Origin of the sequence: Bacillus sp. FSL K6-2865 (genome assembly GCF_040311405.1) — a bacterium.
GTDB lineage: Bacteria > Bacillota > Bacilli > Bacillales > Bacillaceae > Bacillus > Bacillus velezensis.
Window position 1 is genome coordinate 2,038,303 of the sequence record NZ_CP152036.1, and the last position, 57,671, is coordinate 2,095,973.

The window sequence follows — 57,671 nt, forward strand, 5'->3', positions numbered from 1 at the left end:
AGGAGCCATGCGCTGGATCTCATTTATTCTCGTGTTAGCTCAGCTGTCAGGGATGAGCCTGAGCGGTTATGTTGTCAGTGAATGGGGATGGCACGCAGCATTTTGGATCGGGAGCGGCCTCGGTCTTTGCCTGTCTTTCATGATTCGCGAAATGAAAACGACCGCTATGATTGGCTTCACAATGGCGAGAAAGAAATCAGCTTGTTGTCTTTTCGTTTATGACTAAGCACGCACTGGCTCTGCTAGTGATAGGAACTTTAGTTCGCAGGTGCGGAAACGGGTAACATTAAAGCTGTTTTACTTACTCGCAGCTGTTTTTATTTTTATCATTCCTTTTACCGTCAGCCCGATGGCGCTTTATCTCGTCCAGGTTTTAATAGGTTTATCACTCGGGCATTATTTTTCCTTTGCTGCTTGGAATGTCGATTGAGTCTGTTCCGGCAGACATGAGAGCAACATCGACGGGGGCATACCAGGCGCTTTATGCACTCGGTATTTTCGGAGGACCTTTGGCCGCAGGATTTTTTAATGATTGGCTGGGGTTCAGAGCCGGATTTTATTTCGCGGGGTGCTCGGGCTGGCGACTGTCATACTTGCTCATATGTGGGGAGCCGATGCGAAAAAATCGTCGGAAAAGTGCAGGGAAGATGCGGCAAAGTATTACCAGACATGATTTTTTTATATGCTTGCCTAAAGAAATGATCTCATTGCGAATAAATTTCCCTTCCGTCTCAATAACTAAAGTATACTTAGTTATTGAGACAATAATTCATTCCGTCAAATCACATTACCAAGCACATTGATACATAGATTATAAAATTAAAAACAAGCATTTACAGGAGAGAATACCTCTCAAGATAAATAATTAATGGATTAATTGTTGTATTTTGGATAATTATAGGGTAAATTGGTAGTGGAAGAACAAACATAAGGAGGGGTGATTTGATGATAAAGCTTAATTCAAGAAACGCAACATGAGTCCAATGGCATATTTGACAAAATTCTGACTCTAACAGTTCGTAGCTGGCCCGTAATAGGGCACAGGAAGAAACTCTCCTAAAAATAACTGGCCTCAAACATTTAGACACCACGAAATAGCTATCAAGCTTAAAATCTAACTTCATCAATAAGAACAAACATAAATAACCCGAAAATGGAAGGAGTATGTTTAAATATGAAGGTGCATTTTAAGTTCTGGTCAATTGCGTTTGTTTTAAGTATTGTTCTTTATGGAATTATCGGGACAGGCCAAGCACATGCCGCCCAAAAAGACAATGCAGCCACAGATATTACACTCGATGCTAAGAAAGAAGAGGTAGCTTCTCAAATAAAAATCTATAATGAAGAAAATAATCAGATTCATCCTTACACGTTGAAGGAATTAAAAGATATGATCAAGCTACAGGAAGAAATGCCGTTGGATGGCTCATTTCATGTTTTATATTCAACATATACAAGCAAAGCCTTTAGTTTCAAATATAACTTTTCAATTGGTGGAGGAACATACGGGAAAGCATTTAAAAACCCTGGTACTTTGTTGATTACCCCGCAAGGGACTGCGAAAAAGTTCTCGGTAGCAGCAAAGTATGACAATGGGAAAGGTGGAGTAGGGGGCCAAGCAGGGAAAGTATCATTACCCGGCGGATGGACAGGCCAGATTCATATGAACTGGACTCATTTGAAAAGAGGAAAAAGCTATCACTTTAACTTTATTAATGACAGCAGCAGTGATGTAACTGTGAAAATTAAGGAAGTAATTGTGTGGTATAACTGGTAAAGAAGAGCAGGCCCTAAAAGGGCCTGCTTTAATTATAGGAGGCTAATAAGCTTCACAGGAAACCTCTGAATACAAAAAAAGAAACCCTTTTGCCTTGTCGGGTTTCGGAACACACAGTTTTTTATTGCTTTGTATCATTTAAATATTTTTGATGTTCCTTTTCCAAGACTTTTCTATCCTCTTTAATAACTTCGATTTTGTATTTCTCTTTTACGTCTTCAGACAAATTGTCATTTAAATATTCTCGCAGCTTCGTCTCGCTTTTGGTTTTATCCATTCCAATTGAAATAACCGGATCTGTTTCTCCGATTCCGTAGCTGACCAATCCGAATTTCTCCCAAGCATTGTCTAACACTTCATCTGGTGTTTTTTGATTACCGTTTACTGCATATAGAGCAATACTAAACATGAATAAAGAAGAGGCTACAACCAAGATTCCAACTACTGTTTTTTTCATCTGTTCCTCCTTTTTCTTGAAAAGTAAATATATCTCTCTTAATCCAAAGTATATCATAGGTTATTTTGATGGCAAAGTCACACCGTACCTCAAAATGTTAAAGAACTGAAACGGTGGGACGAAGAAGTTGCTATAATAGAAGAAAGAGTACAAAGTCATACGTTGTTTTTTTATTCAATTCAGATAAAGTGGAGTTAGCAATAGATCGGCTTTTCGTAGTGGCGTTCGGCTCACCTCCATATCTGGAAAGAAGGGAGGTGAGAATATGGCAGTAGAAAGCGCACTTGGATTGATGTTTCAATTCGGAATCCTCATTGTAGGGATTCTAACGCTTGCCTATAGTTTCTCAAACAAAAAAAGTAAGAACGCCCCAGACTCCTACATCTTGGCGTTCCCACTCATAAACTAGACTTTTGGAAAAAAGCCGACTCCCTTACAGGAGCTATTCTATTGCCGATCGGAGATGTTACCAGCATCTTCGATCTTTTTTATTGTATGCTCTTTCTGTGTATTATATTCACAATATCATCAGAAAGGAGAAATATAATCATGTAATGCTTATTGAATCTATACTGATTGTATCTTTTCGTTGACCGAAAATCAACCGCAAAGATGTGAAGAATACGTTTCCATTAATTAGAATTGTGATAAAATATTAGGTAATGACAAATGAATATGACGCACATCTGATTGGGACTTCTGAAAAAGATTATGAAATAGTACGCATAATCTAAAATCAAAATTCTGAATATTTAAAGAAAGGATGAGGAAGGTGGAAACCAAAAAGATAGAGTTTGAAAAGGTTGCCCAAAGTCTTAATGAATGGTATACAGTTATCAAGCAAAACAATATCCCTAAAGCAACAGCAATGAGGGGAAAAATTGTTAAAGCATTACCTGACATGGAAGAAAATCAGAATGTGTTGCTGTACTTCAATCTCATAGATTCACGATTTAAACTCATGACTGAAAACTATAGGGAATCAGGTCATCTACTTGGAAAAGCAGATTATGAAACATGTACAGATGACATGATTCAATATTATTTTTATCTCTTTAATGGCCTGTATAACTTCTATCAGAAGGATTTTATCGAAGCAATTAACTTTTACAAAATCGCTGAAAGCAGACTCAGCAAAGTACCCGACGAAATAGAGAGGGCAGAATTCCATTATCAAACTGCGATTGCCTACTATGAAATTCGCCAGAACTTTTTCTCGCTCAACCATGCTGAAAAAGCGCTAGAAAGTTTCAGAGCAGTCGATAATTACACCAATCGTGTAATCAAATGCACCATGCTCTTTGCCATGAATAAAGTTGACCTACAGCAATGGGAGCAAGCGATCAGTTTGTATAAAAACGCAATACATATCGCTCAAAAAGTTAAAGACGGGCTTTCAGAAGGTTTAGGGCATTTTAATCTAGGTGTATGCTATGAAAGACAGGAACGCCTTGAATTAGCCAAGGAAAGCTTTTTAAGGGCTTTGGATATTCCTGAACATTGCGATTCCGTCTATTCCATTCGCTCAATGTACATGTTGAGTCGTGTTTTTTACAAATTAGGATCAATTGAATCAGCGCGGGTATGGAGAAGTAAAGCACTTGCATATGCTGATAAAGTAAACGAAGAAGTATACAGGGCAAAATTGAACCTCATATACTTTGTATACGATGCGACTGATCATGAGTCCTTTGATTTGAATATGAATGTACTGAAGGGGAAAAACTTGTGGTCGGATGTCGCTGACCTGTCTCTAAATGCAGCATTGTATTACAAAAAGCAGGAAAACGCTGATCTGTCATCTAAATACTTTGAGGAAGCTTGTACTGCTAAGGATCAAATAATAAAGTTTACGGAGGCGTTGTCATGAAAAAACGTACTGTTTTAATTACTGCTGCTATTCTCGGACTGCTTCTTGTGTCAGGAAATGATTATAGGACAAAAGAAAACGGATGGCTCGGCATATCAAATGGTTTCCAAACAGCCGAAAATGGAGCACTGGGATAAGAAGAAAAACGGATAAAAAGATCGCTGATAAAAGTATTTTAAGCCGGCCAAAGTGCCGGTTTTTTAATGAGAGAATGTCAGCTGCCAACCTTTATGTTAAAAGCCTTAATTAAGGGCTTATTTTTTGGACACTAATGAGTGAAAACTGCGAACATGAAAGGAGAGCTTATATATGAGTGCATCTAAAGAGCTTTATGCTTCTATGGGATGGAGTGAGCCGAAAAAGAAAGAAGACCCAATTTTTAAAGTCGGCCAACGGTTTACAATAAATTACGGATTTCAAAAAAACCTGAAAGGCACTTGGGAAATCATAAATGACAGTGACTCTCCACACTATGAATGTGTTAAAATTTTAAAAAACGGCAAGCTTTCAAAAGGGGAAAACTTAAACTGCAAAAGACACTTTGATGTATCATTCATAAAACAAGCACTCGAACATTCAAAACTTTAAACAAGCATAAGAGGAGAGAAAAACAATGATTCAAGAACAAAGGTACATTAAACGAGTTATATGGTGAGGGAAAATACTAGTTTGAATACATCGCACAAGGCAAAGATGCTTGTTTATGCTTGGTATCAGCTCAAAATCGATTTGAGCTAGTTCGGCTGCATAATCAAAAGGCGGAAATAAAAGTTAGCATAGATGCCAAATTCAATCCTGAGAAAATCAGGACAGATATCAAGTTAGTTATTGTTTTCACTCCATATGTTTTTGATTGCCTAAAAGGGACGTTGTACTCTTTACAATATTTATTTGCTTGTTGGCTTCCTGCATGTCTTTCAGTGAAAGGCGTAATAACTATAACAGCATCACTTTTCCTTACAGCAGAACTAATCTTCACTCCACTTTCATCACCTCTTAATAACTGATGATTGATGCCAGCTGAACCGAATAATTTTTTAAAATTTTCCTGTGTTTCGGTTGCGCCCATTATTGTCACAGTTTTATCCTTTAGTCTCCCCTCAAAAGGATCTGAAGCAGCAGTCTGTTCAGCAGATTCTTTCTTTGCAGATCTTGAAGACGAAGAAGGGCTGGTGACAAACGAAAGCGAAGAATGGTTATGATTATGTCTCCATACAATCTGTAATTTCTTTTCAGACATAAGATAGGCTACATCTACGATTGAACCCTCAGTCAAATTAAATTTTTCTTTTGTGTAATCGTTAATAAATAGGGATTTCTCCTGACCGTCTATGTGAATAGGGCCATCCAAAGCGCTTTGTTGTACAATTAGTTGATTATTCACAGCTTCTACAATGCAGTATCTAAATTCTCTTCTATCTGGTTCAATTCCATCTATATTGATTTTTTTGTAAAGCGAAAAATCATATCTTCCATCAACCTCTGCAGGATCAACTTGAATGATATCACCTGAAGCTATTTCAAGATCCCGAATTACGGTTTCTGGAATAAACAAAGAGGGGCGTGACTCTGAAAGTGATTGAAGTTCTCCGCCAACTGCTTTTCTTTGAAATTCATAAAGTGATTGGTTAACTATTTCATCTTTTTCATTAGTTGAGCTTTGATCGTTTTCGACAGATAATGTTTCCTCGACAGTCTGACTCTCAGGATCAGGGTCTTTATTTTCTAACGGCTGAATCCTTTGTAATATATCAAGCAACTCTAATCTTTCCTCAATCATTTGTTTTGATTGGGAAAAGTTATGCTTGTCTAACTCTTCAGCTATGCATTTCACTTCACTTTGAACAAAATTAAAGAGTTCCTTATACATAAAAGCACCTCAGTTTATGATTATACTTATATCATATAGGAAGTTGATTTAACCCTCAAATAGCTATAAGACACGGTTTGGGAAGAGGAGAAGGTTTTGGGCTATTACGATTAAACCTCTTGTATTCTATCAGTACATGTTAACAAGAATTATGAGTCTATCAAGCTCTGATTTGTCCATTATCTATATCCATTTTCCGAATAAATGCAAATATATTGTAAGATTAATTAAGATTCTCATTGTAAACACTTTCTTAATATGGTAATTTTGATTTGTAATACCAAATAAACCCTAATCAGAAGGAGAGATTTCATTGAAAAAGAAGGTTCTTGCTTCAATTGTATTAGGTATAGGTTTTCTAGGAGGACAAGCTGCTTTTGCCAGTCAGTCGAACGATGTCAATCATGGGGAAGTTAATCTGGACGAATCAAGAGATTTAATGAGCGCCATGAAGCTTACTAAATCAACACCGGGCGGGGGTACTTGGTATCATGGCTTCGAAAAAGGCCAAGTTCATTCCAATTACAATCATAAGAAAAAGACTCACAAATCAAGTGCTGCGGCTGGAGCAAGATTCTATGAATCTAAATGGAAGAAAAAAGATGAAGGGTATACCTACGCTGCCGTGTATCAAACCCTTTTTGGAAACAAGGCTTTTTGGGATACAAAATAAAGAAAACGATAGCAAAGTGATTTTTTAATTTTTCTTCCGGTGTGGTCAAACTTGAATACAAGACAGCACCGGATTTCTTTTTATGGAGGCTGTCCAATGAAGAAAACAATCTACATATTGTTCATTCTGGTTTTGCTCTCAATGAATATGTCAAGCTATCATTACACTCTTAACAAACAAATCTATTACACTTTATTCTCCAATAAAGAAGCATTGATAATCGATTATACCTCAGAAATTAAAAGTGAGGACTTTATAAAGAGATTGGTCGCCTTCTCCAAAGAAAACAAAGTGAATATTTCTCAATACAATTTCTTAGATGAGAAGAGCTTAAACATCTATTCTACAAACCCTAAAAATGAACCATCAATACATAACGGCAATAAGCTTGTGTCAAATTTTCTAAGAGATCATTCAAATCAGAAGATGATCGGCAGCATTTCTTTTCCACTCTCGACATGGAAAATCAGATATTTTGATTTTAACCAAATAAAGAATATAGGCATAGGAAGCAAATTTTATATTTCATCTAACGATGAAAAGGTATTGGAAAAAGCACAAAACCTTTTTGCTGACTATGGTGAAGTAAGTTTTGAAAACATCACTGAGAATACTGCTTTTATGTTTAACAAAACTTTGCTTATGCTAGTGTTGCTTTCTATGCTGATTTTGTTTATTGGTGTCCTTTATTTTGTAATTAAAAATCGCAAACGGCTTCTGCTGCAAAAGTTATGGGGGTATTCCAAGGTTAAAACACTGCTTTCTTACCCAGCAATGTTTTTGAAGCCTCTAATTATAATCATATTTTGCGGTGCAATTATTGTGGCTTTGCTAACCTTTCCTTTCAGTTTAAATGACTGGCTGGCTGCATATCTTAGAATTTACATTAGGAACGCGGTGATTGGTGCGCTTATCATGATGGTATACACCATCATTGTTACCCTAATCTTGTTTAACAACAGCGACATTAGTGGTTCGATCAAAGGCAGCACACCGATTAAAAAATTCCAATGGTTATCTGTAGGCTTTAAAATTGTTGTCACGATATTGCTTTTCAATATTGTTGCGTTTTCACTTTCTAACTTATTCGATCTCAAACAGCAGCTTGATAATCAATCGTATTGGAAAAAGACACAAAACACTTATAAAACAAGCTTTGCAAATACCGGCATCGACTATGGTGATTTAAAATTAGACAGGGAGAAAAATGTTAGAGTTCGCGCGTTGTATCATCAATTAGAGAAGCATAAAAATGCGTTTGTCATTGATGCACAAAACTATGGTTTACTAAGAAAAGACGGGAAAAAAACTGTTTATTTTTACACCTTAAATACGACAAAGAAAAATGAAATTTATTCCCCTTCTGGACGCAGCATTACAATCAGCCCTAATTATTTAAAGGTAAATCCCATTGTCGGTGCTAATGGGGAAGCCATAAGCCAAAAGCAATTAAGGGTTGATTCAAATACATTGAACCTGCTTGTTCCACAAAAGTATGAAAAATATAAAGAAAAAATAATAGCTGCATACAGGGATCACTTTTTCTTTGACAAAGTTGAATTAGATAATATGTATAACAAGGAGATTAATCAACCTTTAAACACCCTCAAAAAAGATGAATTGAAAATCAACATCATTTATACTAAAAATAGACAGGAGTATTTCACCTTTAATAGTCAACTTGGTGATGCCGGCAATAAGAATAACATTGTTGATCCAATAGCTGCTGTTTTCACAGATAACGTTGATCCATCTGTTATAGGTGCTTACTCAACCTCATGTTTATTCTTTTCAGATTCTTCAAAAGGCATGGCGTATGATCGCATAGTTCCTTATTTGGAGAAGACCAATACCAGAGATCTAATTGATTCATCAATTTCGGTTTATCAAGAGTTAAGCGACAATATAGCAAGAATTCAGAATCAATTCTTACAGAATTTAATTGGCCTAACAATAACGGTTATCCTGTCCGCAGCCTTTCTTGTCGCTTATATTTGGTCGTATTACAGCGCAAATGCATATCGGCTGTACCTTAAAGAGCTTTTTGGATATTCATATTGGGCCAGAAATAAAAATTTAATCATCTTTTCCCTTTTAACCAATTGCCTTATAGGTTTAGGATGCAGTATTTATTACAAAATCTTCGAATTAACAATTTTCATCGCGCTGTTTATTGTAATCGAGCTGCTTATTCTTTATTTTCTGAGTGTCTATTTAAACAGGAAAAACATGAATAAGATCTTAAAAGGAGATAGAACATGATTACACTCAACAACATATCAAAGACTTTTGATGAAAAATCTGTTCTTTCGAATTTCTCTCTTCAGATAAAAGAAAATGAATTTGTTTCAATTGTTGGTAAGAGCGGTTCAGGGAAGACAACCCTTCTAAATATAATAGGCCTTCTTGATACTCCATACTCAGGAGATATTGAGATTTTAGGCTTTCGAAACCCTAAACCTAACGACGTGATGAAACTACGGAGAGAGAACTTAGGGTATATCTTTCAAAATTATGTCCTTATGGACAATGAAACAGTATTAACAAATTTACAACTTTCGACGGCTTATGCAAAAGACTTTAAGAAAGAAAAGTTGACAGAAGCTTTAGAAATGGTTGGTCTGGATAAAAGCTTTTTAAAGAAAAAGGTTTATCAACTGAGTGGCGGAGAGCAACAACGTGTGGCCATCGCAAGAATTATTTTGAAGCCTTGTGATATTATCCTGGCTGATGAACCGACAGGAAACTTAGACGAATATAACAAAAGCATTATTTTGTCTTTATTCCATCAGTTAAAAGGCATGGGGAAAACGATTATTTGTGTTACACATGATCAAGAAATCGCCAATGGGTCTGACAGAGTTATTAATCTTTCATAAGGAGAGGTTTAAATTGAAACACTTTACTTTTGCGTTATCAGCAAGCATCCTGGTCATTATTACCGGGGTGGTACACAGAATAATTTTTAGAATGTTTGGTTTACCTTTTGATCAAGCAGTAATCTTCTGGGGCGGATTTGTAGTTGTTTATTTTGTACTAGCTCTGCTTTCTTCTTTACTCTTTAGGAATTTAGGTTCAAACAGCAGAAATTACGAGGCTTAATAAAGGCTTTAATGCTTCCTCACGAAGTATCAAGAAGGGTACATGTTGTTCTAGAAGAAAGGACCGGCCAACACGCCGGTTTTTTTATGTAAGCATATTTGCAAAAAGAATCGCCATAATTTTGTATTTTTCCCGAAAATAATACTCTCATCTACAAAATATTACAAATTTCCCTCTTGCAAGGTGATAAAATCAGATTGCCTGCTAAGTGAGTAAGCAGCAGGCAACAAATCAAAAGGGGGCAATAAAAATGTTAAAAAGTAAATTCAAGAAGATAGCAGGAGCTACAGCACTGGTGGGGGCCTTGCTAGTATCTGGAGTACAAGCGGCTGATGCAGCAACTAAACCAGGAAATTTAATCCCAATTCGAAACAAACAATTTGATGATAAGGTTGAAGAATACAGATGGCTTGGTAATGATACTGTTAGAATTTTCTTTAGAGACAGTGAAGGAAAATATTATTGGGAAGATTTTGAGTGTGTAACTACAGAAGGCGGAGTTTGTTACGTATATGAATGAAGAAGTCTTATTCATAGTATATAGCGAAGATAAATCGTAATAAGTCCTATTTTTTCTCATTTTGTCTCAATATCTAAGTATACTTAGGATAATGAGACAAAATTTTTTATTCACTATTCAACTTCCTAGAATATATATTATGTAAACTAGAAATTGTGAAGAGAATATAAAAGTGGATCCATATTCTAAGAACATCCCCTTTTTGTAAGGTAATATTAAAAAACCTCTACGTCCTTAATAAATTAAATTGGTCATAAAAGTTTTTCAGTTTGAGTATTTTAATCGGTTATGTCACTTGTTGCTGGTCTTCTTGATCAAGTCCACGCCATCGTATGCCAGACTTTCCACACTTGCAGCCTTCTGCAGTATGTAATGATCAAAAAAGTTCTTCGTATAGTCTGTAACAAGATTTCGCATCTCCATGGCATCCCGTTCGCCTCTAAGTTCCTCATTCACACTGGTAAACACGATGTCGCAGTAATCTAAATGCGCAGCACGATCAACAGAGAAATAATAGGTATCCATGCTATTGTTAGCGCCAATGATCGCATTCATGTTATAGTTCGGTTCAGAAAACAGCAGCAAAAAGGGTTTCTTAAGGTCGCTGCCCTGAAGGCCGAACGCTCCGCTATCCAAGCCAATCCCGCAGATGAACCGTTCGTCGTCCCGGCAAACAATCGCCGTCGTAGGCCCTCCATAAGAATGTCCGACTATGCCCATGCCGATATCAAGCAACAATCTGCCCTTAAAGATGGAATTCAGCTCTCCAGAATCCAATTTGACAAGATAATCGGCTACATACCTTACATCTTCTGCCTGTAATTCACTATACTCTGTTAACTTGTCAAGTATCGGCAGTGTAAGCACGTTTTGGCACATCTCAATGGCAGTTTCATCGTCGGGCCGTATCTCCATCTTACCAGCCAAAGCCAGCATCTCCGGATCTTCAGAAAACGCCATAATGACATCCGAAAAATCCTTTGATACATTAAACAGGCGCCCATCTTTACGCTTATACATCGTGCTATTTTGATGGCCGATGCTTACTACAACATATCCCATGCTTGCCAAGTCTGTACAGATCACTGTACCCCATTCTGGAGAACCGCCCCCGCCGCAAACATAGAATAACACCGGATAGCGTTTTTCCTTCCCGGAGAGAGCAAGGTCGTCGTAACATTGGGTCTTGATATCTATAGAGTAAGCATCCTTCAACGCAGTGAGAAGCGGCTGCTCATCAAGCATTTCGCAGACTTCAGGAAACATGTACGCTGATGTAGTCTTCCCTTCGCTGCTGTCGGACGGATAGTACACAAACGCCGTCAGTTCTCTTTTTGTATGATCTGATGCCGTGTACTCAAAATCCATCTGGGTTCGGCCGACAGTATAGCCGCCAATTGGCTCTGGAAATGCGTCATACTTTTTCATTCTCTTGTTCCCCCTTACGTAATAAAAGTGGCGGATGTGAAATACACACATTGCGCTATAAACGCTTTTCAAAACTGTGAAACGATTACATCATATGTTCAGTGAATCATATCTACTCCTTGGCTTTCTTGAGATTGCTAACAACATTTGTACAGGCCCATATACTGTTTCAGAGTTCATCCGCCACGTAAACCTCCTTATATTGCTGTTTAAGATGACAAAAGCGGACATCGTTGCTGATGTCCGCCTTAAGCTTACTAATTGGGTTCTGTTCCCCAAATCAGTTTTCCTTGATGATATAATGTGATTTTTTTCGTTGTTTTAAACGTATTTGATTGGAAAAAGGAATAATCGCCGCTTTGTGCATAATTGCTCCAGTCATCATTGTGAAGACGAAGCTGAATATTCCCTGTGCTTGCTCCCGGTGACAGCGTTCCTGTTTTAAACCCCAGTTCCAGATAGGTATCTGCACCTTGCTTAGGTTTATGCAGCGTCACAAACTTGTGGGTCAGATTGCCGCATCCCATCTGCGCGTAGTCACAGTCAACGTTTTGGCCTTTGTTTTTCGCGTTATACCAATAACGGGCAGTGACATCTTTTAAATCAACCGTCGCATTGCCGTTATTTTTTATGTGAAGCTGCGGGCGGATTTGATTGCTGTTCACACGCCCATCCCCTGCTTTGTATTGTACAGAAACGCCTTTTTCCTGTGTGGGGTTATCTTGTGCTGGCGTTTCAGGGCCGTCCTTCGTTAAATCTTTAGTACCGCGAATGTTTTCTCTTACGAATGTTCCTGAAGCAGTTAAATCTGTAAGCGGCCAGCCGCCTGTTTTAGATGCTCCCGGCTTTAAAGCCGAAGATGATTCCTGCTTATCAGAAAGATTCCAGTTCACCCAGCTGATGTTCTTGCTGTCGAGATAATTCAGCCATTCCCGCGACTGGTCTAGGAATACACCGCCATTTCCAGACGCATCGCTTGTTCCCCATTCCGTCACGAAAATAGGCGCTCCTTTGCTGAGTGCGTAGTTTGCTTTATCCCGTAAAAATTGGCCGTGTGTGCCGGCATAAAAATGAAGCGCGTACATGACGTTTGCATCTTTTAACTGGTCATCGGCAGCATCATTCACATCCTGGCTCCATGTACCGGTTCCGACAATGATGATGTTGTCTGGATCATTTTTGCGGATAACGGAAATCACTTCTTCCGCATACGGTTTAATATCACGCTTCCAGTTCACGTCACCGTTTGGTTCGTTTGCAATTTCATAAATGACGTTTGGCGTGTTTCCGTAAAGACTTGACATCTCCTTGAAAAATTCTTTTGCCTTCTCTTTATTTTGGTTTGGGTTGCCGTCATTTAAAATATGCCAGTCAATGATGACATATATCCCAAGTTCTTTTGCCGCTTCAACCGCTTCTTTTACTTTATTTTTCACGGACGGGTTGTCAATATAACCGCCATCTGCCGTATACATCGCCGCGCGGAAAACGGTTATGCCCCAATCGTCTCTCAGCCATTTTAAGCTGTCTTTATTGACGAAATCTCCATACCATTGCAATCCATGTGAACTGATCCCTTTCAGTTGTACCGCTTTGCCGTCTCGGTTTACAAGTTGTGTACCTTTTATGCTAAGCTGACCATTCTTGGCTACTGGCGTTTTTGTCCCTGCTGCTGATGCCGGCGAAGGCAGCAAGCCGCCCATTGTCAATACCGCAATCAATAAACACGTAATAAAAATAGAAATTGACCGTTTCATATCTGATCTTTTCCTCCTTCGCATCATTTTGGCTCTTTCTTATGAGCTCGAACTCATTGTAAAAATCTTTCTCATGATTGTCTATCAACCTAATTTCTTGTTTTTGGGAGGTGTAAAAGCCTGTCAATTTGCTCTATCTCTATTGAATAAGACACACCTGACACATATAGAACAAAGAAAACCAGGCTGAATCGGGACTTTACACGTCATTTTTCAATCGAATCGAAAAATTAAATGTATTTCCAACGTAGACACGCTGAATGTGATGAGTCTCAATATGGCATTGAATCTTATGATTGCTGTAAGAAGACGAGTCCTTGTTAATTTAAGGTTGATGTAAGGTTCGGATTAATACGGGTTAAGGTTCGAGTTGTACAATAAGGTTGTACTTCAGTGAGGGATTCAGCCAGAAGAATTCCCCCTTCAATAAATCATAGAGGTGAAAAGGTTTGAGAGAAAATAAAATGTTGTCTTCATTATGTTACTTCAGTATATTTTTTGCGCCGTTTCTGTTTCCGATTATCGTCTATTTCTTAGGCCAGGACGATGTGAAATATCATGCGAAAAAATCTTTGTGGACGCATCTGATTCCTTATTTGATTTTTGGTATTGGCATCATCGCTTCAGGTTTACTTGGTATGAATGATATCAGACATGCCGGGCCTTTCCTGCTTGCGACGTATGCTGTTACATTCCTTGTGGCGATCTATTTTTTCATTTGGAACATTGTCAAAGGAATCAAAGTGTTTTCGGAACAATAGGAAAAAACGGTTCTGTTATTAATCAGCAGAACCGTTTTTTTGTATAGCCATTATGATAATTGTATATCTATCGTTGTCCCTTCTCCCGCGGTGCTGTGAATGGTGATGTCCCCTCCGTGCTTTTGGATAATATCCTTTGCTATGGCCATTCCAAGACCAGAGCCTGCATGCGTCGTTCCTGTATTTGTGCCCCTGTAATAGCGATCAAACACTTTTTCCAGCTCCTCTTCTTCTATCCCTTTGCCGTTGTCCTTAATTGTCACATGGGTCCGTTCTTTTTGTTCAAGCCGTACAACGATCTTCACATCAGGATCATTGTGAACGAGGGCATTTAAAATGAGATTCGTGACCGCTCTCCTAATCAATATCGCATCAAGGTTCAGCATCAGCTTTTCCACGTTCGTTTGAAGTTCAATGGACTTATCCGCATATCTAGAATCGTTTAACATATCAATTAACGTTTCCCGCAGCAGCGATACAAGGTTTACCCGTTCTGTATGTAACATCACATCGTTGTTTTTCAGCCTTGTCGTTAAATTTAAATCTTCCATCACATCTTTCATATAGAGGGATTTACTCTCAATGATCTGGGCGTACTCTCTGACCTGTTCGGCTGTGAGATGGTAATTTGGATCTTTGATGATTTCTGCATAGCCTTGAATAGATGCTAATGGTGTTTTAATGTCATGAGAAATATGACTGATCCACTCTTCACGCATTTGCTCTAATTTGTCTTTTTCTTTTTTGCTTGAAGATAGTTGTTCCGATAAGTGATTGACATTATAGAAGACATCTTTATAAATGCCTTTGGATTTCATTTTGATCGTATAATCTCCATTAGCTAACCGCTGGATTCCTTGAATGACACGGCCGAGCGGTTTTGTGAGCTGCCGGCTGAATAGATAGCCAATGAGTAACGCGATCAATGCATCTATTGATAATAATATGATGGTTCCTGCATTGAACTTCGTCACAAATTCCTTGGTATCATATGAGAGGACAAATTTCCCGAGAGAGGGATTTTTAAACCCTATAAAGTAACTGTACTCCTTGCCGTTTACTTTTTTTCCGCCGGCGTAAATGGTTGATAATAATCGTTCATCCTTGTATTTATGTAAATTTACAATTTCAATAGGCGTATATTTTTTCTTCAGTCCTTTAGGTTCTCTATCATGATAAACATCCTGTCCGTTTTCATCTAATATTTGAATCCATGCATTCTGCTCTTTTAAAGCTTTTTGGCCCTCTTTGTTTATTGTGATACCATTGTTCGATAACGTGACATATTGTCGGAATGATCTTGTGAAAGTTTCCGGTGTACTTTCTTCGTCATGTTGGCTGTTCGCCTGGAAAACGAGCCAAAACATAAAAATAAATAAATTAATGAAGACTGTAATGATGGTCACGATAATGACAGAGACCATATATCTGCCTGTTAATCGCCAATTCATCCTTACGCATCCTTTACAACAAATTTGTAGCCTAACCCTTTCACAGTGACGAGAAAGTCTGGTTTTGATGGGGTGTTTTCTATTTTCTCACGGAGCCTGCGTATATGAACCATCACCGTGTTGTCAGAACCGAAGAAATCTTCTCCCCATACAGCTTGATAGAGTGTTTCTTTACTGATCACCCGATTGGGATGCTGCAGAAAATAGGTCATAAGCATAAGTTCTTTAGGTGTTAACTCAATAGCCGCTCCATTTTTGGTGAGCTCGGCTTGTTGTTGGTTTAATTCAAATGGCCCTTTTTTTATTACGGTTCCGGTTTGAGAAGGCTGTAAGTAAGAGACCCGTCTCAGCTGCGCTTTGACCCGGTATGCGACTTCTTTAGGGCTGAAGGGTTTTGTAATGTAGTCGTCCCCGCCGATGGCAAGTCCTACAACTTTATCCGTTTCCTCCCCCTTTGCAGACAAAAAGATAATAGGAACGTGTGAAATGTCTCTTATTTGCTTGCAGATATCATAGCCTTCACCGTCTGGCAGCATGATATCCAATATCACCAGATCGGGATTTTCTTGATGAAATTGAGCCAATCCGTCACGGGCAGTCGAAGCGGTCACTACGCGATCAATGCCTTCTCTTATTAATACGGTTTTGATCAGTTCCAAAATTTCTTTTTCGTCGTCTATGATTAATACTTTGCTGTGAAGCCGTGACATATATTGATCACTCCTTGAAGTCATTGTCATTATTATACCCAATGTCTGTGTATCGTTAAAAAAATCAACACTTCTCTCCCACAGAAAAAAGCCAATTTTCTTTTTCAAGTAAGAAAATTGGCTTATTGCGATGCTGACGCCTTTAACGCTTTACAACAAATGTTGTCACGCTTTGAGCCGGAAGATGGGCCCAAAAATGATTGTCCGTTACTTTGAGATCCGTTCCAGGTTGAAGATTGCTGCTGCTGCTCGTGATCCATCTGGATACTTGCGAAGCAGTTCCATTCTGCAACACAAAGTTTTGGTTGACCCCTGTGTTATTTTTATTAATGGCAACAATCACGACTTTATTGTCTCCTTTATAGGCTGACACGTAAACATTCGGTTCAGGATTTTTCGTTGCATCAATCCTTACATAGCCTGGGCGCACAAATTTTGAGAAATGAGCCATATTGTATCCGCGTTTGCTGATCATCCCATCTTCTTTCATAGGGCCGTATGATCTGCGGATGTACCACCACACATAAGCTTGAAAATCTCCCTCTACCATTGAATGATGAATATGCTCTGAAACACCTAAAGCCTCAGGCCAGCGATCCGCTGAATTGTTGTCACTATTCGGATAGTATACCTCCGTCATCCATAGCTCTTTCCCTCCTCCTTTTTGTTTGAAAAGAGGATAAGGAAACTGACTGACCGGAGTGCCGTACAGGTGGGTTCCGAGGATATCCATATTCCTAAGCGCCTGCGGATCATTCAAAATGGGGTCCGATATATTTTTCAGGTATTGAAATGATTCCGGCGCAATCACACGGGCATTAATGGAACCGGCATTCTCTCTCATGAAACGCAGGATTTCTTGGGGCGTCCACCATGTCCATTCGTGAGCGTAATCAGGCTCGTTTTGCATAGAAATCGCATACAGATTCACACCGTTACTCTTCATGAAATTAACGAAATCGTTAAGATGCTGCGCGTATGCGGCGTACTTATCGTATCTCAGCCGCTTAGCTGTTGTGTCACCATTATGATTGAAAGTCTCAACCATATCGTTTGGCGGATTCCAAGGGGAAGCAAAAACGATTGCTCCATGTTTGATCGCACTCTTTGCAGTCTCCACTTCCTTGTACCAATTATTTCTATTTTCATCTACATGAATTCTTAAGACCGAAAAACCTAACTGATTCTGTCCATTGCCAAAAGCGGTCTCCCGTTGAGCCGCAGTCAAGTCTCCAATCCAAGCCGGGTGGTTCATTCCTCCAAAACCGCGAATCACTTGTCTTTCTGCAGATATATTAACTGTTGCATCACTTGCTGCTGAAACTTCAGTAACTCCCGGTCCTAAGAGCATGACGGACAGCATTGTGAAACATACCAATAATACACAAATTGTTTTTTTTACGCTCGATATCATTTTTTCCTCTCCTTCATATGTCGTTTATGGACTTAGAAAACGTACCTTTGTCTCCCTTTGCTTATCTTTGTGTAAACTGCCAGTAATCGAAATTGAACAAGTTTCCTGTACCAGTTCCGGTAAATACAAAGAATACGTTGTGAACACCGGATGCGCCGCTTACCGCAGTTTCTATTTCTCTCCAGGATTGCGTTCCGCCTGTGGAAGGGACATTCAAGGTTCCGACAAGCTTACCGTTTGCACTATCTAGCCGCACTTCTATTTTCCCGCCAAGAGCGGACGCTACATTTGCTTTAAACGTCCTGGCACCGCCTGACCCGAAATCTGCATTTCCAACAGCAATCCAGTCTCCGTTATGAATGTTTGTGACATGTTGATTATTGACCGGGCCGCCGGGTGCTGAGGATGCCTCTGTCAAAATCCGTCCGTTCCAGGCAAACGTTTCCGCTTCTACGCGGTGATATGGATTCAAATTGGATAGCTGTTTGACACCTGCAAAATTTGCCGCTACCTCTTGCAGGGAGCCATCTGGATTATGCACAAGCTTATTAATATGGGGAGAACGGTATCCTTTGCCGGCCCCGTAAAGAGCGGAGCTGACAGTTTGAGTATGATACACCACATACCACTCGTTTTTAAAATTGAAAACAGCATGGTGATTGTTCCCGCCGCCTCCGAAAAATGCTCCCGGATTTTTCAGAAAGTGCCCTCTATACGAAAAAGAATCCATAGGACTTGAGCTGGTCATATAACCGATCTCACCTGGAGGTTTATCGGCCGGGTGCGCGCCCCCGAAATTGATACAATAGGAATAGTAATATTTTCCGTTATACTTATGCATTCCCGAATCTTCAAACATAAAAGGCGCATCAATCGTAGACGCACTTCCGGCAACACTGGTCATATCAGGACCTAATTTCATGACTCTTGCTGTTTTAGGATTGGCCCATTGTCCCTGCGTTGGATTTGAACCGCCCGGAACGCCTCCGCCGGCATATAGGTAACCGGTACCGTCATCATCTACGAATACTGCCGGATCAAAAAGCCATACAACGCCGGACATTCCTGGCGTATTTGGCGTTACCAGCGCTTTTCCGATCGGATCTGTCCATGGGCCGGTCGGGCTGTCTGCGGTGAGAACCCCGATACCTCCGCCGCCGTTTGCGAAATAAAGGAAAAATTTATCCTTACCGTTGATCTTTTTCACCGCGGCTGACGGGGCCCATGATGCTCCTGCCCATTTGGCAATCCCCCGGCCGCCATTCACCCCATTGGCACCCGCTGCGGGAATCGCTCCGTGATCTGTCCAGTTCACCATATCCGCTGAAGATATGACGGATATTTTATTCAAATTGGCAAATGAATTATCCTTAATCGTTTCGTCGCTGTTATATTCATAGTCATCGCTTGACATATAGATGTAGACTCTTCCGTTATAGGTCAGCGCAAACGGATCTGCGCCCAGATGATGGTCGATAAGCGGATTTGAATTCCCAACATGTTTTGCAATTGGAGTGCTGGCAGCATACGCAGACTTCTCAATGAAGCAACTCAATAATAAAGCTAGGACCCATAGGCATACGCAACATTTTTTACACATAACTTAACGCTCCTCCTTTTTATTTAAATTTAGGTAACTTTTACCATCTGAGAACAAATTGCAGTACCGGCAGTAAAAAGCAGACTCCGCAGTTAAGCAACTCAATAATAGAGCTAGTACCTATAAACATACGCTACACTTTTTTCTAATAACTTGACATCCTCCTTTTTCCTTAAAATGTATGATGATTTTTTTACCATTTGATGACAACTGGTCATCAAGAACGGCTCTGGAGTAAGCCTTACGAACACAGGAGTATGACTCTCGCCTTTTTAATAAAAACGCTGCTGAGTGCCAGGCCAGCGGCGTTTTACACTTGAACATTTACATTTTGTCAAACTTCGTGTCGCCAGCAAACGATCCCATTGACAGTTGTTCTTCAAGAACAAGTCCGTGATGATGCCGTTCTTCAATCCTTTTGATAATAGATCGAATTGTATCCGTATTTTCTTCGATATTGTCAGGATCAAAGATGGTCACATGGTCTCCTTTTAATTTGTACTCAAGGTAATGCTGTGCGGTTGATTGCGTCCATCCTCTATCGGTCAACTCGCCGCATAGAAAATGATGAATGTTTGCGTTCACCGCGCCGGAATTGATCAGTTTATTGTGATATGTGAGATAGCTTCTGATTTTATCCTTAATGGAAGGAATGGTTAATAGTTCTCTATAATAATCCGGAATGATATCCAGATTCCGATGAATGATCTCTTCGGTTTCCTCTTCCGAAAAATAATTCACCGAAACGGCTCTTTTAGAATCAAGCATCATAATGTCCGATACGATGCGTCCGCGCTTCTCCAAGGCTTTGGCAACCTCAAAAGCCAAATTCGACCCCGAGGAGTAACCGAGTAAAACAAAGGGCCCTTGTTCCTGAATGCCTATCATGCTTTCTGCATACCGGTCAACGATCTCTTGCTCGTAAGACGGCTCTTCTAGGAAATCAGCGGCATAGACGGTGCAGCGGCCGTCAAGTCTTTTCGCCATTTCATTATAGACCAGCCCGTACCCGATTAAAGGCGGGAAACAGAACACAGGGATTGAACCGTTCTGATTCATCTTGACGAATACGTTATCCGTCTTGGACTCGAAAACTGCCGCTTGAATGGCGCGTGCCATTGTTTCGATGGTAGGAAAATCGTATACGGCTTGATAATGCATTTTGATTCCCATACGGTCGTTGATTTGATGAATTACTTGCAATACTTTGAGCGAATGGCCGCCAACGTCAAAGAAGTTATCTTTAATTCCCGGGTCGCTGAGAGCTAAAATGTTCTTCCATATCTCGGCCAGCTGCTTTTCAATTAACGTTCCGGGCGCTTTGTATTCGGTTCCGGTAAGTCTATTTCCCTCAGGAGCCGGCAAAGCTTTTCGATCGATTTTTCCATTTGCGGTTATCGGCATCTTCTCCATTTGGACAAAGTAAGCCGGTATCATATAAGCGGGCAGTTTATTCAGCAAATGGCGCTTCAGCTGCGCCGTATTTAATGAATCGTCTCCTGACAAGTAGGCGCACAGCTGCTTTGAGCCCTCTTCTTCAATTGCGATGACGACCGCTTCTTTGACAGATTCCAGTTGCAATAAAGCCGCTTCGACCTCGCCAATTTCAATCCGATAGCCCCGGATTTTTACCTGATGATCAATTCTTCCCAAATACTCGATATTGCCGTCAGGCAGCCACCGGGCGACATCTCCCGTTTTGTACATTTTTTCGCCTGCGGCAAACGGGTGTTCAACAAATTTCTCAGCCGTTAATTCCGGGTGGTTCAAATATCCTCTGGCCAGTCCCTCTCCTGCCACATAGAGTTCGCCCGGTATGCCCATTACCTGAATGTGCTGATATTCGTCCAAAATATACGCTTGCAGAGTAGGAATAGGTTGTCCGATGTTGCTTCTGCCCTCGTCGATTTCCCGTTCCGTGATTTCTTTATATGTGACATGAACGGTGGTCTCGGTGATGCCGTACATATTGATTAATTGGGTTAAAGGATATTTAAGCTTCCAGTCTTTCAAGAAGGATGGATTTAACGCCTCTCCGCCAAATATGATTTTTCGGATGTTTAAATTGGATTCGGGATCTGCTCTCTCCTCCTGCATCAGTTGATAGAAATAACTCGGCGTTTGATTTAAAATAGTCACAGCTTTCGATTTTAACAATTGCAAATACCTTTCCGGGTTTTTTGCTATTTGTTTCGGAACAATCACTAATTTGCCCCCATACAGCAGCGCTCCGTACATTTCCCATACTGAAAAGTCAAAGCAGAAGGAATGAAACAAAGTCCATGTGTCCGATGCATTAAAATCAAAAACATTTTTGTTGTTAAATAACAGACGAACCACGTTTTTATGTTCAATGAGCGTGCCTTTCGGATTCCCCGTTGTTCCTGATGTATAAATAACGTAGGCTAAATGATTTGGCATCACGTTCAGATTGAGATTAGATGCTTCGGCGCCGTATGATGACGGATCGTCAAGGAAGACAGTATGACTTTGATAATCGGTACCTTCCAGAAGATGATGCTGCAATAATAAGATAGAGACGTTAGAATCCTCAAGCATATAATGGATGCGTTCTTTCGGATAATCCGGATCGATCGGTACGTAAACGCCCCCGGCTTTCAAAATAGCAAGGATGCCTATCACCATCTCCGGTGAACGTTCGGCCATAATGCCGACAAGCTCCTCGGCCTGAAGTCCTTTGGCAACCAAGGTTCGGGCCAGCTGATTGGCGCGTTCATTTACTACCCGATACGTCAGCTCCTTATCTTCAAAAACAATCGCCGCTTGCTCCGGCGTTCGCTCCGCTTGTTCTTCAAACAATTGATGAATCGTCTTTTCCTTTGGATACTCAGCCGCCGTATCGTTGAACTTATCTATCAGGAGCGATCGCTCATCCGCTGTTACGATATCAAGGTCTTGAACGCGAATTTCCTGATCGTCCGCCATTTGCTTCATGATTTGCATGAAATGCGTCTGCATCCGTTCGACACTTGCTTGGTCATAAACATCGCGATTGTATACAAAACGAATGTCAATTTCTCCATCCGGCATCACTATAAAAGTAAAGTCGTAATGAGTATGTTCTTCCATATGAAAATCGAGAATGTCTAATGCGTTGTCATCCTGCTTCATATGTTCTATTTGTTTCTCAACCGGGTAATTCTCAAATACCATAATATGATTGATCAACTGCTGCTTTTGCTCAGTTTGAGCCTGAATGTCATACAACGGAAATGTATCATATTCTTGAGAAGCCAGTGCCCGCTCCTGGTTCATTTTCAATACTTGTGCAGCTGTCATTTCAGGCTGCGTATGAATACGTACGGGAATGGTATTGATAAATAAACCGACCATGGTTTCAATTCCCGGAATTTCTGCCGGTCTGCCGGATACGACCTTGCCGAAGACGACATCCTGACTCCCGTTGTATCTTTGCAGCAATAAGCCCCATGCGGTTTGTATCCATGTATTGACGGTGACTTGCTGGCGGCTTGCGGCCCGTTTTATTTCGTCTGTGAGCCGCTTTCCCAAACGAAACTCATGCTCACCTTTTTCGTATCCTTTCGCCCGGTCGGAAGATTGTTCTTGTAACAAAACAGTCTGCCCTTCATAACCTTCTAAATAGTTACGCCAATAGGCTGACGCCTGCTTGTGATCTTGTTGATCCAGCCATTCGATATATCGGCTGTATGGAGTGACGGCTCCCCGCTTCGGCTGCCTTTGCTCGAGTATCGCATAATAGGTTTCAAACACTTCTTTCGTAACAAGAGGCAAACACCAGCCGTCCATTAAAATATGATGAAAGCTCCATATCAACCGCGCTTGGTCTTCCTCTGTCCGCAGGATCGATACGCGCATTAAAGCATCCCGGGTGAGATTGAATCCCCGCGCCTTATCTCTTCTTGCAAAATCGGCAATAAACTCGCTGCGCTGATGACTGTTCATGCTGCGAATATCTTCAACGGCTGTTTCAATCGGCTTTTGCCGGAATACAATCTGCAAAGGCTGATCTTTCCATTCTGTATAAAAAAGAGTCCGAAGAATGTCATATTTTCCGGCCAGATGCGCCAAACTCATCCTGAATGCATCGATATCCAAGAAACCTTTCAGATCAAAGGCGGCTTGTTCAAAGTAAGCTTCGGAAGCTGAATCGATCAAGCTGTGGAACAACATTCCTTTCTGCATGGGGGTTAATGGGTATATATTTTCAATGTCACCGAGATGATTCGTTTGCTGTACAAATTGATCCAGTTCACCGATCGTTATACCTTTTAACGAAATATCGCTTGGCGTCAGGTGAATTTGATCTTGAGCATCACAATGTGCGATGACTTGCTGCAGGCTGCTTTTTAAGAGTGCGGCACAGGCTTCCATTGTTTCTCTTTGATATTGTTTACCGCAATAGCTGATGGCCAGCGACAATCGGCCGTCTGAAATCATGCCGTTGATATCAAGTGTATAGGTCAAGGGACGATTGTCACTGGCTGTTTTCCCGCTTGAGTAAGGGGATACCTCCATCTTGCCGTTCCGGACATCTTGATCAAATTGACCCAAATAATTGAAACGTATTTCCGGATGTCCGGTCCATTCATGTGCCTTCGGGTGATCGGACAAATATTTGATCAGGCCGTAACCTATTCCTTTTTGGGGGATCTGACGCAAATTTTCTTTCACTGTTTTAATCCGCTGCTGGATATCTTGATCAGCTTTGATTTGAAGCGAAACCGGATATAGGCTTGTGAACCATCCCACCGTACGCGAAATATCGAGATCCGGAATGATAGACTCTCTGCCGTGTCCTTCAAGATCAATGAGAATGTCTTCACATCCGGACCAACGATGAATAGCAGTTCCCAGACCGGTCAGTAATAAATCGTTCATATCGGTCGAATAAGCCCGGTGAGCGTTTTTTAATAAACGTTCGGTTTCCTCAACGGTCCATTGAACGATGACCGTTTCCTTGTCTTTGGCCAGACCGGTCTCCTGTTCATTGTCCTTTGGCAATGTATGCTGCGGATTATGTTTCTGTCTGAACCAGTATTGATTTTCCGCTTCGAATTCCTGACTTTCTGCATAACGATTCAACTGTTCAGCCCATAACAGGTAAGAGTCCGTTTTCTTCGGAAGCCGGATCGCTTCGCCGTTTTGAAGCTGATCATAAGCTGCCGCTATATCCTCAAGTAAAATCCTCCACGATACGCCGTCGATGACCAGATGATGAACCGCAATCAGCAAATGATCTCCCTCTTGACACCGGAACAATCCCAGTTTCATGAGCGGTCCTTCGGCTAAATGAATGGATTGCTGAATCTCATTGGAAATGGTTTCAATCGTCTGGGACACATTGTTTTCTTCGCGTAATGAGATCACTTCAAGGCTGAACAGATCACCTTCATCGATCCCGCGATTTCGGGCTTCATATCCATCTTCTGTCGGAACATAGACCATGCGCAAAGCATCGTGATGCTCCGTGATCTTCTTCATGACGTCCCGAAGCTTTGATTCATCCAGTCCCTCTTTCCAATAAAGCATAACCGCTTGATTATAATGGTGTAATTCCGGGTATTTCTGGTCAAAAAACCAATGCTGTATCGGGGTCAGCAGCGCCCGGCCTTTGATTTCTCCTTGTTCTGCGATTCGGGTTACCGGCTCTACGTATAGAACAAGCTCGGAGATCGTTGGGTATTTAAACAAGTGTTTGATTTCAAACTTATACCCGGCTTGGTATAATCTTGAGGACACTTGAATCGACTTAATGGAATCGCCCCCCAATTCGAAGAAATGATCTGAGATTCCGACCCGTTCTAAGCCTAAGACCGACTCCCACACCGCGGCCAGTATTTTTTCCAGTTCTGTTCGAGGAGCTTCATAGTTCATGCCTGTAAGATTCTCTCTTGGAGAAGGAAGGGATTTACGGTCTATTTTCCCGTTGAAAGTAAGCGGCATCTCTTCCAGCTGAACGAAATACGCAGGTATCATATAGGATGGAAGCTGCCGGGACAGCTCTTCACGGAGCTCGCCTGCAGTTAAAGCATGTTGTGCGGTATAATAGGCGCACAAGGATGTTTCCCCATCGATTTCCCGGGCGATAACGATGGCTTCTTTGATCGCCGGCAGCTGAAAAAAAGCGCCTTCGACTTCGCCGATTTCAATGCGGTAACCGCGGATTTTCACCTGGTGATCAATCCGGCCCAAATACTCGATATTGCCGTCCGGCAGCCATCTTGCCAAGTCTCCCGTCCGGTATATCCGTTCTCCTGATGCAATCGGATGGTTTACAAACTTCTCGGCCGTCAGTTCGGGACGATTCAAGTAGCCCCTTGCAAGCCCATCGCCCGCTATGCACAGTTCTCCCGCCACACCGATCGGCTGCATATGTTCCAAATCAGCATGTAATATATACAATTGAATGTTGGAAATCGGTTTGCCTATCGGAATCGATGCATACATTTCTTCCGTCTGGCAATCAAAGTATGATACATCAATTGTTGCCTCAGTCGGTCCGTACAAGTTGATGATTTGAGCCTGGCTCACCGACGTTATGATGCGTTTGAAGCCTGCGACATGTACAGGCTTCAAAGCCTCACCGCTTGCAAACACATGTCTTAATGACGCTAATTTTTGTTTCAACATCCCGCTTGGCTTCTGATCCATGGATTCCAGGAAGGCATGCAGCATCGCCGGTACAAAATGCATTGTGCTGACACCTTTTTGTGCAATTGTATCTAAAATCAGCTCGGGATTCTTTTCTCCTCCGTTTGGCAACAGAACCAATCTGGAACCTGATATCGTCCACCAGAACAGTTCCCACACTGATACATCAAAGATGATCGCAGTTTTTTGCAGAATCGCATCCCGCTCATCGAGAGGGTATTTTTCCTGCATCCACACCAGCCGATTGATGACCGACCGGTGCTCAACCATAACCCCTTTCGGCTTACCCGTTGAACCCGATGTATAAATAACATAGGCCAGATGATCCGGACCAGCAGCCGGCTCTACATTCGACCCGTCTCCACAAAAGTTTTGCGGATCTTTCATATCCAGCACTTTCCCCGTAAAAGGTACTCTCTCTTGCGATTGATTCTGCACGAGTAACAACTTCGTATCCGAATCCTCCAATATGTATCGAACCCGTTCCTCCGGATAGCCCGGGTCAATCGGTACATACGCCCCGCCGGCTTTCAAGATCCCGAAGATCCCTACAATCATATCCAGGGAGCGTTCGGCCATAATCCCGACCGGCTGATCCGGCTGCACGCCCTCAGATTGCAGTGTCCGAGCGAGTTGATTCGCCCTTTCATTCAATTCCCGGTACGTCAGACGGCTATCCTCGTAGACAACAGCCGTTTGATCAGGGGTACGTTCCGCTTGTTCCTCCAAAAATTGATGAATCGTTTTTTCTTTTGGATACTCTGCAGCCGTTTGATTATAGGCGATGAGTTGATTTGTCTCTGAGTCTGACAGAATATTAAGCTGTCGGATCATAAGGTCGGGTTGGAATAACAAAATCGAAAAAATCCGGTTTACATGTTCGATCACTTGCATCATATACTGGCGATCATAAGCTTGTTCATTATAAGTTAACTTTAAATGAATCGAATCATTTTCTATAGAAAACTGAAATAACGTATCAGCAGCAGCCGTTTCTATAAAACGAATGGGGTGAAGCTGATCTAGTGATACGATCGTGTGAATCATTGGCAAATGATTTGAATCGTAGTTCAGATTTAATGGACCGGCCATTTTATCGAAAGGAACGTGCTGATGTAAAATGGCTCCGTTCAGCGTATGCTTGAATTCATTAAATATGGATTTAAACGTGCCGTCCGCATTTATGTTTTGTTTGATTAACATGACTTGATCTAAACGAAGGTCTTCATCGGTTTCGTCTTCAAAGGTCGGTACACCTACAATAACGCCCTCTTCCCCCGTATATTTGTACAAAAGACACTCGATTCCGACCAGGAGAACCATATAAACGGCCATTGGCGATTTATTCGTCATCTTCATGATGCGCAGGGATACATCGGAGCTCAATGAACTGTGAATACGGTTGGGTGCACTCGGCGCCTCGTGCTCTATTGTTGAGTCCGACATTTGAAACGAAGGGATTGCACTGGGACGATCTTCCGCATCGAACATGCTGCTCCAGAACAACTCCTGTTGCTTAAATTCTGACATTAATATCCCTCCAGTAAGTTTTAGCCGGCTGACCGCTGTCCCCGTAAAAACATCATGCCGGGGACAGCCAATACCGGCCGTTTTTAGAAATTCAATTCGATTTCGCTTGCAAAGTGTTCACTTTTGTTTACTTTCTCACTTAATTGAATTTCTTTTAAAGGAATCGATGGGTCTTTTATGATCGCCGACAGAATCATGGCGTAATCCTTGCTCAGCGTAGCGATGGTTTTCTGTTTAAACAGCTTCATGCAGTACTCAAAGCTTCCTTGAATCTCGTGCGGATTCATCACAAAGGTCAGCTGCAAATCAAATTTGGCCGCCGTATTTGTTTGTTCATATGGTCTGACCGCGAGAGAGTCCAATTCGATATCCGTTTGTTCCGTATTTTGCAGAACAAACATCGTATCAAATAACGGATTACGGCTTAAGTCCCGTTTCACTCCCAATTTCTCAACTAATTCTTCAAAAGGATATTCTTGATTTTCATAAGCTTTCAGCATCGTTTCTTTTGTTTCCGTTACATAGTCCATAAAGGTCTTTTCTCCAGCCGGTGCCGTACGGATGGCCAGCGTATTCACAAACATCCCGATAATATGCTGTAAATCTTCATGCATTCTTCCCGCAATAGGCGTACCGACGACGATATCTTCCTGACCGCTGTATTTGGCCAGCAGTATGTTATAGGCTGACAGCAAGATCATGTAAGCGGTCGATCCGGTCAATTCTTCCATCTGTTTTATACCCTGGACCACGGTCTCATCGAGAGCGAAATTGTATCGCTTTCCTTCAAAGCTTCGAATTCGCGGTCTGGCAAAATCTTTCGGCAGCTCAAATGGCGGGAGTTCCTCATGAAATACGTTCAGCCAATAGTTCTCCTGCCTCTTGATGCGTTCCCTCTGCTCCGCCTGCTGCTGCCATACAGTGTAATCTTTGTATTGAATCCGGAGCGGGGTTAATTCTTTGCCGTCATACAATTGAATCAGTTCTTCAACAAAAATATTCATAGAAGCGCCGTCTGAAACGATATGATGCATGTCAAACATGAAAACATGTCTGTCCTGTTCTAATTCGATGAGTCCGGCCCGAAGCAATGGAGCCTGACTGAGATCGAAAGGCCGCACGAAATTGCGGAACAGCTCCTCGACCTCTTCATCAGCTGCTTTGTACCTTTCTATAGAGAAATCCGCCTGCGGCTTGATCACCTGCACCAGCTCTCCGCGGACCATTTCAAATCCGGTTTGTAGCGATTCATGGCGCTGGATCAGACTTTGGAATGCAGATTGTAAACGATTCATGTCGATCCTGCCTTCCAATGTCAAAATCCCCGGCATGTTGTAACTTAGTTCTCCGCCTTCAATTTGTGTAGACAGGTAAACCATCTTTTGTACAGAAGATACAGGATAAACATCTTTGGCTTCTGCAACAGGGATTTCATCCGGTCCGCTGGTTTCCGCGCCTGCAATGACCCTCGCCATTTCTTCAATCGTCGGGTATTGAAACACTTCTCTCAATGAAATGCTTTTGCCGAATTGCTTATGGATCCTGGTAACGAGCGTCATCCCCCGTAACGAATGCCCGCCTAGATCGAAAAAGTTATCTTTTACGCCGACTTGTTCTACCTTCAGTACTTCTTTCCAGATGTGAACCAGCTGCTCTTCCGGTCTTGTCCTTGGAGCAACATAGTCAATCCCGGTCTGCAAGCCTGCTTCAGGCAGCGGTAACGCGCTGCGATTCACTTTTCCATTGGAGGTTAACGGCATTTGCTCCAGTTGCATCAAGTATGAAGGAACCATGTAGCCTGGTATTTGATCGGAGAGTTTTTCTTTAAGCTGATTGGTCGGCAGTGACTTCTCCCCTGTAAAATAGGCATACAAATCGCTTTGCCCCTCTGCACTTTCTCTGGCCAGGATCACCGCTTCTTGTACATGCTCGATGTTGAGAAGAGCGGCTTCCACCTCGCCAAGTTCGATCCGGTAACCGCGAATTTTGACCTGGTGATCCTTTCTTCCGGCATATTCAATGTTTCCATCCGGCAGGTAACGGGCAAGGTCGCCTGTTTTATACATCCGCTCTCCGATTACAAACGGATCGGCCACAAACTTTTCGCCCGTTAATTCAGGCAAGTTCAGATACCCCCGTCCTACTCCGTCTCCGGCGATGCACAGCTCACCTTTTACACCTATAGGCAGCATCCGATCATGGGAATCAACAATATACACACGGTTGTTGCCCAGCGGTTTGCCGATCGGCACGTAACCGCCGTCGTCAGCGGATGCCAATGTCTCCGGTACGATGTGAAAGACCGATGCATCCACGCAGGTTTCCGTCGGACCGTATACATTGGTTATGAGCGGCATTGATGACCCGTTCGAAGCAAACAATTCAAGCAATTGCGCCACCGTCGCCTGCGGGAGCGCCTCTCCTCCAATAAGCATGTGCCGGATCGTTACCCCATGAAGGCTGTCTGCAGCGATAAGCAATTGCAAATGTGACGGTGTTCCGTCTGTTACGTCAATGCGGTGGGTGCGATAATAGTTTGACAAGGCATAACCGTCTGATACTGATGCTTTAGGGACGATATACAGTGCATGTCCCCCTAACAGTGCCGCGAAAATTTGCTTGACCGATGCGTCGAAATAGTACGGTGCCAACAGAGACACACGCAATCCCGAATCATAAGCATCGTACACTTGTCCGCGGAGCCCCTCCATCAAATGAAGGACCTGGCGATGCTCGATCAGCGTGCCTTTTGGCTTGCCGGTTGTGCCTGATGTGTAAATCACATACGCCAAGTGATCCGGTCCGGCTGCCGTCACCAGATTCGAGCCATCCCCGCTGTTCATTCGTTCGTCATTCAGCAGTAAAATCTCTCCGGCAAAGGATACACGATCTTGTAAATGGGGCTGTGCCAGCAGAACCTTTGCTCCTGAATCCTCCAGAATATAGCGGAGGCGTTCCTGCGGGCTGTCCGGATCCATCGGCACATACGCGCCCCCGGCTTTCAGGATCGCCATAATCCCCACGATCATTTCCAGAGAACGTTCTGCCAGAATACCCACAGGCTGGTCAGGCTGCACGCCTTCGCTTCTTAAAATCCGCGCCAGGCGGTTGGCCCGCTCATTCAGCTCACGGTATGTGAATCGGCTTTTCTCGTAAACTGCGGCCGTATGTTCCGGCGTGCGCTCCGCCTGCTCCTCGAACAATTGGTGAATTGTTTTGTCCCTTGGGCAGTCTATCGCCGGTTGACCCCATCTCTCCACAATCTGCTCTTTCTCCTTCGCGGTGATCATCTCCAGGGATGAAAGCGGCGCCTGCGGATCATTCGCAATCGCCTCGATCAATTGGATAAAGTGCTTTGCCATGCGTTCCGCAGTTTCCTGCTTGTACAGCGCTGCCGCGTAACTGATCATACCTGTAATTCCGTCTTCATTTTCTGCCGCTTGGAACGTCAGGTCGAACTTCGCCATCGCATGGTTGTCCGGATAAGGGGTAAAACGCACATCATCGAGGGTCAATTCTCCCTGTTCTGTGTTTTGCCATATGAACATCGTGTCAAACAGCGGATGGCGGCTGAAATCCCGGGACACATTTAGCTTGTCCACCAGTTCGTCGAATGGATACTCCTGGTTTTCGTACGCTTTTAATGTATGCTCTTTGACTTCCTGCACGTACTCCCGGAATGTTTTTTCCCCGACCGGATTCGTTCGTATCGCCAGCGTGCCCACGAACATGCCGATTAAGCTTTCCAAATCCGAATGGGTTCTTCCGGCAATCGGGCTGCCTACTACGATGTCTTCTTGCCCGCTGTATTTGGCAAGCATGGTCGTATAAGCAGCCAGCAGCACCATGTACAGCGTGCTTTCGCTCTTCACCGCCAAGCCTTTCAGCTGTTCCGTCAACTCCGGCCCGATGACAAACTCGATTTGTCCTCCTTCAAAGCTCCGCGCAGCCGGTCTTCCGTAGTCGGTTGGCATATCCAGCACCGGAACCTCTCCGCTGAACACATCCAGCCAGTACGCTTCCTGTTTCTTCATCCGTTCGCTTTGCATATCCGACAGCTGCCACGCCGCATAATCTTTATACTGAACCCGCAATGGCGGCAATTCTTTTCCTTCATATAATGAAACGAACTCTTCAATCAAATTCTTGATAGATACGCCGTCTGAAATGATATGATGCATGTCAAACAGCAGCAAATGGCGGTCTTTTGCAAGCTCGATCAGTCCTACCCGCAGCAGCGGTGCTTTCTCCAAGTCAAATGCCCGCACAAACCCATGAACGAGGGCTTCCGCCTGTTCTTCTTTCGCCTGAGTGAATTCCACTGCAAATGGGACGTCGTCATAGATCCGCTGCACCGGTTCTCCGTCTATCAGTTCAAAGCCGGTACGCAGCGTTTCATGGCGCTGAATCAGCTTGCGGATCGCCTTCTCGACAAGTTCCCGATCCAGAGCTCCATCGACTCTCATGACACTCGGCATGTTGTAGCTCAGCTCACCGCCTTTCAGCTGATTCAAAATGTACAGCCGTTTCTGCGCCGAGGAGACGGCATAGTATCCTTTTGCTTCAACGGTCGGGATAGATGTATATGCTGTGTGTTTCATACCGGTAATCGTTTCTGCCATTTCTTCAATTGTTGGCGATCGGAACACTTCCCGCAGCGGCAGGCTGACCCCCATCTCTTTGTGCAGCTTCGCCGTCAGCGTCGTTGCCCGCAGCGAGTGACCGCCGATGTCGAAGAAATTGTCTTTCACGCCGATATGCGGAAGTCCAAGCACCTCTTGCCAGATATGCGCCAGCTGCGCTTCCGCCGCTGTACGGGGAGCAACGTATTCGATCCCTGTTTGCACGCCTCCTTCTGGTGCTGGCAATGCTTTGCGGTCGATTTTTCCGTTTGCCGTTAACGGCAAACGCTCCAGTTGGATAAAGTACGACGGGATCATATACCCCGGCAGTTCCTGCGACAGCGCTATTCGCAGCTCGCTCACCATCAGCTCGGTGTTCGCTGAAAAGTATGCGCATAGCTGCTTTTCTCCGTCTCCGTCTTCAAGAGCGGTGACTACTGCTTCCTGTACCGACTCTATCTTTAAGAGCTGAGCTTCCACCTCGCCGAGTTCGATCCTGTATCCTCGAATTTTCACTTGATGATCGATCCGGCCCAAATATTCGATGTTACCGTCCGGCAGCCATCTCGCCAGATCGCCCGTCCGGTACATCCGTTTGCCGGGTTCGAACGGATGATCCACGAACTTCTCCGCAGTCAGCTCCGGACGGTTCAGGTACCCCCTCGCCAGTCCGTCGCCTGCGATACAAAGCTCTCCCGGTACTCCGACTGGCTGTAGACGCATTGATCCCGGTGCCATCATATACAGCTGTATATTCGAGATCGGCTTGCCGATCGGTACCGATGCATACGCTTGGTTCGCTTCGCAGTTGAAGTACGACACATCGACCGTTGCTTCCGTCGGGCCGTACAGGTTGATCAGTTGGGCGCCGTTCACAGGCGTAATAAGGCGATGAAATCTTGCCGTATGTGCCGGCATTAATGCCTCGCCGCTTGCAAACACTTGCCGCAACGTACGCAGCTTGCTTGTCTGTCCGCTCGCCGTCTGTGTTTCCGCAAACTTCAGGAAGGCGTGCAGCATCGCCGGGACGAAATGCATTGTCGTGATACTTTGCTCTTCTATTGTGTTCCAAATCACTTCAGGGTCTTTCTCTCCGCCGAGCGGAAGCAGGCACACCTTCGCACCGGTCAAAGCCCACCAGAACAGCTCCCATACCGAGACGTCGAAGGTGATCGCTGTCTTTTGTAAAATCGTATCGCCGCTGCCGATCGGATAAGCCTTTTGCATCCACATCAACCGGTTTATAACCGGACGATGTTCAACCATAACCCCCTTGGGCTTGCCGGTCGATCCGGACGTGTAGATTACATATGCCCTATCGCCCGCACCAGACAGCGGCTCCAAGTTAGAAACGTCATCATCGTAAACGGAAGTATCATCGAGATCGATGACCGTTCCTGCAAAAGCAACCCGTTCTTTCACGTGACGCTGTGACAGCAGCAGGGGCGCCCCTGAATCTTCAAGGATGTAGCGGATGCGTTCCTCCGGGTAATCCGGGTCGATTGGCACATAAGCGCCTCCCGCTTTCAGGATTGCATAAATCCCGACCATCATTTCTAGAGAACGCTCAGCCATGATCGCAACAAGCTGGTCGGCCTGCAGGCCTTCAGCTCGTAAAGTGCGTGCTAGTTGATTGGCCCGTTCATTTAACTCAAGGTATGTCATACGCTGCTCCTCGAATATAACCGCCTCATGGTCCGGCGTCCGGAGTGCTTGTTCCTCGAACAGCTGATGAATCGTTTGTTCACGTGGGTAATGCATTTCGTTAGACTGAAAACGGCTGTGCAGCTGTTCTTTTTCTTGCTGCGTCAGAATTTCCATTTCTTCTATTTTGACAGACGGCAGCTGCAGTACTTGCTGCATAAGCTGTTCAAAATGTCCGCGAATCCGCTCTGCCTCTGATTGTTCATATTCATTTCGGTTAAAACTAAAATGAACGGTGAGTTGTTCGCCAGGGATGACAACTACATTAAAATCGTAATGGGTGTGTTCTTCTATATGGAAATTCACGATATTTAAATCCGCAGCATCATGGCCCTCTTCAACTTGCTGCCCTATCGGATAATTTTCAAAGATCATGATATGATCAATTAAGTTTTGCTTTTGTTCCGTTTGGGCCTGAATTTCGTATAAAGGATAGGTATCGTACGATTGGGAAGCCAGCGCGTTTTGTTGAACCATTTGCATCGTATCAGCAAAAGTGCTGTCCTCATCGCAGCGGATGCGAACCGGAATCGTATTGATGAACAGACCGATCATCTGTTCCACATCAGGAATTTCCGCCGGCCTTCCCGACACGACACTGCCGAAGACAACGTCTGCGGACCCGCTGTATTTCTGTAATAAAATTCCCCATAACGTTTGGATCAACGTATTTAACGTAACCTGATGCTGATTTGCGATCTGCTGTAATTGTTTTGTCTGTTCGTGATCAAATCGGCAGATCACATTGGCATAAGCGTATTCTTTTTGTTCATGCTGCGCTATTTTATGAAGAAGCGTGGTTTCACCTTTATATCCTTCAAGATACCCGCTCCAGTACCGCTTTGCCGCTCCCTGATCTTGGCGGTCAAGCCACTCGATATAGTCGCTGTAAGGAGCTGCCGATGGCGGTTCTGGTTCCCTGCCTTCCTGTAAGGCGCTATAATGATCAAACACTTCCTTCGTGATAAGAGACAGGCACCAGCCATCCATCACAATATGATGGAAGCTCCAAATCAAATGATATTTGCGGTCTTCCATACGGAAAATCGCTATGCGCATCAGCGGATCCCGAGCTAAGTCAAATCCTTTTGCCTTGTCTTCTCTTTGATAGGCTGCGATTGCATCCTCTCTCAGGTGCTCCTCTATATCACGCAAATCTGCAAAATGAATTTGCGGTGTTTGCGTTTTATAGACAATTTGTAAAGGAGTATCGTTCCAGCCGCTGTAAAAACGGGTTCTGAGCACGGCGTATGTTTCAAATAATCGTTCAAGGCTTGCTTTAAACCAATCAATCTTTAACTCTCCCTGCAAATCGAACGATGCTTGTTCAAAATAAGAACTTGAGGCCTCGTCCAGCAGGCTGTGAAAGAGCATTCCTTTCTGCATCGGAGTGAGCGGATACACGTTTTCAACCTCACCTGCATGCGGTAGTTGAATGAGGAGCTGATCCAATTCGTCAATGGACATGCCCTTTAACAAAATATCGCTTGGCGTCAGTTCCGATTGTTCTTTATGAACGCAATGCGTAATGATTGTCCGCAGGCGGCTTTGAATCGTTTCTGATAACCGCATGATCGTTTCTTTTGCGTACTGTTTGCTGCTGTAGCTGATCGTAAGCTTCAGCCGGCCCTCGGTGATCATTCCGTTTATATTCAACACATACGGTCTTTCTTGATGTCCGCTTGAGTCTGAACCGCAAGAATAAGAAGATAACTGAACCCCATGCTGCTGTAAATCTTGGTCAAACTGTCCAAGGTAGTTAAAGCTGATCTCGGGATTGAGTTTCGATGGCATTCCGCCGCTTAAGTACCTTGCTATTCCATATCCGATCCCTTTATACGGAATTTGGCGCAATCCTTCTTTGGTCGTCTTGATATAATCAGAGATTTCTTTGCCCGGCTGCGCGTGCAGCACAACCGGATACAGACTTGTAAACCACCCGACCGTGCGGGAGATATCTATATTTTGTATAATCTGTTCTCGGCCGTGTCCCTCTAAATGAATCGGAATTTGTTCCAGTCCTGACCAATGCGATATGGAAAGACCCAGAGAAGTTAAAAGCAAATCGTTTATTTCCGTGTGATAAGCGCGATTCGCTTGTTTTAATAAGAGCTCCGTTTCCTCTTTCGTCCATTCCACAGTTGCTGTTTCACTGTCTTTTGCAGTTGTATGGGTCTCATGAAAATCTTTAGGCAGCGGTTTGACTTCGGTTTGTTCGATTTTTGTCCAATATTCCTGTTCTTGTTTTATGGTTTCACTTTGCGCATATTCTGAGAGTCTCTTAGCCCATAATTGGAAAGAGTCTGTTTTTTGCGGCAGTTGAATCACTCGCCCGTTCTCGGCTTGCTTGTAGCCGCTAACGATATCTTCCAGTAAAATGCGCCATGAAATCCCGTCTATAATCAAATGATGGATGGCAATGAGCAAATGATCTCCATCTGCGCATTGAAACAACCCGGCTTTCATTAACGGCCCATCACTTAAATGCATACTGCTTTGTATCTCATCAGCTTTGGCTTCAATTGTCCGTCCCGGATCGGGATCTTCTTTCAGATTCAGGACTTCTAAGCGGTACAGTCCGCTTTGGGCGATTTCTTCATTCTGTGCCTCACAGCCATTTTCCGTAGTCCGGAATGTCATGCGGAGCGCATCGTGATGTTCAGCAAGCTTTTGCAGGGTTTGATGAAGCTGCGTTTCCTGAAAACCTTCCGGCGCATGCAGCATGACGGCTTGATTGTAATAATGCTGATCTGTTGTTATTTGTTCAAAAAACCAATGCTGAATAGGAGTCAGGCTGACTTTTCCTTTGACCTCACCTTGATCGGCTATACGCAGATTCTGCTTGATATGCGGACTCAATTCAGCAATTGTTGCATATTGAAACAAGTCTTTGATTTCCATTTTGTATCCTTGCTGATTTAATCTGGAGGAAACTTGAATGGATTTAATGGAATCTCCGCCAAGGTCAAAGAAATTATCAAGAATACTGACGTTTTCAGCGCCTAATACCGATTCCCAGGCAGAAACTAATATTTCTTCAGCTTTTGTTCGGGGAGCTTTATACTCTGCTCTGTCCTGCAGCTCGAAATCCGGAGCCGGCAGCCCTTTTCTGTTTATTTTTCCGTTAGAAGTTAAAGGCATTTCATCAAGCTCGATAAAATAAGCCGGAACCATATAACCCGCCAGGCTGTGTGACAATTGTTTCCGGAGCCGGGCTGCCGTTATTTGTCCGCCGCTCACGTAATATGCACACAATTGTTTAAACCCGTGGACATCCTCTCTGGCTGTGACGACAGCTTTCTTGATCGCTTCTTCTTGAAGCAGTGCCGCCTCGATCTCGCCTAATTCGATACGATAGCCTCTGATTTTCACTTGTTCATCTATTCTGCCCGCATATTCAATGTTTCCGTCCGCCAGCCACTTCGCCAAATCCCCGGTCTTATACATCTTCGCTCCGGGTTCAAACGGGTCATCGACAAATTTCTCTGCCGTTAATTCGGGCCGGTTCAAATATCCTCTTGCCACACCGGCGCCGCTGATATAGATCTCTCCCGGCACTCCGATCGGCGCGGGTTTCATATTCTCATCAAGAACGTAAATGCTCGTGTTTGCCGCAGCGGTTCCGATCGGTACCGAATCCCGTCTGTCCTTTGCGGGATCATAACGGTAAATCATGCAGCCGACAACGGTTTCCGTCGGACCGTACTCATTGCATATTTCAATCCGGCCTTCGAACTGTTCATGAATGCTGCGGGCTAACCGGGTGCTTAAGTTTTCCCCGCCCACAATCATTCTTCGGACAGCCGTTTGATCGGCAATGTTCATTTCTTTCAAGACCTGCAAATGGGCCGGGGTCAATTTAATGATATCCACCCTCGGGTCCCGCACAATTGATTCAAGCAGAGCTGTTTTATCCTCTCCGTCATAGACGATGATTGCATTGCCTGTGACAAGCGGCGTGAAAATAGAAGTCACCGTCAGATCAAAAGAAATTGACGAATACAATGGGAAGTTGGCTTTCTCGCCTTTTACATAAACTTCTTTCGCCCACCAAATATAATTGGTCAAGCCTCCGTGCTCGATTAGTACGCCTTTTGGCCGGCCTGTGGAACCTGACGTATAAATGACATATGCCAAATGGCTCACATCATTTATCGGAGCAAGGTCAGAGCCATCTTGGTGATAAGAACTTTCATCATCAAGTAAAACCGTGGCGCCTTCATAGGCAAGCTGTTTCCTGACGTCCCGCTGCATTAAAACGATTCCGGCTTGGGAGTCATCCAGCATATACCGGATGCGGTCTTGCGGATATTCCGGATCTATCGGGACATAGGCTCCGCCTGATTTTAAAACGGCAAGGATTCCGACCACCGATTCGATGCTGTTTCTTGTGATGATGGCTACAGGCTGATCTGCCTGCACTCCTTTCGCTCTTAACGTTCGCGCCAGTCGGTTGGCCCGCTTATTGAGCTCTCCGTACGTGAGCTGCATGTCCTTATCAATGACGGCTGCTTGATCGGGCGTACGCTGCGATTGCTCTTCAAATAATTGATGAACCGGCGTCTGCGGAAACGGCGCGGCCGTGTCGTTAAGCGTCTGCAGAAGGGTTCTTCTTTCGCCTTCCGTTAACAATTCAACTTGATCCACCCGAATATCCGCATCTGTCACGACTTGATGCAGGATTTGCATGAAATGTTCCCGAACCCGCTCTATGCTTGCCCGCTCATACACATTTGCATTGTATTCAAAAGAGATGTTCATCTCGTCGCCCGGAATAACAGTCAAATTAAAATCGTAGTTGGTCTGTTCTTCCATTTGTACGTTGGAAATCGTGATGGATGTTCCGTTTTGGCGGCCTATACTTTCCATATACTGATCAACCGGATAATTTTCGAATATCATTAAATGTGTAATTAAATCTTGCTTTTGCGTTGTACGCGCTTGAATATCGTACAGCGGGTGCGTCTCAAATTGTTGAGACGCTACAGCCCTTTCCTGCGCCTCTTTCATAAGCTCAGCAAACGTTGTCCCGGCTTCACATCGGAATCGGACGGGAATGGTGTTAATGAATAAGCCGATCATGGTTTCCACGTTTGGAATTCCAGCAGGTCTTCCGGATACAACACTTCCAAACACAACGTCCCGGCTGCGGTTATATTTCTGCAGCAAAACCGCCCATGCCGTCTGCAGCAGCGTGTTCAGCGTGACATGATGCTTGCCTGCCGTCCGCTTCATTTTCGAAGTGAGATCGGAGCTTATGTCACACGTCACTTTTTCCGGAACGTATCGTCCGTCTTCCGCTGCATGGTGATCTTTAGGAAGGCCGGTTTGCTCCTCATATCCCTCCAAGTACTGATCCCAATAAGCCGCGGCCGCTTTCGCATCTTGCCGGCCGAGCCATTCAATATATTGACTGTACGGAGTTATTGACGATTGTTCAGGCTGCTTTTGCTGAAGCAAAGCAAAGTAATTCTCGAAAATTTCTTTTGTAATCAGCGGCAGGCACCAGCCGTCCATCAAAATATGGTGGAAGCTCCAGATAAAACGGTATGTCTTTTCATCCGTACGAAGGATAAATAACCGCATTAACGCGCCTTTTTCTAAGTCGAACCCCCGCATCTTATCTTCTCTGGCATACTGCTGAATCATCGCTTCTTTTTGTGATTCCTTCATCTCTCGTAAGTCATTGAATTGAAAACCGATTTTTTTCGTTTTGAATATGATTTGGAGCGGCTGATCCTTCCAGCCTCTGTAAAAATTCGTGCGGAAAATATCATATTTTTGCGATAAGCCGTCCAAGCTTTTTGAAAATGAATCAATTTCCAGATCTCCATGCAGATCAAACATCGTTTGCTGAAAATAAGCACCTGAATTCGGATCAAATAAGCTGTGAAACAGCATGCCCTTCTGCATCGGCGTTAATGGATAAATATTTTCCGCTTCGCCTAATTCACGCGTCTGCTCCAAAAGCTGTTCCAGTTCGTCGATTGAGATGTCTTTTAACAGGATGTCACTTGGTGTGAGAGAAGTCTGCTGCCGGCTTACGCAATGTGCAATGACTTCTTGCAGACTTTCTTTCAACCCCCGGGCAAATTGAGCCATAGTAGATCTTTCGTATTGTTTGCTGCTGTAGCTCAGTGTCAGTGATAATGTCCCTTCGGCAATCATGCCGTTCAAATCAAGCACGGCCGTTCTCTCTTGGTTTTCGTTCATTGATAACCCTGTGGAAAAAGGCGAGATGCGCAAAGCTTGATGCTTCAGGTCTTGGTCAAATTGTCCCAAATAGTTAAACGATATCTCCGGGTTCAGCTGCAGGCTGTCGGCTTCCGGATGCCCGGATATATATTTGATGATGCTGTAATTCATTCCTTTGTCAGGGATACGGCGCAGCCCTTCTTTTACGATCTTGATCCGCTGCGACAGGTTTTTTCCGGCTTCCATCCTCAGGACGACAGGGTACTGGCTTGTGAACCATCCTATCGTGCGGGAAATGTCAGCATCCGGAATAATCGGTTCTCTCCCGTGGCCTTCCAAATTCACGACAATGTCTTCCGTGCCTGTCCACTTGTGAACAGCCAGCCCTAACGAAGTCAGCAGCAGATCGTTGATATCCGTGTTGTAGGCGCGGTTCGCTTGTTTTAATAATTGCTCCGTTTCCTCTTTTGTCCATTGAATCGTCACTTCTTCGCTGTCTCTTAATAACGATCCTTCGCTGATAGTGTCCTTAGGCAATGGCTGAGGCTTTATACTTGAAAGCTCAGCCCAATACGCAATCTCCTCTTCCATATCGGTTTCCGCCGCATACTTGGACAATTGATCGGCCCAGAATGGAAACGAATCTGTTTTTTGCGGGAGCTGGATCGTTTGTCCGCGTTCTGCCTGCTCATAACCGCTTGCAAAATCTTCGAGCAAAATACGCCAGGATACTCCGTCAATCAGCAAATGATGAATTGCAATCAGCAAATGATCTCCGTCCGGACATTGGAACAAACCGAGCTTCATCAATGGGCCTTTGTCTAATACCATGCTGCTTTGAATCTCATTCGCTTTATCGGCAATCGCTTGAGCCGGATCGGTTTCCCCTTTATAATTCATCACTTCCAGATGGTATAGTCCACTTTCATCTGTTCCTGTAATTCGCGGAGCGTATCCATCCGGCGTTTTTTCAAAAATCATCCTCAAGGCATCGTGATGCGACGCGATCCGTTCCATCGTCCGACGAAGCGGGCCCTCTTTAAAGCCTTCCGCCGAATATAACATGACGGCCTGATTGTAATGGTGTGCATGCGGCATTTTTTGCTCAAAAAACCAATGCTGTATCGGGGTCAGCTTGGTTCCGCCATTCACTTCTCCTTGATCAGCCACCCTGCTGACCGGTGCTACAAACTGACTGAGTTCAGCAATCGAGGGGTGTTTAAACAAATGCTTCATATCAACCTTGTATCCGGCTTGATACAATCTGGATGACACCTGAATTGATTTAATCGAATCTCCGCCAAAATCAAAGAAATTATCCAAAATTCCTATACGTTCTGCCCCTAATACTTCTTGCCAGATAGACGCCAGCAGTTCTTCTATTGTGTTCCGCGGGGCTATGTATTCGTTTTCCGCCCGCGTATTTTCGTCAGCAGCAGGCAAAGCTTTCAGATCAATCTTCCCATTGGAAGTGAGCGGAATGCGTTCCAATGGGATAAAGCGGGAGGGAATCATATAATTCGGCAGTTCCCGGGATAATTCTTCTCTGAACTGCGCAGCGGTCAAAGAAGGCTCGCCGACATAATAGGCATACAATTGTTTGGCCCCGTCTGCGTCTTCCCGCGCGACGACTGCGGCTTCACGAACGTTTTCCAGATTGAACATGGCTGCCTCTACCTCGCCGATCTCAATCCGGTAGCCGCGAATTTTCACTTGATGATCAATCCGCCCTAAATATTCGATTCTTCCATCCGGCAGCCATCTGGCGAGATCCCCTGTCTTATACATCTTTTGACCAGGGACATGCAGATGCTCCACAAATTTTTCCTCCGTCAATTCAGGCCGATTGAGGTAGCCGCGGGCCACTCCTGCTCCTCCGACATACAGCTCTCCCGGTACGCCGATCGGCTGGATTTGATGGTGCGCTCCTAAAATATAAGCTTGATGGTTGGCCACCGGGCTGCCGATTGTGATCTGTTCATCAGCGGACTGAACAGGGTGAAATGTAGATACCACGCTGTTTTCTGTCGGTCCGTATTCATTATTGATCCGAATGCGAGGCTGCAGAGAATGCAGCTTCTCAACTGTATCTGTTTCCAGCTGCTCACCGCCTACAACAACATGCTGAACATGGATGAAATCCTCTCTCTTCATCTGTTCGATCATCGTTTTCAGAAGACGGGGAGAAGTTGAAAAATGGGTAATTCTTTCTTGTTTTATGGCATTTTGAATGGCAAAAGTTTCTTTATTCTCTTCATTAGGCAAAAGGTGCAAAGTTGCTCCTGAGATGAGCGGGCCGAAGAAATTTAAAATGAACGCATCAAAAACATACGGGTACAAGACAAGCACGCGATCCGCCGGAGAATGCTTGAAAAACGACTTCTTCCACTGAAGCGAGTTCACAATGCCGCCGTGTTCAACCATGACCCCTTTCGGCTTTCCTGTTGTACCCGACGTATAAATGACATAGGCTAAATGGCTGTGTTCCGCTACTGGTGATAACAATGAGCAATCGGCATGGTATGATGTTTCATCATTCAAATCAATCACCGGGCCGTCAAAGGCGAGACTGTTTTTTAAATGTTGCTGAACAAGGAGAACGTCTGCGTCCGCATCATGAAGCAAATATTGAAGCCGCTCTTTTGGATATTCAGGATCCAGGGGCACATAAGCGCCCCCTGCCTTCCAAACAGCTATAATGGATACGATCATCTCTAATGAACGATCAGCGAGAATGGCGACTAACGTATCGGGTTGAACCCCGCAATTACGCAATGTTCTTGCCAAACGGCTCGCCTTCTCATTCAGTTCCCTGTACGTCAAATGGTCGTTTTTAAACTTGACGGCCGCATGCTCAGGCGTTCTTTCTGCCTGCTCTTCAAATAATTGATAGACTGTTCTGCTCCCGGAGAAATCTCTGACGGTGTCGTTAAAATCAAACAATAGCTTCTGTTTTTCCGCTTCCGGTAAGATCTCTGCCGTATGGATCGCGGCTTGAGGCTGAAACAGGATCACAGACAGCAGCTGATCCAAATGGGATACAATTTGATTGATATAGCGCTCATCGTACAGATTGCCGTTATAAAAAAGCTTCAAATGAATCCCGTTGTTCTCCAAATCAAAGTGAAACAGCGTATCGGTTGCAGTATCTTCTTTACATTGCAAGGAATGAATTTCGTTGAGCGAAACGACGGTATGAATCAAAGGCATATGCTCGTCATTGTATTGCACGCTCAGATGCCGGGCCATTTTTCTAAACGGCAGGTTTTGATTTTTCAGAGAATCATTAACGGCTTCTTTCAGCTGCCCGAATACGGTTTTAAATGTGCTCTCGTTTGAAAGCGTATTTTTTAAGAGGACAATGTTGTTAACGGCTGACTGGCCGGCTTTTTGCTTCGATACCGTTGGAATGCCAAGAATCAGGCTCGTTCGATCCGTATATTTATATAACAAGCACTCAATACCCGCCAATAAAATCAGATAGGCCGCCATATCGGAATGATTCGCCATTGTCATGATTCTTTGAGATACTTCCGGAGATAAGGAACGGCAGATGCATTTTTCCTGGTAGCCGGTACGGGCCAACGACGCTTTATCCGCTGCTTTAAAGTAAGGGAATGCGCTTAGACCGTCTTCTTCATCAAACAGGTTTTCCCAGTACGTTTCTTGAGTTTTAAATACCGACATTGGAGCACCTCATTTTATATATTTTAAAGAAATAATGCTTTTCCCTAAAAGTTCAATTGAATAGAATCAAGCGCGTTCTCTTCTTCCTCATTGCTGCCGCTCAATCCGATATGTTCGATTAGAATGCTTGGCTGTTCCAAAATCGCCGATAGGATGTGTAAGTAGTCGTTTGATAAAACCTCGATTCTGCTTTTCTTAAACAGTTTTTTCGAATATTCAAACAGTCCGTGATAGTTGTCGCGGTCCGCCTGAATCGACAAGGTCAAATCGAATTTGGCAACCGGATGATGAAATGGATACGGCTTGAGTTGAAGGGAATCGAAAGTCAATTCAGCATGATCAAGATTTTGCAGCACAAACATCGTATCGAATAAAGGATTGCGGCTTGAATCTTTTGGAAGATGCAGATGCTGAATTAATTCTTCCAACGGATAGTCTTGATTTTTATAGGCGTTCAGCATGTTTTCTTTTACTTCATTTAAGTAGGCATCAAATGTTTTACGGCCCGCCGGGTGATTGCGAATGACTAACGTATTGACGAACATTCCCACGACCGGCTCTACATCCAGATGAGTCCGCCCGGCAGATGGCGTTCCTACGATAATATCTTCTTGTCCGCTGTATTTGGATAAAAGAATCGTATAGGCTGCCAATAAAATCATATACAGTGTTGCTCCTGTGTCTTCTTCCATTTGGCTTAAACGCTGTTTCAAGTGTTCGGGTATAAGAAATTCAAATGATTCGCCTTCGTAATCGCGTATGGCAGGTCGCTCATAATCCGCAGGCATATCCAGTAGAGGAATATCACCGTGAAACTGATCCAGCCAATACGCTTCCTGGCTCTTGATGTTCCGTTTCTGAATGTCCGATTGCTGCCAAACTGCAAAGTCTTTATATTGAATAGAGAGCGGGCCCGGTTCGTTCCCCTCGTAGATTCGGCTTAAATCTTTCATCAGAATATTGACGGACACGCCGTCAGAAATGATATGATGCATATCAACCACAAGCACGTGCCGCGCAGGTTCAATTTCAATCAGTCCGGCCCGCATCAGCGGCGGCTTGGCTAAGTCAAACGCTTTGATGAAATCAAGCACACGGTTTTCCGCTTCTTCTTCGCTTGCTTGAATTCGTTCTATCGTAAAGTCGACGTTCTGATGAATACGCTGTGCCGGCTCGCCTTCATATAAATCAAAGCTGGTACGCAACGCTTCATGACGCGCGATTAATTTTCGGAAAGCGGCGTTTAACCGTTCGGGATCGATCGTCCCTTCCACTTTCATGGCACCCGTCATATTGTAAGTCAGCTCGCCGCCTTCTGTGTGACTTAATAAATACATCCGCCTCTGAGCTGAAGAAACCGGATAATATGGCATTTCCTTTGCAGCCGGAATCGGTACATATCGATTTTTGTCCATGTGTAACGCCTTGTCAGCCAATTGTTCAATGGTAGGAAACTTGAATATGTCTTTGAGAGACAGATTCACATCCAGCTCTTTGTGAATTCTGGCGGCTAAGGCTGCCGCTCGGATGGAGTTGCCTCCGAGATCAAAGAAATTATGTTTGATCCCCGCATGGCTTATTCCGAGCACTTCCTTCCATAAATCTGTAAGTTTGGACTCCGTCTCATTACCCGGCGGAACATATTCAGCTGTCTGCTGCAGACTCGCTTCTGGTGCAGGCAGTGCCTTACGGTTTATTTTCCCGTTGGATGTTAACGGCATATGCTCCAGACGGACAAAATAGGACGGAACCATGTAGTCCGGAAGCTTCGATGACAATTGTTCCCTAAGCTGCGCAGCCGCTATAGGCTTGTCGCTTACGTAATACGCGCATAATTGTTTTAAGCCGTCTTCTTCTTCTTTCACTGTTACCGCGGCTTTTTGCACCGCTTCCGCGTTATGCATTGCTGCTTCAATTTCACCAAGCTCGATTCGGTGTCCCCTGATTTTGACTTGTTCATCAACGCGCCCAATATATACAAGATTTCCGTCCTTCAATCGCTTAGCCAAATCCCCTGATTTGTACATTTTCGCTCCCGGGACATACGGGTTTTCAACAAATTTCTCTTCCGTTAAATCCGGGCGGTTCCAATACCCTCTGGCAACACCCGGTCCGCTGATATATATTTCGCCGATTACCCCGATCGGAACCAGGTTTCTGCTTGCATCGGCCACATAAATATCCGTGTTGAGAGCAGGAGTGCCGATCGGTACAAATTCCCGCTTGTCCCGTTCTGCGTCGAAGTGATAAATCATACATCCGACGACAGCTTCCGTCGGTCCGTATTCATTGAAAATGTCCAGCCGGCCTTTAAACTGCTCGCTGACACTTTTGGCCAGACGGGTGCTTAAATTTTCTCCGCCGACAATCATTTTCCGTATGGCGGTGCCGCCAGCGATATTCATCTCCTTGATGACGTGCAGATGTGCCGGGGTCAATTTGATCATGTCTATTCTTGAGTCCCGCATAATCTCAGAAAGCACAGCGCTTTTGTCTTCGCCGTCAAAGACAATGATGGTATTTCCCGTAACCAGCGGTGTAAATATCGAGGTCACAGTCAGATCGAAAGAGATGGAAGAGTATAATGGAAAGTTGGTTTTCTCACCTCTTACATAAACCTCTTTCGCCCACCAAATATAATCAGCCAGCCCCTGATGCTCAATGAGTACACCTTTTGGATTTCCCGTCGAACCTGACGTATAGATCATGTAGGCCAAATCATGCGCATCGCTGTCCGATTCAAGATTCGAGTGCTCCTCATGGTATGAGTTTTCCTCATCCAAAAGCACAATGTCACCATCATACGGTAATTGATCCAGCAGGCTGCGCTGTGTCAACACAACCTCCGCTCTTGAATCTCTCAGCATATATTGGATCCGATCTTCCGGATATTCAGGATCAATGGGCACGTATGCGCCGCCGGCTTTCAGAACAGCCAAAATTCCGACAATCAGCTCGATCCGATGCGGGCAGATGATGGCAACGAATTGATCCGCTTGTACGCCTTTTGTCCGTAACGTCCGCGCCAATCGGTTCGCCCGTTCATTGAGCTGTCTGTACGTATACCGCTCATTGCCAAAAATAACGGCTTCATGATCGGGACTCTGTTCCGCCTGCATTTCAAACCACCGATATACCGTTTCCTTATGCGGATACGGCGTCTTTGTGCCATTACACTCCGTCAGCAGTTGATGCCGTTCGGTTTCAGACAGCATAGGAACAGAAGACAATGTCATCTCCGGCTGCTCAGCAAGGCTGTTTAAAATGGCGGTATAGTGTCTGGTGATCTGTTCAATGGTGTCTTTTGTGAATCGTCCCGGTTTATAATCAAAATGCATCTCTATCTGTTGACCGGCATCTTCGATCGTGAGCATCAAATCATATAAAGAGACCCCTGGATTTCGTTCTTTCACTTTAAATGTACATTCATTGTGCCGGATTTCATGAAATTCAATGTTTTGAAACACAAACATCGTATTAAACAGAGACTTTCCGGTTGTTTCCCGCTGTACATTTAATTTCTCCACAAGCCGGTCGAATGGATAGTCTTGGTTTTCGAAAGCGTCAAGCGTCTGCCGCTTTACTTCTTCCAGATAATCCGTAAACGTTCTATTGGCGTGCGGCTTCGTCCGGATTCCAATGGTTTGTATGAAAATACCGATGATCTTTTCGATATCCGGATGATTTCTTCCTGAAGCAGGCGTGCCTACGACAATGTCTTCTTGTCCCGTATATTTATGAAGCAGCACATTATAGGCGGCCAGAAGCACCGTATAGAGAGTCGTTTCCGCCTTTTGCGCCAAATCTTGAAGCGAACGGATGACATCCGGCTGTAAGGAGCATGTCACACGCTGTCCCTCAGAAGACCGTTCTGCCGCTATTGAACCGTCTGTCGGCAGGTCGAGAATGGGAATTTCGTCTTGAAATTGTTCCAGCCAATATGTCTCCTGCCGCTTCATGGCATCCTCATTCAGCCGTTGGTTTTGCCATTCTGCGAAATCTTTATATTCAAATTCAATGTCCGGTAATGGTTTCTGATGATATAAAGCCAGCAATTCATTTGTAAGGATGTTGACGGAATAACCGTCCGAAATGATATGATGCATATCGATGAGCAGTTCGGCCTGCTCGTTTTCAATCTTGATCAGCTCCGCACGAACTAACGGAGCTTGGTCCAGGCGGAACGGTTTTACAAACCGGTCTGAATAGGCATCAAATTCATCCCGGCTCATTGTCCGGACATGAACGTTAAAATCAACTTCGTTTTCAAGTTTCTGAACGATATCGCCATCTATAATGTCGAAATACGTGCGAAACGCTTCGTGCCGCTGCATCACTTGTTGAAGAGATGAGATCAGGGCTTGCTCATCGTACTTCCCTGTTATTGATATGTGGCCGAACATATTTTGCGCCAGCTGATCCGTTTCCAGCTGGTGCAGGAAATATACTCTTTGCTGTGCCGGCGATGTCGGGTAATACGCTTTTTTCTCGGCAGCCTTCATTGGGAGGTGCACGACTTTCGTTTCGTTCTGAATGAAACGTGCTAATTCCTTAACAGTCTGGTGATTGAAAAATTGTCCAATGGAAACCTTTTGATGAAATGTCTTCTGAACTTTGGAAAGCATAAGCGTTGCCTGGAGTGAGTTTCCCCCCAGAGCCAGGAAGCGATCTGATCTGCCAACCCGTTCAAGGCCGAAAAGTTCCTCCCAAATCCGCGCCAGCTGCCGTTCCGTTTCATTTACCGGCGCCTCATAGGCTTCAGTAAAATTTGCCGTATTGCTTCCTATTGAAGAGATCCGCTTCTGGTGTTCGGCGTAAAGTGCTTGTAAATCATGCTGTTCTTCATCGGAAAACATCATCATGGCGTCAAGAGGGATTGAATCTCCCTCAACCATTTTTTGCAGCAATTTTGTAAAACCCGCTCCCCACTTTTTCATGATTTCCGGACTGACGACGTTCGTATTAAAGTCGAAATCAAGAACATATTCTTGATGCGCGTCTGTTATGTTCAGAAATAAATCGTATAGGGTGCATTTTACCGGGTATGCAACGGGCTCCGCCTCCGCCTTTCCGAAATGCAGCTTTCGAAAAGGCCTGTCTAAATTAAAGATAATACGCATATCCGGCACTTGATCGTGCGGAAGCTCTCTGGCCACCAGTGTCATCGGGACGGCTTGGTGCCGCATTGCAAGATTCACGCTTTCTTTCATACTGCCAAGATAACCGGATAAAGTGCTTTCTGAAGAAGACGTGTTCTTCACCGGAATCATATTGACGCAATTTCCAATCAGATCATGCTGTTTCATATGCGATTGACCTGCTGCGGGGACCCCGATCACAAGGCCTGACTGTTTGGTAAGCCGGTGCAGAAAAAGATGAAATGCACCCAGCATCGTCACAAATACGCTATTTTTCATCTGAATGCTTAATGACCTTAAAGCCTCGCTCAATGGCCGTCCAAGCCTGACGGTACACCGGTCTCCCTCATACCCGTTCGGATAACGGACAGAATCTGTGCTTGGCAGAATTGGCTGCTGTATCGGTTCAGAGAAATGACGCCGCCAATAACGGACCCCTTCTTCATAATGGCCGCTGTCAATCTGTGCCTGCTGCCAGTCTAAGTATTGGCGAAACGAAACATCTGCCTCTTTCGGCGAAATCGGTTTTCCTTGTACGATTGCCGCGTAGTTGCTCTCCAGTTCTTGAACAAAAACGGCGATTGACCATCCATCGGCAATGATATGATGGAACGTGAGCACAATCAGATGTTCATTGTGAGCCGATGTAAGCACATGGATTCTAAACAAAGGTTTTTGTTCATGGAAATGAAACGGCCGCTTGGCATCTTCTGTCAGCCATTTTTGGATTTCCGGCTCCCGATGTTCATGCGGGTGACCGGTAAAATCAATGACAGGTATTTCTATATTCATCCGTTCCTGCACTTGCTGTACCTCGTCATCGGGATGAATCACCGTACGTAAAGCTTCATGACGGTCAACGATATGCCGGACGGCTTGTTTTAATGATGTATACTGCAGTTCGCCCTTCACTTTCAGCATAATGGACTGGTTTAAAGCGGCGGAAGCTTCATTCCCGTAATGGGATGCCATAACCAACTGCTTTTGTTCAGGTGAAAGCTCGCGCGTCCCGGACTTTTTACGGCCTCCGCCATCAGGGGAATCCGGGCCTTCCGGAATAAATCCGCCTCGGCGAAGATCCTCCACCGTGTCTTTCACCGCTTGAATAATATTTTCGATATCATCCGCGGTATGCGCCGCAGACAAGAAGCAGTTGCGTCCCTCCCATACATAGACCCCTTTATAGTTGAGATGGTAAAAGAACAAGTCATTATCAAGCGATGAGACAAACCGGAATAAAGAACCGAATCGAACCATGCGGATAGGCACTTGCGCTTGTTCGAAGCAGCGATTCAGCTCATCGACCAGGTAGGCTGTTTTTTGATTAAGCTGCTCATACAGATGTTCTCCTTCGGTTTGTAAATGGCGAAGGACGGCTAATGACATCCTCATGGTAAGCGGGTGGGTATTGAAGGTGCCGGCCACAAACGTGCGTTTCGCCTCGTCTTGCGGGTAGGAATCGTCCCCATACTGCCAGGTACCCCCGTCGATCGCATTCATGAACTCAGCTTTTCCGGCAACTACCCCTAACGGCTGTCCGCCGCCGATGATTTTTCCGTAGGTCACTAAATCAGCCTGAATGCCGAACCATTCCTGTGCGCCGCCAAGACCGATCCGAAATCCGGTAATAATTTCATCCATAATCAGAGCTGTTCCGGATTGCTGCGTGATCGCCCGCAATTCTTTCAAAAATGCCTGCGGCTGCAAATCCGGTCTGCGGCTTTGTACCGGTTCCACCAGTACGGCTGCCAATTCATCACCAAGACTGCGGATCACGTCCAGCGAATCGGGATTGTTGTAATGTAAAATAATCAAATCATCCATAAAGCTCTGCAGTATGCCCGGAGCCAGCGGATTCGCAGACGCAGCCCCGCCTTTTGTGCCGGCAACCCCTAATACGCCGTCAAACGTGCCGTGATAAGATCCGGAGAACGCCACGACTTTCTTTCTTCCTGTTGCCGCCCGCGCCAAACGCAGGGCAACCATGACGGCCTCTGTTCCTGAATTATAGAAAGCGACCCTTTCCACTCCGGTACATGTGCGGATCCGGTCGGCAACTTCACCGGCGACATCTGACATCGGGCCGAGCGGAGGCAATGATGAACGGGTTGAATCATCGATAACCTGTGTAATAAAGGAAGGATGATGCCCGAAAAGGTTAACCCCGAATCCCATGGTGATATCGATATATTCATTTCCGTCAATATCCCACATTTTAGAACCGTCAGAACGTTCGGCGATAATCGGGTATACGATTTCCTTCCAATACGAACGGAAGCTGGACAAATTGCGGTTGTTTGCATGAGCAAATCGGGTGTTGTCCGTATATTGTTTGGAACCTTTCGTTTTATCGGCGTATTTCTTGATGAAATCTTCTAAGTATTGTTTTTGCCGTGCGGTATAGTGTCCCTGATCATTCAGGTTCTGAGGCTGAAAAGGAACATAGGGTTTCGCTTCTTGAGCCGCTTTCTTTTCTGCAGTGACGGTCGGAGGCCCCTGCTCGACAGAAGGAATTGATTTCTTTTGCGCTTTAGCGTATTCTTTCTCATCGGAATGATGTCCGCTGTTTCTCAACAAATTAAAACTATTTAATTGAGCTTGCAAGGTATCCTGAATTAATTGATTCTGAGAAGCGATTATTTTTTCGAGCATATGCTCTTGATGACCTTCTCTGCGATCCGATTCAGACTGCGCTTCTGAAATGACCTGTATTTCCTGCGCCGGAACATTCTCTTGAGGGGGAGCGGATGCAAAGGACGATGGAACGGTCTCAGCCAAGTAATCTATGACACTTTGAAGGTTGTTCATCGTATCAAAAAAACGATCCATCGGGATGTCTACCCCAAATTCGTCCGCAATGGCTTTTTTGACCTGTGACAGCATGATAGAATCCATTCCGAGCCCGATAAAATGAGCATTCAGATCGAGTTCCTCCGCTCTGATCCCTGAAGCGTTGCTGATTACAGTTTTCAGGAAGGATTCAATGTGCGCTTTCGATTGATTGATATTCAATGCTGCTCCTCCTTTCTTTTCGCCCTCGTTTAAGCGCAATTGGTCAGCTTCAGCCCAGCATCGGCTCCGTTCAAACGGATACAGGGGCAATGGCGTCTTTTGTACAGTTTCACCGGAATAAAGCGCGCGCCAATCGATAACGGCTCCTTGCACAAATAATTCGGCTGCGCGATTCAGCCATGTGATCCGTTCATCTTGCGTACGTAAACGCTGCTTAATCAGAGCGGCTGCTTGTTGATTCAGCTCTTCTTTATGAGCAGGCAGCATTTCCTTCATATTCTTGTAACCGATGTATACACCGGGAAGGTTTCTGTCTCCCTGAATCAGGCGGGTCAGCTTATCCGATAGTTCTTGTTTACCGGATACAATCATGGCAATGCCATGATCCAAATGAGCCCTGCCCGTACTTGCTGTATAGCAAATGGACTTTAATGAAGCTTGGCTGTCATCCGATACATATTGCCGGTACTGCTGTGCGAGTTCATAGAGTGATTTTTCAGTATGAGCGGATAAAACAAATAGGTGCGGCCCATGTTCATCCTCGGGTGCATACTCACTTTGAGAAATATATTCTTCCAATACCACATGAGCGTTCGTTCCGCTAAAACCGAACGAGCTGATTCCGCCTCGCAGCGGCTCATCACCGGATGTGAACGCTGCAGCTTCCTGATTCACATAAAATGGTGATGAGTGAAAATGAATGAGCGGATTAGGTTCATTAAAGTGCACTAACGGCGGATTTTTCTTGTGATTCAGCATGAGGACAGATTTGATCAGCCCGACGATGCCTGCCGCTTCAAACAAATGACCGATGTTCGATTTAACAGAACCAATCGCACAAAATTGTTTTTTTGCCGTATACTTTTCAAACGCTTTACAAAGTCCGTTAAATTCAACCGGATCACCGAGCTTCGTTCCGGTGCCATGCGCTTCGATGAAAGACAGTGTTTCAGGGGCAATGCCCGCGTCTTTCCAAGCCGTTTCAATGACCTCAGTCTGAGCTGCCGGATTCGGTGCTGTAATCCCGGCGGTTGTTCCGTCTTGATTCAGCGCGCTTCCCTTGATTACGCCGTAAATATGGTCTCCGTCGCGAACAGCATCCTGCAAAGGTTTTAGCAAGACTGCGGCCGCGCCTTCACCTGTGCCCGTGCCGTCTGAATCTTTGCTGAACGTTTTCGTGTACCCGTCCGAAGATTCCATATCAAGTCCGATACAGATCGGCAAGAGCGATGTCCGGATACCGCCGGCAAGAGCCATTTCACAATCGCCGGATATTAAAGATTTACATGCCATATGAACGGCGGCAAGCGATGAGGAGCATGCCGTATCCACTGTGACCGCCGGCCCTTTTAAATTTAAGAAATAAGCGATTCGGCTGGCTAGCACGGAAGGGAGATTGCCCACGATATATTGATGAAGTTCCTCCGGATAATTCGCAGAAAGGAGACGTTCATAATCGTAGCCCACCTTCGAGTACCCCGCATATACCCCGACACGGCTCCCGTTCATGCTGCCGCCGGCATAGCCCGCATCTTCAATCGCATGCCATGCAGACTGCAAAAACAGTCTTTGGTTAGGGTCCATAAACTGAGCCGTTTTAGGAGCTAAACCGAAGAACGAATAATCAAAGCGGTCGATTTCATCTAAATAGCCGCCCTTCACAAACTGACTCTCATTGAACTCGCTTTGGATGGACTTTAAATAATCCGCCGCATCTTTCAGCCGGGATTCGGGGTATTCTCGAATGCTGTGCTCACCTTTTTCAAGCAGATTCCAAAAATCACTTTTCGTTGACGCTCCCGGGACATTGAGCGACATCCCGATAATGGCGATATCTTTCGGTGTCACATGGCTTGGTTTCGCTGCCGCGTCCTGTTTGATTTCAGCCCGGCTTTCAGACAGATATGCCGCTAAATCAGTGATAGAAGGATACGTAAAGAGATCTGAAACGGCAAGCTCGCGTCCGAATTTCTGTTCTATGCGCTCGGCAATCTGCGATAACTGTAATGAATTTGCTCCCATATCAAAATAACTGTCAGCGAGGTGAACCTTTTTCCCGTTGAGCACTTCGGAAAAGATAGACAGCAATTCCGTTTCTATCTCATGAATGGGTGTCTGTCCGGATGTTTCCGGGCTGCTCTCCAAACATTCATTGATGGCGGCAGACTCTGTTGAAAAATTCCCTGCCTCATACTGTCTGGCAAGTTCGTAGCGTTTAACCTTTCCGCTGGTTGTTTTAGGGAGTTTTCGGATCGGAAGGACTTCTTTTATGCTCCAGCCGCCCCGCTTGTACAAATGCTTTTTTATCTCTTTGACAAGCGGTGCGAATTTTTCAGGTGATTTTTTGTAAACAACAAAGAGCACGATTTCTCCGCTTTGTGTCTTTTGATCATATACACCGCAGGCGGCAACCCTTCCTAAGTCAACCTCTTCCATTTCAATCGCGACCCGTTCAATATCGTGCGGGTAGATATTTTTTCCGTTCACGAAAATAATGTCCTTTTCTCTTCCGGTTACGACTAAGTTACCACTTTCACTAATGAATCCGAGGTCTCCCGTTTTTACCCAGCCGTCAGAAGTCAGCGCTTTTTCCGTACTCTCTGGGTTGTTATAATACCCTTGCGTCACATTGTCTCCTTTGATCTGGATATGGCCGATGATTCCGTCTTCTACTCTTTCATTTGTTTCATCGGAGATCCGAAGCTGACAATAGTCAATAGGTTGTCCCACCTCGACGAATGAAGCGCAATTTTGGTCCTCTTTGCTGACTTTTACAGCTCTTTCACCAAGATTTAAATAGTCACGATGCAAATAAACGGGAACGAATTCTTTACCTATTTTAGAGAACGCTGCGCCAACCGAAGCTTCCGCTAAACCGTAAACATTCAAAATGGCGGATCTTTTCAGATTGAATGCTGCGCATCTTTTCAAAAATTCGTCACATAGCTCCGGCAATATCGGTTCTGCCCCGTTTGCGATGACCTTGATGTGGGATAAATCCCAGTCTGGTTCGTTTTTCAGAAATTTAAGGAAGTAGTTGTACCCGAAATTAGGAGATGATAGAATACTGGCTTTATGTTCATGAGCTTTTTTCATCCAAAGAATAGGTCTGCGAATAAATAATTCTGTAGGCATTAGATTTTGATTGATTCCGGTTATGAAGGGAACAAGGTGGCAGGCGATGAGCCCCATATCATGCGTTAAAGGCATCCATGATAAGAAGGAGTCTTTCGAATGAATGGCTAGGGCATTCCCAATGGCGCACGTGTTATGTATTAAGTTGTGATGCGTTAACATGACTCCTTTTGGATCTCCTGTGGATCCGGAAGAAAATTGGATAAAGGCGAGTTCATCCGCATCAGGTTCATAAAACGAAGCGGGGTAATCGTAGATTTGATCTTGAATGACGTCAGATTTTTCGTTTAATTGATGATGGAAATCCTGTAAATCGTGTTCTGCAGCGTATTTCTTTATTTTGTCCAATACTTTTTCAGAGGCAATCAGAAAGGGATGATTTAATATATTCCAAATGCGCCAGACCTTCAGCTTATGGTCATCATCTTCTCCGATACTGACCGGAACCGGGATCATTCCTCCTAATATACAAGCCCAAAAAGCAACGACAAATGATTTGTTTTCTTGGATTTGAAATACAATTTCCTGCTTCGGCTTAATGCCGAGATGCTGTAAATAGCCAAGATACCCTTGCGCCTCTTCAAACAATTGGCGGTAAGAGACAACCGTCTCGTTTTTATCGGATTCGATAAAACGGATCCCGCGATCAGAGATATTGCTTCTTTCCCGAATGACATCTACTAAGGTTTGGAATTGTCTGGTATACATAGGTCCCCTCCTGGGCGCTTTATTTTAAAATCCGCAATTCTTCCCAAGCCGGAAGCTGTTTAGCTTCACAAATTAATTTGCATAAATGGATCGAATGTTCGAGTTCTTGTTCTGAAAGCACGTCTTCATGCCTTTTCATTCTCTCTTTCAGCTCTTGGATTTGCGTAAATAATGGCGTCGTCCTATTGGAATAATCCGCTGAATCCTTGTTGTAATTTCGCGCAATGACGGATTGAATCATCAATTTATTCAGTTGTTTTTTGCGTAAATGGACAATATGTTTCTTTCTTTCCGTTGAATTGGAAAGCGGGGGAACATCAGATGTCTGTCCTAAGGGATAAGGTACAATGTGATTCGTTGTTTTTCTCAGCAGACCGGCTAAGACATTGTTCGGACCCATTTCGATGACTTCTGTGACTCCATGTAAAAGCAAGTAATGCATCGATTCCGTCCATCTTACCGGCATCGTTATGTGCTGCTTGAGATGTTCGCTGATCGAATTTCCGCTGCTGTAAGGGCGCGCGGTGACATTTGAAATGATCGGCCATGCGGCATCCCGGAAGGAATACCGGTGTAATACAGTCTGGAATTGTTCGGAGGCTGATCGTATCATCGAACTGTGAAAAGGCGCACTGACATTCAAATAAGTGTATGCCGCACCCTTTTCCTCCGCCATCTTGATGACACGTTCCACAGCTTGCCGGTGTCCGGAAATCACATGCTGCTGTTCTGAATTCATGCAGGCTACATCTGCCGGAAAGTCTTCCGTCGATACTTTCGAACATATTTCCTGCAAGGTTTGGAGAGAGAGCTGTGTCACGGCGGCCATCGTCCCCTGCTGCTGGGGATCCGCATTTTGCATAAGAATTCCCCGCTCCCTTACAAGTGTAACGGCATCCTGAAAAGAAAGGGCGCCGGCACAGACAAGCGCTGAATATTCGCCTAAGCTATGGCCTGCCAGGAAGCGGGGCTTCACCCCTATTTCCTGCATATACACTTGAAAAGCAATCACACTGACCGTTAAAATAGCGGGCTGCGCGTTCATTGTCTTTGTCAATTCATTCATATCTCCGTTAAAACACAGTTTTTTTACATCCAAGGAGATCGCATCGCTCGCTTCTTCAAACAATCTCTTTGCGAGCACAAAATCATTCCAAAATTGTTTGCCCATTCCTACAAATTGAGACCCTTGTCCAGGAAATAAAAAGGCAAGATTGTTCATGAGATTCCTCCGATCATATTGAACAGGGGATACAATATCCTACAAAATATCCCTTTATCTAACATCCTAGCATGATTATAACAAATGTGTATAGAATACTTTCGGAGGAGTTATTGTTCGTTTTCACAAACGAATTAGATATATTTATTCATAAAATAAAACATGGGGATTTCACCGAAAATCAGTCTTAAAGAGAGATGATGAAAGCCGGGGTGGAGCCTGTTACCGGCTCTTCTTCACTTCGGACGCGCTCTTCATGTTTCATATGTTTTAGGGCTATTGGCATTATTGTGTCAGAAATTACATATTTTCTGTTTATTGTAAAAAATCATTTGTATATCTGTGAAAGATTGTAAACTGATTGCGCTTGATTATAAATGCGGTGCAAGAGATGGATCTGGATGGGGAAAATCCGCAAGGACGAAATACGCCGCAGAACATGCGAATGACCCTGCCCGGATACCGATTGACGCAGTAAATCGGCCTATTGAGTGAACAAGGTTTTCAGGCATAAAAAAACAGCCGTTCAGAGCGGCTGTTTTTTTAAAAAGTATAAGAACTATTGAGCGGTATACCCGCCATCCATGACTACGGCCTGACCTGTGACCCCTTTTGCTTTGTCGCTGGCCAAAAATACGGCGTAATCAGCGATTTCCTTCACTGACAGCAGCCGT

26 protein-coding genes and 1 pseudogene (1 of these 27 running past the window's edge) are annotated in these 57,671 nt (G+C 44.3%); 14 read left to right on the forward strand and 13 right to left on the reverse strand.

The window, feature by feature from the left end; translation table 11 throughout:
• Positions 1-7: 7 nt before the first annotated feature.
• The 4 genes and pseudogenes from NYE42_RS10150 to NYE42_RS10165 all read left to right on the forward strand — a co-directional run bounded on the left by NYE42_RS10150 (position 8) and on the right by NYE42_RS10165 (position 1,777).
• Complete coding sequence (locus NYE42_RS10150) at positions 8-226, forward strand: MFS transporter (RefSeq protein WP_144664862.1); 219 nt, start codon at positions 8-10, stop codon at positions 224-226.
• A gap of 220 nt (positions 227-446) precedes the next feature.
• Positions 447-518: pseudogene (locus NYE42_RS10155) on the forward strand (hypothetical protein); the annotation flags it as partial.
• A gap of 14 nt (positions 519-532) precedes the next feature.
• Positions 533-673, forward strand: coding sequence for a hypothetical protein (locus tag NYE42_RS10160; protein ID WP_186314451.1), 141 nt, complete (start codon positions 533-535; stop codon positions 671-673).
• Positions 674-1,174: 501 nt separating this feature from the next.
• Positions 1,175-1,777 carry a hypothetical protein gene (locus NYE42_RS10165; RefSeq protein WP_199021961.1) on the forward strand — a complete coding sequence of 201 codons (603 nt, stop codon included), beginning with the start codon at positions 1,175-1,177 and terminating at the stop codon, positions 1,775-1,777.
• 121 nt (positions 1,778-1,898) lie between these two features.
• Here NYE42_RS10165 and NYE42_RS10170 read toward each other — a convergent pair whose 3' ends face one another.
• Positions 1,899-2,234 carry a hypothetical protein gene (locus tag NYE42_RS10170; RefSeq protein ID WP_031379082.1) on the reverse strand — a complete coding sequence of 112 codons (336 nt, stop codon included), beginning with the start codon at positions 2,232-2,234 and terminating at the stop codon, positions 1,899-1,901.
• 265 nt (positions 2,235-2,499) lie between these two features.
• Between NYE42_RS10170 and NYE42_RS10175 the strand changes: the two genes are divergently transcribed.
• The 4 genes from NYE42_RS10175 (at position 2,500) to NYE42_RS10190 (ending at position 4,692) form a co-directional block, all read left to right on the forward strand.
• Complete coding sequence (locus tag NYE42_RS10175; protein WP_219622380.1) at positions 2,500-2,643, forward strand: putative holin-like toxin; 144 nt, start codon at positions 2,500-2,502, stop codon at positions 2,641-2,643.
• A gap of 363 nt (positions 2,644-3,006) precedes the next feature.
• Positions 3,007-4,104 (forward strand): Rap family tetratricopeptide repeat protein, encoded by a 1,098-nt coding sequence (locus NYE42_RS10180; RefSeq protein WP_232321919.1) that lies wholly within the window; start codon positions 3,007-3,009, stop codon positions 4,102-4,104.
• Positions 4,101-4,241, forward strand: coding sequence for a hypothetical protein (locus tag NYE42_RS10185; protein WP_186314450.1), 141 nt, complete (start codon positions 4,101-4,103; stop codon positions 4,239-4,241). The genes NYE42_RS10180 and NYE42_RS10185 overlap by 4 nt, the downstream gene beginning before the upstream one ends.
• A gap of 172 nt (positions 4,242-4,413) precedes the next feature.
• Positions 4,414-4,692, forward strand: coding sequence for a hypothetical protein (locus NYE42_RS10190; protein ID WP_144664859.1), 279 nt, complete (start codon positions 4,414-4,416; stop codon positions 4,690-4,692).
• Between the two features lie 163 nt (positions 4,693-4,855).
• Here the strand turns inward: NYE42_RS10190 and NYE42_RS10195 are convergent, their stop codons facing one another.
• Entirely contained in the window at positions 4,856-5,974 is a 1,119-nt protein-coding gene (locus NYE42_RS10195; protein WP_199021962.1) for a DUF2325 domain-containing protein, read from the reverse strand.
• Between the two features lie 313 nt (positions 5,975-6,287).
• On the opposite strand from NYE42_RS10195, the gene NYE42_RS10200 reads away from it, so the two are divergent.
• From NYE42_RS10200 to NYE42_RS10220, 5 genes are all read left to right on the forward strand, one after another.
• Positions 6,288-6,647, forward strand: coding sequence for a lactococcin 972 family bacteriocin (locus NYE42_RS10200; RefSeq protein WP_199021963.1), 360 nt, complete (start codon positions 6,288-6,290; stop codon positions 6,645-6,647).
• A gap of 96 nt (positions 6,648-6,743) precedes the next feature.
• Positions 6,744-8,909 (forward strand): DUF1430 domain-containing protein, encoded by a 2,166-nt coding sequence (locus tag NYE42_RS10205; protein ID WP_352426992.1) that lies wholly within the window; start codon positions 6,744-6,746, stop codon positions 8,907-8,909.
• Positions 8,906-9,526, forward strand: a complete 621-nt coding sequence (locus NYE42_RS10210) for an ABC transporter ATP-binding protein (RefSeq protein WP_059367392.1) — start codon at positions 8,906-8,908, stop codon at positions 9,524-9,526. Before NYE42_RS10205 ends, NYE42_RS10210 begins: the two co-directional genes overlap by 4 nt.
• Before the next feature lie 13 nt (positions 9,527-9,539).
• Entirely contained in the window at positions 9,540-9,749 is a 210-nt protein-coding gene (locus tag NYE42_RS10215) for a bacteriocin-like WGxF protein (RefSeq protein WP_144664855.1), read from the forward strand.
• A 250-nt stretch (positions 9,750-9,999) separates the two neighbouring features.
• Positions 10,000-10,269 carry a hypothetical protein gene (locus NYE42_RS10220; RefSeq protein WP_052250225.1) on the forward strand — a complete coding sequence of 90 codons (270 nt, stop codon included), beginning with the start codon at positions 10,000-10,002 and terminating at the stop codon, positions 10,267-10,269.
• A 291-nt stretch (positions 10,270-10,560) separates the two neighbouring features.
• On the opposite strand, the gene NYE42_RS10225 is transcribed toward NYE42_RS10220, so the two are convergent.
• Positions 10,561-11,697, reverse strand: a complete 1,137-nt coding sequence (locus tag NYE42_RS10225; RefSeq protein ID WP_039063171.1) for a choline esterase — start codon at positions 11,695-11,697, stop codon at positions 10,561-10,563.
• Between the two features lie 257 nt (positions 11,698-11,954).
• Positions 11,955-13,454: a cellulase family glycosylhydrolase gene (locus tag NYE42_RS10230; protein ID WP_352426993.1), complete on the reverse strand. Its 1,500-nt coding sequence runs from the start codon at positions 13,452-13,454 to the stop codon at positions 11,955-11,957.
• Positions 13,455-13,903: 449 nt separating this feature from the next.
• On the opposite strand from NYE42_RS10230, the gene NYE42_RS10235 reads away from it, so the two are divergent.
• A complete protein-coding gene (locus tag NYE42_RS10235; protein ID WP_007410147.1) occupies positions 13,904-14,215 on the forward strand; it encodes a DUF4870 domain-containing protein in 312 nt (103 codons plus the stop codon).
• Positions 14,216-14,265: 50 nt separating this feature from the next.
• Here the strand turns inward: NYE42_RS10235 and NYE42_RS10240 are convergent, their stop codons facing one another.
• From NYE42_RS10240 to NYE42_RS10280, 9 genes are all read right to left on the reverse strand, one after another.
• A complete protein-coding gene (locus tag NYE42_RS10240) occupies positions 14,266-15,666 on the reverse strand; it encodes a HAMP domain-containing sensor histidine kinase (RefSeq protein ID WP_352426994.1) in 1,401 nt (466 codons plus the stop codon).
• A 2-nt stretch (positions 15,667-15,668) separates the two neighbouring features.
• On the reverse strand, positions 15,669-16,376 hold the full coding sequence (locus NYE42_RS10245; protein WP_094032674.1) for a response regulator transcription factor: 708 nt from the start codon (positions 16,374-16,376) through the stop codon (positions 15,669-15,671).
• Positions 16,377-16,518: 142 nt separating this feature from the next.
• On the reverse strand, positions 16,519-17,790 hold the full coding sequence (locus NYE42_RS10250; protein WP_352426995.1) for a glucuronoxylanase: 1,272 nt from the start codon (positions 17,788-17,790) through the stop codon (positions 16,519-16,521).
• 61 nt (positions 17,791-17,851) lie between these two features.
• A complete protein-coding gene (locus tag NYE42_RS10255) occupies positions 17,852-19,390 on the reverse strand; it encodes a glycoside hydrolase family 43 protein (RefSeq protein ID WP_352426996.1) in 1,539 nt (512 codons plus the stop codon).
• A 324-nt stretch (positions 19,391-19,714) separates the two neighbouring features.
• Positions 19,715-27,574, reverse strand: coding sequence for a bacillomycin D non-ribosomal peptide synthetase BamC (bamC, locus tag NYE42_RS10260; protein WP_352426997.1), 7,860 nt, complete (start codon positions 27,572-27,574; stop codon positions 19,715-19,717).
• Positions 27,575-27,657: 83 nt separating this feature from the next.
• Complete coding sequence (locus NYE42_RS10265; RefSeq protein WP_352426998.1) at positions 27,658-43,782, reverse strand: non-ribosomal peptide synthase/polyketide synthase; 16,125 nt, start codon at positions 43,780-43,782, stop codon at positions 27,658-27,660.
• A gap of 44 nt (positions 43,783-43,826) precedes the next feature.
• Positions 43,827-55,775 (reverse strand): bacillomycin D hybrid PKS/NRPS BamA, encoded by an 11,949-nt coding sequence (gene bamA, locus NYE42_RS10270; RefSeq protein WP_352426438.1) that lies wholly within the window; start codon positions 55,773-55,775, stop codon positions 43,827-43,829.
• Positions 55,776-55,794: 19 nt separating this feature from the next.
• Complete coding sequence (gene bamD / locus NYE42_RS10275) at positions 55,795-56,997, reverse strand: bacillomycin D biosynthesis malonyl-CoA transacylase BamD (protein ID WP_342496923.1); 1,203 nt, start codon at positions 56,995-56,997, stop codon at positions 55,795-55,797.
• A gap of 559 nt (positions 56,998-57,556) precedes the next feature.
• Positions 57,557-57,671, reverse strand: partial view of a 3-hydroxybutyrate dehydrogenase gene (locus tag NYE42_RS10280; protein ID WP_094032668.1) — the final stretch only. Its footprint extends 671 nt past the window's final position; 115 of the gene's 786 nt are visible here — the last part of the coding sequence; its start codon lies off the right edge, out of view; the stop codon is at positions 57,557-57,559.

Excerpts from the sequence above, each read along its gene's own strand:
- NYE42_RS10185 (WP_186314450.1), top strand. The coding sequence starts at position 4,101 with ATGAAAAAACGTACTGTTTTAATTACTGCTGCTATTCTCGGACTGCTT.
- NYE42_RS10190 (WP_144664859.1), top strand. The coding sequence starts at position 4,414 with ATGAGTGCATCTAAAGAGCTTTATGCTTCTATGGGATGGAGTGAGCCG.
- NYE42_RS10220 (WP_052250225.1), top strand. The coding sequence starts at position 10,000 with ATGTTAAAAAGTAAATTCAAGAAGATAGCAGGAGCTACAGCACTGGTG.
- NYE42_RS10250 (WP_352426995.1), bottom strand. The coding sequence starts at position 17,790 with ATGATATCGAGCGTAAAAAAAACAATTTGTGTATTATTGGTATGTTTC.
- bamA (WP_352426438.1), bottom strand. The coding sequence starts at position 55,775 with ATGTATACCAGACAATTCCAAACCTTAGTAGATGTCATTCGGGAAAGA.
- bamC (WP_352426997.1), bottom strand. The coding sequence starts at position 27,574 with ATGTCAGAATTTAAGCAACAGGAGTTGTTCTGGAGCAGCATGTTCGAT.
- NYE42_RS10150 (WP_144664862.1), top strand. The coding sequence starts at position 8 with ATGCGCTGGATCTCATTTATTCTCGTGTTAGCTCAGCTGTCAGGGATG.
- NYE42_RS10210 (WP_059367392.1), top strand. The coding sequence starts at position 8,906 with ATGATTACACTCAACAACATATCAAAGACTTTTGATGAAAAATCTGTT.
- NYE42_RS10205 (WP_352426992.1), top strand. The coding sequence starts at position 6,744 with ATGAAGAAAACAATCTACATATTGTTCATTCTGGTTTTGCTCTCAATG.
- NYE42_RS10165 (WP_199021961.1), top strand. The coding sequence starts at position 1,175 with ATGAAGGTGCATTTTAAGTTCTGGTCAATTGCGTTTGTTTTAAGTATT.
- NYE42_RS10255 (WP_352426996.1), bottom strand. The coding sequence starts at position 19,390 with ATGTGTAAAAAATGTTGCGTATGCCTATGGGTCCTAGCTTTATTATTG.
- NYE42_RS10225 (WP_039063171.1), bottom strand. The coding sequence starts at position 11,697 with ATGAAAAAGTATGACGCATTTCCAGAGCCAATTGGCGGCTATACTGTC.
- bamD (WP_342496923.1), bottom strand. The coding sequence starts at position 56,997 with ATGAACAATCTTGCCTTTTTATTTCCTGGACAAGGGTCTCAATTTGTA.
- NYE42_RS10245 (WP_094032674.1), bottom strand. The coding sequence starts at position 16,376 with ATGTCACGGCTTCACAGCAAAGTATTAATCATAGACGACGAAAAAGAA.
- NYE42_RS10265 (WP_352426998.1), bottom strand. The coding sequence starts at position 43,782 with ATGTCGGTATTTAAAACTCAAGAAACGTACTGGGAAAACCTGTTTGAT.
- NYE42_RS10195 (WP_199021962.1), bottom strand. The coding sequence starts at position 5,974 with ATGTATAAGGAACTCTTTAATTTTGTTCAAAGTGAAGTGAAATGCATA.
- NYE42_RS10240 (WP_352426994.1), bottom strand. The coding sequence starts at position 15,666 with ATGAATTGGCGATTAACAGGCAGATATATGGTCTCTGTCATTATCGTG.
- NYE42_RS10170 (WP_031379082.1), bottom strand. The coding sequence starts at position 2,234 with ATGAAAAAAACAGTAGTTGGAATCTTGGTTGTAGCCTCTTCTTTATTC.
- NYE42_RS10230 (WP_352426993.1), bottom strand. The coding sequence starts at position 13,454 with ATGAAACGGTCAATTTCTATTTTTATTACGTGTTTATTGATTGCGGTA.
- NYE42_RS10175 (WP_219622380.1), top strand. The coding sequence starts at position 2,500 with ATGGCAGTAGAAAGCGCACTTGGATTGATGTTTCAATTCGGAATCCTC.